The sequence below is a fragment of the Drancourtella sp. An12 genome (genome assembly GCF_002160935.1).
In the GTDB taxonomy this organism is placed as follows: Bacteria; Bacillota; Clostridia; order Lachnospirales; family Lachnospiraceae; genus Sellimonas; species Sellimonas catena.
Genome location: NZ_NFLO01000014.1, coordinates 1 through 55,987 on the forward strand (window position 1 = coordinate 1; position 55,987 = coordinate 55,987).

The following is a 55,987-nucleotide window of genomic DNA, read 5'->3' on the forward strand; positions in this document are numbered from 1 at the left end:
ACAAAATCACTTAAACTATGAAAGATGGCGAGCCGTGTACATCGAGAGGTGTAAGCACGGTTCTGGAGGGGGTTACGCCAAGACCACGGACGAAAGGAAGTATGGCGTGGCGTTTCCTACCTTATGAGCTTTACACCATCCAGCGGTATTTACAGTACCGGCTCCTGCAGGAGATGGGCCTGATCCATTTTGACGATTGGGCGAGTAGCTTCGGAGAGACGGTTACAGCTATCGAGTTATCGCCGGAGGGCACCGGCTACCGGGCAAAAACCCGGTTTGCCAAGTTTTATAACCTGCCGGAGCTGATGGCTGCCTTCAAGGAGGTTGCCGACATCCAGACGGCGGATATGCTGAAACTCCCCGTCCCCAAGGCAAACTTCCACACGGAAGTGATCCAGCCCTCGGAGCTTCAGAAAGAGATGATAAAGGGGCTGGCGGAACGGGCAGAGAAAATCCGTGCCGGCGGGGTTGACCCCCATGTGGACAATATGCTTCGCATTACGAACGACGGAAGAAAACTGGCTCTGGATATGCGGCTCATCAATCCCCTTGCCGCCGACGACCCCAATGGCAAGGTGGCTGTCTGCGCCCAGAATGTGTTCCGCATCTGGGAACAGACCAAAGAAAAACGCTCTGCCCAGCTTGTGTTCTGCGACCTGTCCACCCCTACCACCGACGGCTCGTTCAGTGTTTATGACGACCTAAAAAAGAAACTGATGGACGCCGGAATCCCGGAGGAGGAAATCACCTTTATCCACACGGCGGACAGCGAAGCCAAAAAGAAGGAGCTGTTTTCCAAAGTGCGCGCCGGGCAGGTGCGGGTGCTGCTGGGTTCCACAGCTAAGATGGGCGCAGGCACCAATGTGCAGGACCGCTTGATTGCCCTGCATGATTTAGACTGCCCCTGGCGGCCCTCTGATCTGCAGCAGCGGCTGGGGCGCATCGTCCGCCAGGGCAATGAAAATGAGGAGGTGGAAATCTATCGGTATGTAACGGAAGGCACCTTTGACGCTTACCTCTACCAGCTCGTGGAGAACAAGCAGAAGTTTATCGCCCAGATTATGACCAGCAAGGCCCCTGTCCGTGTGGCGGATGATGTGGATGAAACCGCCCTGAGCTATTCGGAGATCAAGGCGCTGGCCACCGGCAATCCGTTAATTATCGAGAAGTGCAACCTGGATATGGAGGTGGCGCGGCTGAATATGCTGAAAGCCAGCCACTTGAACCAAGTATATGCGCTGGAGGAGCTGGTGTACCGTAAGTACCCGGAGGAGATCACCCGGCTCACGGAACGGATCGCGGGCTATGGGCAGGATGTGGCGCTGGCGGCGGCCCACCCCAAGGCCCAGGAGGGCTTCTGCGGCATGGAGGTGGATGGCAAACACTATGCTGAAAAAGAGGACGCAGGCAAGGCTATCATTGACGTTTGCACCCGCATGACTGGTTCCGACGCTGTTCTTTTGGGGCAGTACCGGGGCTTTTCCATGGTGCTGGCCTATGATGGCAGGAGCAACGAGTATCGGATCACACTCAAAGGCACTCTTTCCCATACGGTGACGCTGGGCGCAGATGTGTTCGGCAATATCACCCGCCTGGACAACGCTCTGGAAAACCTTGCAGGCAGCCTGCAGGCCGAGCAGAACAGCCTGGAGGAAACCAAAGCCCAGCTTGAAAACGCACGCACCGAACTGGCTGCCCCATTTGCCCGCGAGGAGGAGCTGGCGGAGAAAGCAGCCCGTTTGAAAGAGCTGAATATTCTGCTCAACATGGATGAGAAGGACAAGACTCTGCTGGACGATACCCCGGATGAGGGCGAGGATGTGCCTGCCCGGAGGGTTGCGGAGCTGGCACGGTAAAGGAGGATACGATGACCAACGAAGAATTGAATACCAGGCTCTATGAAAAAATGTTCGCGGAACAGGAGCAGTTCCGGGATTGGCTGCTTTCCCAGCCGCCGGCTGAGATTCTGAACCACGCCTACGAGTACACGATGCGGGAGGACATTCTGATGTCGTTAGAGTACAACGATTTGGAGGACAGCCAGGCCAGGGCGCTGCTGAAATCCGGCAAGCCCCTGAAGCAGATTTTTGAGCGGTGGGAAGATAAAGAAACATCCCACATGGAAAATATTTGGGATACCGTCCAGGAACAGGCCAAGGCCGCCGAAGCCAAACAGAAAGCCAAAGCGCAGAAAGAAAGGTGATCGCACATTTGCCATTGCGCTGCGGGGCAAGTATAGTATAATAAAAATCGTGACAAGGGGTGATGATAGATGGACGATAGCTACTGCCTGCTCCCGGAGCGCATTTCCGAGCAGTTTTCTGAAATCGACAGCGACATTGTGATGGATTTGGCGGCTGCCAGCCCGGAATATACCGAGTTGAAGGCCCAGATGGAAGAACTGAAACGCCGAAATCCTGCGATTGGCGCTCTGCTGGAGGGCAAGGGAGAACTTTCCTTTACTGCGGAGGAGCATGAAGCCTTGAAGGAATTTATCCGGCTGTATATGCGTACCGATAATATGGAACGGGAACACATCTACTTTCGGGGCCATGCAGACGGGTTTGCCTATCTGAAGAAGATCGGCGCTTTCAAAACTGAATAGCTCTTTGGGCGGCATGGAGAAATCCATGCCGCTTTTACATACCCAAATTCATTCGCACTACCCAAAAAAGGTCTTGAACAAAATAAGTTTTTACGGATTAGGAGTAAAAACTATTGAAATTCTTGGAGTTTTTGGCTATGGCTTAAAACTGCCGCCCAAAACTGCACATTCCCCATTCATATCTGCACATAAATCGAAAAAGTATATGCAGAAAGAGCCGATTGGAGCAATCCGGTCGGCTTTTTCCATATCTGAAAAGAGTACAGCCCCCTTATCTGAAAAGAGTACAGCCCCCTTTACATAGCCAGCTACCCCACAAGGGGCGGCTAATCTACGGCTATGTGAAGGGGGCTGTATTTTTTATGCCTTTTTACGATTCAGAAGCCATCGAACGGGCAAGGCAGGTGGACCTGCTCACCTACCTGCAAACCTGCGAACCCCAGGAGTTGGTCCATGTGTCCGGTAACGTCTACTGCACCAAGACCCATGACAGCCTGCGGATTTCCAACGGCAAATGGTGCTGGTTTTCCCGCGGGATCGGCGGTTACAGCGCGCTGGACTATCTCATCAAGGTCAACGGCTATTCCTTTTTGGAGGCCATGGAAACCATCTCCGGCAGGGCGGCCATCCCGCCGCCTTCCTTTGTACCAGCGCCGAAAGAGGAAAAGCCCAAGCACCTGCTTCTGCCCCAGGCCGCCCCAGACAACCGGGCGATGATGGCCTATCTCAAGGGGCGGGGCATTGACCAGGAGATTTTGGACTACTGCGTCCAGACCGGGCGGATTTATGAGAGCCGGAACAAGGGCCACAGCAACGTGGTTTTCGTGGGATTTGATAAGGATGGCAAGGCGCGGTTCGGCTGCCTGCGGGGAATTAGTGAAGCTCGGTTCCACGGGGACTTAAGCGGCAGTGATAAGCACTTTTCCTTTGTCCTGCCCGCCTGCGTGGAAAATCCGGCAGTCCATCTGTGTGAGTGCGCCATTGATGTCATGTCCTATGCCACTCTCTGCAAGCTGGACGGGATCGACTGGCGGCGGCACAATCTGCTGTCCCTGGCTGGGGTGTACCAGCCAAAGAAAAAGATCGAGGAAAGCAAGCTGCCGGTGGCCCTCACCCGATTTTTGGAGGACCACCCCCATGTGAAAACCATCTATCTTCATCTGGACAACGACACCGCTGGCCGGCTGGCGGCCAAGGCAATCATGGCTGTCATGCCGGAGGGCTACCGGGTGGAGAACAAACCGCCGCCCCGTGGAAAGGATGTGAACGATTTTCTGTGCCACCGGCTGGGGATTCCCATTCGGGGCAGCCACGGCAAAGAGCCGGAGCGGTGAGTTGCCGGTTTTGCAGCTTCGACAGATTCTCCCTCTTGCAAATTGTTATCATATATGTTAACATTAAAGCAGCGAGGTGAGAGTATGGATGAACTGCGCAAACGGCAGAAAATCATATCCCAGCTTGTGGAGGCCCGTCTGGAACAGGGCATTTCCCAGGCAGAACTGGCAAGGCGGCTGGGAATCCAGCGTTCCGGCATTAACCGCCTGGAAAGTGGGACACAGAACCCCACGCTTGATATGATCTTAAAAATCGCTTCGGCGCTGGGAAAAGATGTTTCACTGGAACTGAACGACAAGGAGGAGCCTATGAGTAATGTTTACAGTCTCCGCATTTATGATACGGAGCTAATGCGCTTTTCCATGGAAAAGCAGGGCTTGTCCGGCCTTGTGGCTGAAATCTTATATACCAACGAGGAGCAGGCCCATTTGCTGCCTTTGGATATGGAGCGCACCGGCGAGGGCGTCATCCATTGGCTGGAGCGGCGGGTTATCCCCAAAAACCGCGCCTTTGTGGACGAGATTTTGAAAACCCTTGGCCTCAGCCATAACGACACCAAGGGAATCATCGACGTGTGCAAGGGGCTGTCGCTTAACGACAGCTATTGGGTGGTGCGGTCAGGATTTGAGGGGAAATTCTCCCAATACAATCTTTACGAAAACCGCTTTTCCGAGATACTGGCGCTGGTGGCCTATACCGGCGCAGGCGGGAGCAGGCAGGCGTTTACCACATCCCCGGAGCTGACCACAGGCGGTATGCTGCCCAAGGCGTGGCGATATGTGGAGCACGATGGGATAACTCTCTACAAGGGCGGCACGACCGGCGCGTCCAATGCGGGCAGGGAGCCGTACTGCGAGTATTATGCTTCGCAGATTGCGGAAACCATGCGTCTGAACGCCGTGCATTATGACCTGGAGAACTGGAAAGGCATTACCGCCTCTAAGTGCGCCCTGTTTACCAACATCGACACAGCCTATATCCCCATCGGGCGCATTGTCCGAACCGGGGGCATTGCCGCCTGCCTTGCCTACTACGACAAGCTGGGGCCGGAGTTTTCCGAGCAAATCCGCAGTATGCTGGTGTTTGACGCCCTGATCTACAATGAGGACCGCCACTTTGGAAACTTCGGCGTCCTGCGGGATAACCACAGCGGCGACATTATTGCGCCCGCCCCCATTTTTGACAACGGGCTGTCCCTGTTCTGCTATGCCGGCAAGGAAGATTATGCGAATCTGGACGAGTATGCAAAAACCCGTTCTAATCCCTACAACATCTCCTATGAGGAAGTGTGTGCGGAGGTCATGGGGCCAAAGCAGAAAGAGCAGCTCCGTCGCATGATCGGGTTCCGGTTTAAGCGCCATGAAAGCCTGGGCCTGCCGGAAGAACATTTGCAGGCCATTGAGAAGCATTTGGAAGGCCGGGTGCGTAAGCTGCTGGCAATCCCCACCCGTCATCTGAAACAGGAGAAGGCGCGGTAAAAACGAATATCTTTTTTGGAGAGCGTTCTGAAAATGGACGCTCTTTTTTGTTGCCCATTTTTAGAGAGGAGCGTGAGCGATGAACCATTATGATGTTACCATCCGGGAAACGCTGGAGGTGAAAATGAAGGTGGCGGCAAACAGCCGGGAGGAGGCCGAGCAGTTTGCCAGGGATCAATGGAAACGCGGCGAGGTCGTTCTGGACGCCAGCCATTTTACCGGCGTGGAGTTCCATGCCAAGCGGTATTCCCGTGACCGGGGCGAGCGATGAGTTCTTTTTTCGCCTGTCCCGGATTCCCCGCAGGGGAATGGAATGTAGTTGTACCAGCAAGCATCGCCTTTGTGATACCACAAAGGCCGCTTGTTAGGGGGAACGCCCCCTAATACCCCTTTTGAAAGGATGGAGGTTTTCATGGAAGGATTGTTTTTTGCCATTGGATTTCTGCTGGGCAGTGTGGCCGGCGTGCTGATTATGTGCCTGCTTCAAATCAACCGCATCGGCAAAAAGGAGGATTCAGAAGAATGAGAAAACGCAACGTACACGTCCAGTTCTGGCTGGACAAAAAAGAGGCGGAAGCCTTTAACAAGAAAGTAAAACGCAGCGGCCTTTCCCGCGAGGCGTACCTGCGCCATCTGGTGAACGGCCTGGTTCCCCAGGACGCGCCGCCGCCCGCCTACTACGACTTTATGCGGGAGCTTCACCGGATCGGCGGCAACCTCAACCAGATCGCCCAGAAAGCCCATGTGCTGGGCGTCATTGATGAGCGCCGCTACGATGAGGAAATGCGGAAGTTTGACCAGCTTGTCCGGGACATCACCAAAGCGGTGATCCTGCCCAAGCCAATGGAGTAACCATGGCCACTACGTCCGTCTGGCGGGTGAACGGCTGGCTGGGCAAGGTCCTCATCTATATCGAGAATCCAGACAAGACCGAAAATCCTGATTTCTTTGAAAAACAGGATATGGGTGGCAAGGAGGCTCAGGGCCTTGCGGATGTAATCGAGTATGCCGTTCAGCGGCACAAAACAAGCCAGTCGGTGGAAAGCGAAGGCGAAACGGTCCTGCGGCAGTTTGTTTCCGGGGTGAATTGCAGCCCCTCTACTGCCCGCGATGAGATGATAGCGGTAAAAAAGCGGTTTGGAAAGGAGGACGGGACTGTGGCCTACCACGGCTATCAGAGCTTTGCCTCCGGCGAGGTCACGCCGGAGCTGGCCCATGAGATCGGCCTTTCCCTGGCAAAAAAGCTGTGGGGTGAAAAATACCAGGTGCTGGTGGCTACCCATCTGGACAAGGAAAATCATTTGCACAACCATTTCGTTCTCAATACGGTTTCCTTCGTGGACGGCATCAAGTACCATCGTACCGAGCAGGATTATTTCGATATGCAGCGGGAATCCGACCGGCTGTGCCGGGAATATGGGCTGTCCGTCATTGAAAATCCCCAGCGGGGAAAATCCAAGCACTACGGGGAATGGCGGGCCGAGCAGGAAGGCCGCCCCACCTATCTCTCCCTCATCAAAGCCGATGTGGATACTGCCATCCGCCAGTCTATGACGGAACGGCAGTTTTTTTATCGCCTGCGGCAGATGGGCTATGACATCAAGGTGGGTAAGGACATTACGGTTCGTCCGCTGAATTATCCCCGTGGGCGCAAGCTCATGCGCAACTTTGGCGAGGACTACTCGATGGAGAACATCCGCAAGCGGATTTTAGCCCAGCGCCGCCCCCAGCGGGAACACAGGCCGGAGCCGTTTCGGTGCAGGCTCCACGGGGATTTGAAACAGGCTAAAAAGGTGACGGGGTTCCGCGCCCTCTACTTCCACTACTGCTATCTGCTGGGGGTATTCCCCCAAAAGCAGAACCGCCCGCCCAGGCGGGTGCCTCATGCACTGCGGGAGGATTTGATCCGGGCGCAGGAGCTTACCGATGAAGCCCGCCTTCTTTCACGCCACCGCATTGACACCATGGAGCAGCTCAATGCCTATCAATCCGATTTGAAATCTCGGCTTTTAAGCATAACGGAACAGCGGAAAAGCCTGTACCGGAAACTTCGCACCAAGGCCGTGGTGGCCGACCCTGCCCAGCAGGAGCACATCCGGGCTGAGATCTCCGAACTTTCTGCGCAGATCAAAGAGCTGCGCCGGGAGGTGAAGCTGTGCGAGGATATTGCCCTGCGCTCCATTTCCATCAAGGATAAGATACAGGCCGCCCGTGAGGAAGTCTCCGGCAAGGATGAGAAAGCCCGCCAGGAGCCGGAGCAGGGCCGGGCGGCTCCCCCAGGAAGGAGATGATTTTTGATGTATAACTCAGGCGACGCGGCGGAGCAAGTGGTACGGATGAGCCTGGAGGGCGCTGAATTTGCCCTCAAAATCACCGGTTCTGCTGCTAAAAATCTGGCCGCCGCCCTTTACACGGTTCTGAAAGACCAGAAAAAGACCAAGGGCAAAGCCCGCATTGAAGCCATGCTGCGGGAGAAGCGCCCCTTAAAGGTTTACACCATCAAGAAGGAGGATTGCCCGGAGTTTGCCAAGCAAGCCAAGGGGTACGGGATTCTTTATGCGCCTATCCCGGTGAAGAAAGGCGACGACACCATCGACATTCTGGTGTTCGAGGATGACGCTGCCAGAGCCAACCGGATCGTGGAGAAGTTCAAGCTCACCGTTGTGGATACGGCTTCGATCAAGGAGGATATTGAGAAATCCCGCGAACAGCGCGGCAGCGAACCCGCCGCGCCGGAGCAGGCCATGCCGGAAAAGAGTGTGGACGACCAGCTTTTGGATGAGCTGATGGAAAAGCCCACCCAGAAAGAAAAAGCCCAGCCGGAAAATCCGGCAGCGGAGAAGAACGCCCCTTTTGCCCCAGCGGCGGAAAAATCCCCTCCGTCCGAGCCTATCTCCGAGAGCAGCAGCAAGTCCGCAAGGGGTACTTCTGATGGAGCCGAGAAGCCTTCCGTCCGGCAGGAGCTGCGGGACATCCAGGCCCAGCGGAAGAAGGAGGCGGAGGCTGCCAGGGCCGAGGAGCCGGCTGCGCCCCAGAAGAAGGCGGCTCAGAAAACAACCCGGCACCAGCCGCCCAAACCCAAAAAGAAGCCCAAATCGAAAGAGAGGTAATCTGTGATGAATAATTTTGACGATCTGTTTGAACAGCAGCCCCAGGCGGAGGCCGCGTCGCAAAAGCAGGAAAGCCAGAAAGAGCGCCCCAAGCGCCAGTGGTGGCAGGTCCGGGAGGAAAAACAGCGAAAAGAAGCCTATGCCACCTTGGACCGGATTTTTGGAGAGTTCTCCGAGGGTACGGGCAGTATGGAGGCATATCTGGATGTGCAGAGCCGTTTTCCTTTCCACTCTGCTCGCAATGCGCTGCTGATTGGGGAACAATGCCCCGACGCGGTGCGTGTGGGCGGCTACAAGGAGTGGCATTCCCAAGGTGTTGAGATTCTGGAGGATGAGAAGCGTTTGCCCATCATCATTCTGGAGCCGGGAAAGGCATACCGGCGTGAGGATGGCAGTGTGGGCCAGAACTTTTACGCCAAGGAAGTCTATGATATTTCCCAGACTACGGCGCGGGATCAGGTTCAGCCCCAGGTGCGCTACGATGACCGCCTGCTCTTAAAGGGCCTGATCGCCAGTTCCCCGGTTCCCATCCGGGCCGTGGAGGAACTGCCACAGGGCCGTGGGGCCATGTTTTCCGCAGAGCAAAACGCCATTTTGGTGAAAAAGGGCATGGACGCGCCGGATATTTTCCGCTGTGTTTCGCTGGAGGTTGCCAACGTGCAGCTTGCCAAAAGCATGGACGGCTATTCCAGGGAAACGGACGGCTACAAAGCCTATGCGGTCAGCTATATGCTCTGCAAGCGGTATGGCGTGGACGCCAAAGAGTATGAGATTTCCAAGCTGGACGGCGTGTTTCAGGGGCAGGTTCCAAGGGAGGATATTCCTGCGGCCCTCACTGATATGCGGGATACGTTCAAATCCCTCAATGGCCGTATGGCCAGGGCCATGGGCCTCACCCGCGACAGCAAGCAGAAGGAACAGGAACGGTAAAGGAGGAGTAGACCCATGGAAAAACAGGAAAAAGTCGTTCTCACTCTGGACAGCTATGAACACGGCATTATGATCCGCGCCCTCAATGAACTGCGCAACGATATGCTGGAGGAACAGCGCGACCCCGGCCCGGTGGAGGACGTTCTGTTGAAAACCATTGACGCCCCATCCCAAAAAGACAGGAAAGCGAAGCGCCGGGATGAAGCCAGATAACAAGGCGGGCGGCCCCTGGCTCTATGCCCTGGGGCTGGTTCCGGTGATCTGGTTCGCCCTGCTGATTGCGCCTGCCATTTCCGGGGGGCTTTCGGAGATCGTAAACGCCCTGCCTGCGGCAATGAACCATCCATTCAAAATCGTGTGGTGCGAGGACAGTGTAAAAACTGTCCTCATTTTTATTGCCGCCTATGGGTTGGGCATTGGCATTTATCTCTCCTCTCGGCGCAATTACCGCAGGGGCGAAGAACACGGCTCCGCCAAATGGGGCGATCCGCGGGCCGTGAATAAGAAATACCGGGACAGGGACCTGTTCAAAAACCGCATTTTCACCCAGCACGTCCGTATGGGACTGGATGGCCGGAAACACCGCCGCAACCTCAACACCTTGGTGGTGGGAGGCAGCGGGGCGGGAAAAAGCCGCTTCTATGCCAAAGTGAACATCTGCCAATGCAATACGTCCTTCTTTATTCTGGACTGTAAGGGCGAGCTGCTTCGTGACTGCGGCGGCCTGCTGGAACGGATGGGCTATGAGATCAAGGTGGTGGACCTTCTGAACATGGAGAAAAGCCACTGCTACAATCCCTTTTCCTATCTGAAATCCGACAACGATGTGCAGAAGATGGTGACGAACCTGTTCAAAGCCACCACCCCGAAAGGGAGCCAGTCTAACGACCCCTTCTGGGATACGGCGGCCAGTATGCTCCTCATGGCTTTAGTGTTTTATCTGTGGTACGAAGCGCCGGAGGATGAGAAGAATTTCCCCATGGTCATGGAAATGCTCCGAGCCGGCGAGGTGCGGGAGGACGATGATTCTTACCAATCCCCTCTGGATGAGCTGTTTGACCGGCTGGAAATGCGTTCCCCCGACCATATCGCTGTGAAGTATTACAAGGATTACCGTTCCGGCTCGGCCAAAACGCTGAAATCCATTCAAATCACGTTGGCGTCCCGCCTGGAGAAATTCAATCTTTCCTCGGTGGCGTCCCTCACCGCCACGGATGAACTGGACCTTTCCAGCCTGGGCGAGAAAAAAGTGGCACTCTTTGCCCTCATCCCGGACAACGACGCCAGCTTCAATTTCTTGGTAAGTTTGCTGTATGCCAGCACTTTCCAGGAACTTTTTTATTCTGCCGACCGGGTACACGGCGGTAGCCTGCCCGTACCGGTGCATTTTCTCATGGATGAGTTCGCCAACGTGAGCTTGCCGGATGATTTCGACAAGCTGCTGGCCACCATGCGCTCCCGGAATATCAGCGTTTCCATCATCATCCAGAACATTGCCCAGCTCAAGGCGCTGTTTGAAAAGCAGTGGGAATCCATCATCGGCAACTGCGATGAATTTCTGTATCTGGGAGGCAACGAAACGTCCACCCACAAGCTGATCTCCGAGAACTACCTGGGGAAAAGCACCCTCTGGCTGGACACCTACGGCAAGAGCACCGGGCATTCCGGCAGCTATTCCACCAGCAACCAGATCACGGGCCGGGAGCTGATGACGCCCGATGAGGTCCGTATGCTGGACAACAACCTGGCTCTGCTTTTTATCCGTGGCGAAGCGCCGCTGATGGATGAAAAGTATGACCTCTTAAAGCACCCCAACATCAAGTACACCACCGATGGCGGCGCAGCGGCCTTCACCCATGGCGGCACCGAAAACGCTGTGGCGGATATGGTCATTGGCCGCCTCACCCCCGGCGACCTTGCCAATATCCAGGAGCCGGAAACCCTTTATGAACTTCTGTCCGATGAGGACATGGAGAATATCTTTCAATTTAAGGAGGACACCCAAAATGAAATTGATTAAGAAGGAAAACAAGAAGAAAGAAACCCGCAGCCTGCCCATGGGCAAAAAGAGCCGGAGCGCCTTTGCTGTTTATGCGGCCCTGGTGCTCATGCTGTGCTGCTGCACCACTACGGCCTTTGCTGCCAGCGACCCGTTGACTGTTATCAACAACCTCAGTGATTTCATCTTCGGCCTGATCCGCGCCGTGGGTATGATCCTGCTGGGCTTCGGCGTGGTACAGATCGGCTTGTCTCTCAAATCCCACGACCCCAGCCAGCGGGCTAACGGCTTTCTCACCTTGGCCGGCGGTGTTGTGATTACGTTTGCGAAGGAGATTTTGACCCTGATTACCGGCTGATTCTAATAACGGCAGTGTGGGGGCAGGCCCATGGCGGCCTGCCCCTTACCGTTGCCGGAAAGGAGGTTGTTGAATGTCCGATAACTGGGTTGTTCAAAATTTGCAAAATGCCCTCGACACCTGGAACAAGTACCTGTCCGAGATCTGGCAGCTCATCACCCAAAGCCCGGAACAGTTTAAGGGTGGCTCCATCTGGGGCGTCATTGTCAACATCCACGACGCGGTGCGGGCCATTGGCCTTGCGCTTTTGGTGCTGTTCTTTGTAGTGGGCGTCATGCGTACCTGCGGCAGCTTTGCCGAGGTAAAGAAACCGGAGCACGCCCTGAAGCTGTTTATCCGGTTCGCCATTGCCAAAGGTGTCGTGACCTATGGGCTGGAGCTGATGATGGCCCTCTTTAATATCGTCCAGGGCCTCATTTCAACAATAATGAACGCGGCGGGCTTTGGAACCGCGCAGCAGACGGTTCTCCCCCAGGAGATTGTCACGGCGGTGGAAAGCTGCGGCTTTTTCGAGAGTATCCCCCTCTGGGCGGTGACGCTCATTGGCGGGCTATTCATTACAGTCCTCAGCTTCATTATGATAATGACCGTTTACGGGCGGTTTTTTAAGCTCTATTTATATACGGCCATCGCGCCGGTGCCTCTCTCCACCTTCGCCGGGGAACCGACCCAAAACGTGGGCAAGAGTTTTATCAAGAGCTATGCCGCTGTCTGCCTGGAAGGTGCCATCATTGTGCTGGCCTGCATTATCTTTTCCCTGTTTGCGGCGTCCCCGCCAGCCATTGACCCCAATGCGGCGGCAGTCACGCAGGTGTGGAGCTATATCGGGGAGCTGGTCTTTAATATGCTCGTCCTCGTGGGCGCGGTGAAAATGGCTGACCGCGTGGTGCGCGAGATGATGGGCCTGTAAAAAAGGAGGAAAACAAATGCGTTATCAAACCTATGTGCTGCACTTGATTGATGGAACCGCCATCCCAATGGTGGAGGATTACGATCTGCCCGCTGAAAAGGGAATTGTGGGCCATTTCTCCAAAGCGGCTCCAGACGAGATTTTTACCGTGGGCGACCGGCTGCTGGGCTTTGCCTATATTCCCAAGAGCAGCATTGTTTACCTGGAAACCGGCGATGTGATTGTGAGGTGATATTTTGGAAGTCAAGATCAACCGGGAAATCCGCAACTACACCGAATCCATGTTTTTCGGTTTGAGTATGCGGCAGTTCATCTTTTCTGTCCTCGCCTGCGGCGTGGCCGTGGGCCTTTATTTTATCCTGCGCCCCTACTTTGGGGTGGAAACCCTGTCCTGGATGTGCATTTTGGGGGCAGCCCCCTTTGCCATGCTGGGGTTCATCACCTACCACGGCATGACGGCGGAACAATTCATCTGGGCGTGGCTGCGCTCGGAAATGCTGGAGCCGAAGGAGTTTAAGTTCGAGGACAGCAACTACTACTATGCGGCTCTGAAAGATACCATCGAGGAGCTGCAAACCGGGCGGCCCGGCAAGAAGCGCCGGAAGGAGCCGAAACACTTTAGCAAACGGAAGGAGGCCAAGCATGATTAAGACCATCAAAACCATGTCTAAGCAGGAAAAGGAGCGTTACACCGTCCCCCGGAAGGTGCAGGATGTGATCCCAGTCCGCCGTATCTGGCCGGATGGCATCTTCCTTGTGGGGAACAAGTTCTCCAAAACCTATAAATTCAGCGACATCAACTATCTGGTGGCCAGCCGGGAGGATAAGGAATCCATGTTTCTCACCTATTCGGAGCTGCTCAATTCCCTGGATTCCGGTGCGGTGACGAAAATCACCATCAATAACCGCCGTATGAACCAGGCCAGCTTTGAAACATCCATCCTCATGCCCATGCAGGGGGATTTCCGGGATGAGTACCGGGGGGAATATAACCAAATGCTGCTGGATAAAGCCACCGGAGCCAACGGCATTATGCAGGAAAAGTATATCACCATCTCCGTGGTGAAGAAGGATGTTGAGGAGGCCCGCGCCTATTTTTCTCGTGTGGGAGCCGACCTCATTTCCCACTTTGCGGCCCTTGGCTCCAAGTGCGTGGAGCTGGACGCCACCGAGCGCCTGCGTATCCTGCACGACTTCTACCGCCAGGGCGAGGAATCCGAATTTGTTTTCAATGTCCGCGAGATGATGAAGCGGGGCCACAGCTTCAAGGACTATATCTGCCCGGACGGAATCGAGAAAAACAGCGACTATCTGAAGCTGGGCGATAAATTTTGCCGGGTGCTGTTCCTCAAAGACTATGCCTCTTATATTAAGGATAACATGGTGACGGAGCTTACCGATTTCAACCGCAATCTGATGTTCTCCATCGACATTGTGCCGGTTCCCACGGATGAGGCTGTGCGGGAGGTGGAAAACCGCTTGCTGGGTGTGGAGACCAACATCACCAACTGGCAGCGCCGCCAGAACGCCAACAACAACTTCTCTGCCGTGGTGCCCTATGATATGGAATTGCAGCGCAAAGAGAGCAAGGAGTTTTTGGACGACCTCACCACCCGCGACCAGCGGATGATGTTCGCGGTGATGACCCTGGCCATCACCGCCGACACCAAAGAGCAGCTTGACAGCGACACCGAAGCGGTGCTCTCTGTGGCGCGAAAGCACATGTGCCAGCTTGCGGTGCTCAAGTTCCAGCAGCTTGATGGCCTGAACACCGCCCTGCCCATTGGGGTGCGGAAAATCAACGCCTTCCGTACCCTCACCACGGAATCCCTGGCCGTATTCATCCCCTTCAAGGTCCAGGAGATCCAGGATAAGGGCGGCATTTACTTTGGAGAGAACGCCATTTCCCACAATCTCATCATGTGCAACAAGGCGAACCTTTTGAACCAGTCGGCCTTCCTGCTGGGCGTGCCCGGCGCGGGCAAGTCCTTCAGTGCCAAGGAACTGATCGCGTTTCTTATGCTTCACCCGGATTATGCCAATGACGACATCCTGATTTGCGATCCAGAGGGAGAATTTGGCGCACTCGTCAAAGCCCTGGGCCGAGAGAAAGCGACGGTGGCCCATCTGGTGGCAGGCGGCAAGGACCGCCTCAACGCCATGTATATGGTGGAGGGCTACGGTGAGCAAAACCCCATCGTGGAAAAGAGCCAGTTTGTCATGTCCCTCATTGAGCAGATCGACAAGCGCGGCGTGGGGCCGCAGCATAAATCCATCATCGACCGCTGCACCGCCCTGGTGTACCCGGAGGCGGAGAATGCCGGGAGGGTGGCTACCCTCTGCGACCTGCGCCAAAAACTGCTGGAGCAGCCGGAGGATAAGGCCAAGGAGATCGCCCTTTCCCTGGAGCTGTACACCACCGGCTCCCTGGACATCTTTGGCCGGGAAAGCACGGTGGATTTGAACAAGCCCTATGTGGTGTTCGACATCCACGGCCTGGGCGAGCAGCTAAAGCCTGCCGGTTCCCTGGTCATCACCGATACGATCCTGAACCGCGTCACCCTCAACTGGAAACGGGGCAAGCGCACCCATGTGTTCATCGACGAGTTCCATGTGATGTTTGAAAATGAGCAAAGCGGCATTTTCTTTAATTCCGCATGGAGGCAATTCAGAAAGCGCGGCGCTTATCCGACGGCAATCACGCAGAACGTGGAGTACCTTTTGGATTCCGTCCAGGCCAGCACCATGCTCTCCAACTCGGAGTTCATCGTCATGCTGAACCAGGCGGCGTCCGACCGGGCAAAGCTGGCGAAGCTCCTCAATATCTCCAACGAGCAGATGAGCTATGTCACCAATGCGGACGCAGGCTGCGGCCTCATCCGGTATGGCAGCGCTCTGGTGCCGTTCATCAACCGGTTCCCCCGTGACACCAAGCTCTATGCCCTGATGACCACCAAGCCCGGTGAAGGCGTATTCGGCGGCGAGGAGGTGCCGGCATGAGCAATCTTCGCTTTGCGTCCCCGGAACACCGGGATTTCTTTTTGGATATGATGAGCGAGGCGCGGCGGAACGACTGTTACCACCGGGCCTTTTTCTATGTGATGGGGATTGCCCCGGAAACGCGGGCAAACATCCGCCAGATGTTTGACTTCAAGCAGGACTGTATCGAGCCGGATGGTATGCACGGCGGCTGGCAGACCAGCGGCACCGTCCGGGTGTGCCGCCTTGCTTTTAATCTCTGGAACGGCTATACCGACCCGGAGCACAGCAACGCCTATTCCCCGGAGGATTTGTTCTGCTGCGAGTTCGCCCCCTACTTTATGGAAGGCGTGAAAATCCGTTACCCGGAATACTGCCGGGAGCTGCCCCCTGTAAGAAAGCAGGCGGAACCGGCGCGATGATAATTTTGAGAATGGAGGAATGAACCATGGCTGAACCGGCTCTTGCGCTGCGGGACCATCCGCAGATCATAGACCTGATTTCCGTTCTGGAACAGAGCGGGCTTCAAAAACAAAAGGAAGAAGTACAGGCCCTGGTGGGCTATATCGACGGCATGGAAGAAAAGCTGTCACAGATGATGGACGAAATGAAGGAAATGCGCATGGAGGTGGGCAAGCTCCACGACAAAGGAATCCGCGCCCGGTGCTCCCAGCTTGTGGACACTGTGGAGGGTAAAGTCCGCCAGACCAAAGTAATGGTTTCCACGGCAAAAGAAAACCTCATTTCATCTGCAAAGCAGATGGTGCAGACTTTCCGGGAGAAAGGGCGCTCCGCCCTGTGCCATGCGGCCCAGGCCCTGCGTATCCCCTCGGTTCTTTCCCGGATGGGAGGGGGCTTTGCCCATGCGGAAAAAAGCATGGGGCAGCTTGCCGTGAGGCTGGACGCTATGCGGGAGGAACTGCACCAGGCGGGCAGCCACATCAAAAACGCCGGGCTTGCCCTTGCGGGAAAGGAACCCCAGGAAAGCAAGGAATTATCTGCGGATAAGGGTGTGCTTGCCAAGCTGCGGAGCTTTGTGCTGTACTGTGGCAAGGCATTTTCTGAGATGGATCGTGACACGGCGCTCACGGTGGAGCGAATCAATGGAGGGCGTTCATCAGTGAAAACTGAGCTGCAGGGGCTGAAATCGGCCCAGGCCGGGCAGCGCCGCCAAGCGGCCAGTAAAGAACAGGCACGATAAGTACAGGAGGGTGAAAATATGAGTGACAAAGTTAAAAACAGACTACTGATCGCGGGGGCGGCCCTTTGTGCCGCCCTTTTCCTTTTCTCCGGGGCTATGCTCTGCCGGGAATACTTGGATCAGAAGCAAAGCGCCGAAGCCTTTGACGAGGTGGCCGGGCTGGTCAAAGAAGATGTGGAGCTGCCCACGCTGGAGCTGGCCGATGACCCGGCCCAGGAGCCAGAAGAACTCACGGCCTTTGAGAAATATGCGGATGTGTACGCCCAGAACAGCGACCTGGTGGGCTGGATTTCCATTCCCGGCACCCGGATTGATTACCCCGTCATGCAGACCAAGGATAACCCCAATTTCTATCTGAAGCACGCCTTTGATAAGTCGTACAGCAGCTATGGGGTGCCTTATATGCAGGAAAACTGCGACATCGGCATTTCCGACAATCTGGTGCTGTACGGCCATCACATGAACAACGGCAGTATGTTCTCCGATCTGTGCAAGTATGAAAGTGAGGATTTCTACCAGGAGCACAAGACCATCCGCTTTGATACCCTGGACAGCTTTGGCGACTATGAGGTGATCGCCGCCTTTAAGACGGTGGCCTATTCGGAGGAAGGGTTCAAGTATTACCACTTCGTCCGGGCCGAGCAGGAAGAAGATTTTGACGAGTTTATTGCCAAGTGCAAGGAACTGGCGCTCTATGATACGGGCGTGACTGCGGAATATGGCGACCAGCTCATCACTCTTTCCACCTGCGAGTATTCCCGGACCAACGGGCGGATGGTGGTTGTGGCCAAGCTGCTGGAGGAATAAGGGCGGCCCCGCCCAGGGAAGGAGGTGAAGCCCATGGGCAAGGGCATTAAAACAAGAGTGGCCGAAAAAGGCATTAAAGCCATTGACAAAGCGGCGGTTGCCTCGGAACGGATGAAAGAGGCATATATCCGCACCAAGGATAAAGCCGAGCATGGGATGTATGCCGAGGAAGGTTCTCCTGGTGAGTATGCGTCCGACCGCTTTTCCGCTGGGGTGGATAATGTCACCCATGAAGCGGTCCACCAGTTTGATAAACAGGGCCGCAAGGGGGTTCAAACGACCAAGGAGAACATCTCCAAGGTCAAGGAGAAAATCCAGAAGCGGAAAGCCGCAGCCGAACAGCCGAAAAAACAAGCGGAGAAACAGGCGGCCCGGCAGGCTGGGCAGCCTACCACACGCTGGAGCGGGCGTCAGGCGGCGGATACGGTTTCCGAGCCGGCCAAGGCGGTCCGTCAGGAGCGCAGGGCCATCAAGACCCTGGACCGCGGCAAGAAAGGCATTAAGACAGTGGACAGGAGCCGCAAAACCATCAAGCAGGCTTCTTCCACAGCCAAGGGGACGATAAAAACCACCAGCAAATCTATCAAAACGGCGGAAAAGACTGCCAAGGCCAGTATCAAGACCAGCCAGCAGGCGGCCAAAGCTGTCCAGAGGACTGCCCAGGCCACGGCGCGGGCTGCCAGGGCTGCGGCCCATGCCGCCCGTGTAGCGGCCCGGACTGCGGTGGTTGCGGCAAAGGCGGCAGTTAAGGCTACGGTTGCGGCGGTGAAAGCCATTATTGCCGCGACCAAGGCGCTGATCGCGGCAATCGCCGCTGGCGGTTGGATTGCTGTGCTGGTGATTATTGTGATCTGCCTCATCGGTATGATTATCGGCTCCTGTTTTGGGATTTTCTTTTCCGGCGAGGATTCGGGCACCGGGCAGACCATGCAGACTGCCGTGCAGGAGATCAATACGGATTACCAGGAGAACCTGGACGAAATCAAAGCGTCCCACAGCCATGATGTGTTGGAGATGTCCGGCTCCCGTGCTGTGTGGAAAGAGGTTCTGGCGGTTTACGCTGTCAAAACCACCACCGACCCGGACAATGCCCAGGAAGTAGCCACCATGGACGATGAGAAGCTGGAGCTTTTGAAGGACATCTTCTGGCAGATGAATGAGATTTCGTCCAGCACGTCCACCCAGACGGAAACGGTGATTGAAACATCCGATGATGGTAACGGAAATATCGTGGAAACGGAAGTAACCGTCACTCGCACCTATCTGTATATCACCGTCAGCCATAAGACTGCCGAGGAAATGGCCGACCAGTTCGGCTTTAACGAGGACCAGCGGGAACAGATGGCGGAGCTGCTGGCCGACGAGAACAATTCCCTGTGGTCCCAGGTGCTCTACGGCATTACCGGAGGGGATGGCGAGATCGTCACGGTGGCGCTCTCCCAGGTGGGAAACATCGGCGGCGAACCGTACTGGAGCTGGTATGGCTTTGGCAGCCGTGTGGAATGGTGCGCCTGCTTTGTGAGCTGGTGCGCCAATGAGTGCGGTTATATTGAAGCCGGCGTGATCCCGAAATTTGCAGCCTGCGCGTCCCAGGGCGTTCCCTGGTTCCAATCGCATGGGTTGTGGCAGGACAACAGCTATGAGCCGCGCCCCGGCGACATCATCTTTTTTGACTGGGATGATGGAGGCCAAGACGGGCAATCCGACCATGTAGGTATTGTGGAGAAAGTCGAGAATGGACGTGTCTACACAGTAGAAGGCAACTCCGGCGATTCTGTGCGCCAGAACAGCTACCCCATTGGCTACTATGAGATTTACGGGTACGGCACTCCGGCCTATTAACTCCCTCAAAAAAAGGAAAACCCAGCCGAATTCTGGCTGGGTACATAACTTTGTATGGCCGTATGCGGCAACGCTACCTGAAGGAACACCGGTCCAGCCTTTACAGCAGCTTGATTTTGAGCGAAAAGCTGTACCCGCACCTGTTGGAGATTGACCGGGCGGCGCGGGAGCGCATGGACGCCATGCTGCCCCGCATGATGGAAGCGGCGGGCGTCACCGAGGAACTGAAAGCCCGTGACCCCATGCGCTGGGTGGGGCTGATGAACACGCTGAAAGCGCAGGCGGAGGAAGTTATACAATCCGAGTTGATATTTCAATAATAGGGTGAGCGCCAGAGAACAATCCCTGGCGCTCATTTTACTTTCGCTGTGCTGTTTTTCTGTACTCTAACGGCAACAATCCAGTGCTTTTGCGAAACAGTTCCGCAAACCTGCTTGAAGTGGAATATCCTACGGTCTGAGCGACTTGTCCCACCGTCAGCTCTGTATATGCCAGCAGATACTCTGCCTGGCTCATTCGCCGTTGCTGAATGTACTCGGTGATCGTGCAATCGTAGTATTTCTTGAAACAGGTTTTCAGCTTTGTTGTTCCCATGCAAGCGATTTGCGTCAATCGGTCCAGTGGAATATCAGAAGCATAATGATCGCTCAAATAAGAGGCAACCGTCTGAACACTCGCTATATCTTGTTGCGAGAGTTTGTGGGCCGTTTTTTCAGGATGTTTCTTTTGGTATTCAACGACCATTGAAACGGCTTCTGCTACTTTGCCTTCATAAAAAAGTTTTGCGGCAATCCCTTCCCCGCGATAGGCTTTGATTTCTGTGAGCAACCGCGACATTTCTGGAAAATCAGAAGTCTGGTCGATTTTCCGAAAAGCGTCAACCGGATTGATTTGCGCCTCCGGGTACAGCTTCTTCAGGTAATCTTCATAATACGCCGGTGCAATCTCAATCCCAATCGAACGGATCGGAATATTCTTGTGGATCAATGCTTTATAGGGTGTGTAGCCTCCAATAAAGGTTTTGATACAACCAGCAGATAATCTGCGGTATGGAGATAGTTCTTCACCGGAAATCGAGTCATAGCGTGTAATGCTCAAACATTCCGGCAAAGAAAATTCCAGCATGAAATCCTCATGGAATGAAAAGTTGTGTATCTTAATGTCATAAAGGTCTTTCTGTCCATAAGTCCAGTAAGTGCCTTCTCCAACTTCGGGAGAAAGTTTCCAGCATATCCCCAAATCACCATACTGCTGATTGTCTGGATCGCGGATAAAACCATGACCAGTCAGCAGAGGTGTGTAAAATTTGTCGATAATTTCGGACATGAAAATAGCCCGCCTCCTTTTTGCAACGATTGGACGAACTTTTGAAAGGAACGGACGAACATCGCCGGAACCTATTGCATGTTGTTCGATACAAGCGTACTGTATTAGATAGCGGTTAGCAACATCTAACCCAAGGATAACACAAACCCTTTGTCGAGTCAAGACAACGAAAGGTAGGAGGAAGAAAATGAGTAATCAAGCAAATTCTTTGAACAAAGGTCTTACCGTGAAAGACCTGGTAACAACAGGCATTTTTACTGCATTGGTTTTTGTTTTTGTACTGGTCGGCGGTATCTTTTTTGCCCCCAACCCGGTGCTTACATTCTTTATGCCGGCCGGGAGCGGTCTGCTTGCGGGGCCGGTTTTTCTGCTGATGATCGCAAAGGTTCAAAAGAGGTGGAGCCTTTCCATTATGGGCGTTGTCATTTGTATCATCTGGTTCGTTACGGGTATGCACTGGGCCTTTGCGCTGGGCTATCTGATTATGGCGGTGGTCGCCGATTTTGTTGCCGGTGCAGGACAGTATAAGAGCAAGAAGCTCAACAGCCTTGCATATATCCTGTTCTCCCTGGGCGGCACTGGGTCGTATATCGTTTTCTTTGCTGACCCCAATGGATGGGCGCAGACCATGCTGGGTAACGGAACCGAACAAAGCTACATTGACACCATGCAGGCAACCGCCAACACAGGCATCCTGATTGCCATGTTTGCAGCCGCTATCATTACATCGGCAATCAGTGCCTTTGTAGGCTGCAAAATGCTGAAAAAGCAGTTTGAAAAGGCGGGTATCACGGCATGAGCGGTGAGCGCCAGAAGAAAGGGCTTTGGCTTGACCCACGGGCCAAGCTCTTTCTTATCCTGATCTGTGTTTTAGCGTCCATGTTCGCCCCTTCTCTCGCATACCAGTTTGCGCTTGTTGTGCTGATTGCAATATTGGGAACATTCTTCGGAAAATGGAAATATGTCATCAAGGCAGTGTGCTTCTATGCTGTCATCTGCGTTCTGACGGTCTGGATCATGGCTGAAATGACAGGAACGCTGCGGACTATGTTCATCGCCTTTTTAGGTCTGTTTCATAAAGTCTATGCCTGTGGGATGTTGGCCGGAATTGTACTGTCAACAACAAAGGTGAATGAGTTTCTGTCCGCGATGAACCGTGTCCATGCGCCGAAGAAATTAGTGATCCCGTTGGCGGTCATGCTGCGCTATATTCCGACCATCCAGGAGGATTGGCGATATATCAAGGACGCTATGCGGATGAGAGATGTTTCCCCTTCTTTGGGGGGGTTTCTGTCCCATCCGGGAATGACGGTAGAGTGTATCTATGTGCCGTTGATGATGACGGCCTCGAAAGCGGCAGATGAACTTTCCATCGCTTCTGTTACCCGCGGAATAGAAAATCCTAATCCACGCACCTGCCTTGTTCAGATAAAGTGCGGAATTGCTGATTGGATGATTATGGCGGTTGCCGTTGCTTTTCTGATTTTTGAATTGTGTGTGCGGGGAGGTGTCATCGGTTGATTGAGCTTGAAAATGTATCCTTTTCTTATGATGGGCAGGAGCATGATGGCCTGCATGACATCAATCTGAAAATTTTAGATGGAGAATGTGTCCTGTTCTGTGGGCGCAGCGGGTGTGGCAAAACAACGATTACACGCCTGGTCAATGGATTGATCCCGCAGTTTTATCAGGGGGAACTTCATGGCCGTGTGCTGGTAGATGGTCAGGAGATCAGTAATCTTCCCATGTACCAAATTGCCGCAAAGGTTGGTTCGGTTTTTCAAAATCCACGGACACAATTTTTCAATGTGGACACCGACAGCGAGATCGCCTTCGGTATTGAGAATGAGGCACGCCCTCCCCAGGAATTGGCCGAGAGGGTAGAACAGACAACAGAGGATCTGCATATCCAGAAGCTGCGGAGCAGGAACATTTTTGAATTGTCCGGCGGTGAAAAGCAGAAAATCGCTTTTGCTTCTGTCTACGCTATGAACCCGAAAATTTATCTGCTGGACGAGCCATCTTCTAACCTGGACATGACTTCCATTCAGGAATTAAAGGAACACCTGCGGCTGATAAAAAGCCAGGGCAAAACGATTTTAATTGCGGAACACCGGCTGTACTACCTGATGGAACTTGCAGACCGCATTGTTTATCTTGAAAAAGGGCAAATCAGAAAAATTTATACGCCGGAGGAATTTCGCAAGCTGCCAGAAGCCGAGCGTGAACACATGGGGCTGCGGGCGGTAGATTTGACAGAGGTACTTCCTCCACAGAAGTGCCTGCCTGTTTCAGCACCCATACTTGAACTTCAAGATGTAACACTCCGCTACAAAAAGAGGACGATTTTACATCATATCGCCCTCTCCGCCGCGAAGGGAGAAGTTATCGGCGTGGTTGGTCATAACGGAGCAGGCAAAACGACCTTTTCCCGCGCCTTGTGCGGGCTGCATAAGGATTGCGATGGACAATTCCTGTGGGATGGCAGGCCGATGGACCGAAAGGCAAGGCTGACGAAGTCTTACATGGTCATGCAGGATGTGAACTACGAATTGTTTGCTGACAGTGTTGAGGCAGAATGCTCCTTTGGTATTCGCAATCCCGATCAGAAATTAGTGACGGAAACATTGGAGGAATTGGGGCTTGCCGCTTACCGGGAACGACACCCGAACACCCTGTCAGGCGGTCAAAAACAGCGGGTGGCTGTGGCGGTCAGTATGATCTGCGGAAAAAATCTTCTGGTATTTGATGAACCGACCAGCGGCCTGGATTTTGACAGTATGGCACAGGTGGCAGGGCTGATCCGGCGATTGTCTGATATGGGAAAGGTTATTTTCATCGTTACCCATGATTTTGAGTTTGTCTGCCGAACCTGCTCCCGCGTTCTGCATTTTGACGAGGGCGAAATGCCCGATGATGTACCTGTTGTGATGGATGCCCTCCCGAAATTGAGAGAGCTGTTCTCTGTTTCAGATGGAAAGGAGAGGTGATCTATGAAACAGAAAAAAGAAAACAGAGTAGCTTTGCTGCTCCACTGGGCCGGTGAGCAAAAAATCTGGCTGTTCCTGGCGATTTTTCTATCGGCGGTCAGCGGCCTTTGCATTATCGTCCCTTACATTGGGATTTACCGGCTCATGGACGCCACCTTCAATCATACCTGCACACAGGAATTGGTTGTGCAGACCGTGGCAATGATTGCGGCGGCGGTAACTTTGCGGTTTGCCCTGTTTGGCTGTTCCGGCGTAGCAGCCCACAAAGGGGCCTACGGCGCTCTTTTCAAAGTGCGCTGCATGGTTGCAGAACACATGGCCAGAGCGCCTTTGGGGGCCTTGAATGAACGGCGCACCGGGGATATAAAAACGGTTCTGAATGAAGATATTGAAAAGCTGGAGCTGTTTCTGGCCCATAACCTTCCTGACCTTGTGTGCTATCTGGTGGGGCCGGTAGTCATCTTTATTTATCTGATGACCGTCAATATTCCTCTGGCATTGATTTCCCTGGTTCCGCTGATCCTTGCTGTTGTTGTAATGGGGATGATGTTCCGCAATACGGATGACCTGATGGAACGGGCCAATCGCTCCATTACCACACTGAACTCGGTTATGATTGAGTACATCAGCGGTATGAAATTGATTAAAGCCTATAACATGGGGAGCAAATCGTTTCAAAAGTTTTCAGACGCTATCCAGGAAGAAAACGCCATGTGGAATGAAACTTCCCGGCGCATGGGGCCACCTTATGCGGCCTTTGTTGTTATCATCGAGTGTGGGATGTTGTTGATGGTTCCAGTCGGCGGAATGTTTTTCCTGAAAGGCTCGCTGGCGGCCAGCACATTTTTGCTGTTCGTCTATGTGGGTTCCATGTATCTGACGGAAATCCGACCCCTGCAGGAACTGGGAACTAATTTTGCCAATGTGCTGAACGCTGTTACTAAGACCAAAGAAATCCTGGATATTCCGATTTATGAGGGTGGAACAGACTTCCCTAAAAATCACGATATTGAGCTTCGGAATGTTCGTTTTTCCTATGATGGCAAGACCGATGTACTGCAAGGCGTCAATCTTAAAATTAAAGATGGTGAACGCATGGCCCTTGTGGGACAGTCTGGTGCCGGTAAAAGTACCGTGATTGAGCTGATCTCCAGGTTCTATGATGTACAGGAGGGCGAAGTGCTGATTGGCGGGAAAAATGTAAAGGAACTCAATTATGATACTATCCTAAAAAATGTCGCTATTGTGTTTCAAAAGACCTTCCTGACCCGTGACAGCGTTTTAGAAAATATCCGCATGGGCAGTAACGCCACTCTGGAAGAAGTGCGGGCCGCCGCAAAAGAGGCGCAGATTGATGATTTCATCATGTCTTTGCCGGATGGATATGACACGAAGGTGGGCAGCTTCGGCTCTCGCTTCTCCGGCGGTGAAAAACAGCGGATTGCTATTGCCCGCGCTATCCTGAAGAACGCCCCCATTTTGATTTTAGACGAGGCCACAAGCGCCTCTGACCCGGAAAATCAGATGGAGATTGACAAAGCCATTCAAAATCTCTGCAAGGGAAAGACCGTCATTGTGGTAGCCCATCGTTTGAGCGCGTTGAAGATGTGCGAGCGTGTAGCAGTGGTTGAAAATCACACAATTACCTGTGTCGGAACCCATGAGGAAGTCCGAAAGAACAATGCTTACTATCGGAAGGCGTGGGAGGACTACGAAACAGCCCGGAATATTACTTATCAGTTGGAGGGAGGCGAGCAGCATGAGTGAGCATGATGTATTGAAAAAGAACCGTAATTTTTATATTGGCGTTGGCGGGACTGTTCTGGAAGGGCTTCTCTCCGGCAGCTTATTCATGCTTCTTTACTCTGTCATGCAATTTCTGTGGTCAGGGCAGTTTGACATGAACCGGGCATTGATATTGACTGGCGTAATTGCGGTCATTTTCCTGCTTCGTATTCTGATTTACAGCTATGGTTATACCAAAGCGCAGATTGGCGGCGCAGAGGTCAGCAAAAACATCAGGCTTTTTATGGGCGACCATTTGAAGCGTATCCCGCTATCCCGGTTTACCCAGGGACAGACCGGCGATTATATCAATACCATCACAAGCGATGTAAACAACTATGAAAAAATCCTGACCCATAAGATCGGTGATCTGGCAAAGAGTTTTGCACTTTCGCTCATGCTGATTATTTTTGTGATGACCATTTATGTGCCTGCCGGAATTATCCTGCTGATTGCCGACCTGCTTTTGATCCCTGGACTGTGGCTTTCCTTCCGTATGGTTCGGAAGTATGGTAAAGAAAAGAATGATATTTGTGCGGAGAATGTCAGCAGCATTGTGGAGTATGTGTCTGGTATTCAAACTTTCCGGGCCTATGGCGTAGGTGGTTTGAAGAATAAAACCGTTATCAACGCCATGCGGGAGTTCTGCCGGATCAGCTTTGTGTATGAAGCGAAAGTCCTTCCTATCGGCGCTGGATTTGGCATTTTAAGCTGGCTGTCCTGCCCGCTTGTTATCTGGACAGCTTATGCGCCCTGGGCTGCCGGAACACTGGATACAGTATCTTATCTTCTGATCTGTATGCTGCCTTTGTTCTGTGCAAAGCTGGCAAACTCTATTTTTGTAGACCTGACAAGTTATAAGAACCTGATGATTTCCAAAAACAAAATCCTGGGTGTGATGAACGAACCAGAGGAAACTGGCAGTATGGAGCCGCTTCAAACGGCCACCCATGAAATCACCTTCGACAGTGTGGACTTCTCGTATGTACCCGGAGAGCCGGTGCTGAAACACGCCACCTTTACGGTGCCAGACCAGAAGCTCACTGCCATTGTAGGGGACTCCGGTTCCGGCAAATCCACCATTCTGAACCTGATTGCAAAATACTACGAGGCGAATGGAGGAACCATTTCAATCGGCGGCAAACCGATTAACCATGTGGCCGCAGAGCGTGTACTGGAACAAATCTCTATGGTAGACCAGGATGTATTTCTCTTTGACGATACCATCCGGGACAACATCCGGCACGCCCGCCCCAATGCCACGGACGAGGAAATCGAGGCTGCTTGCCGGGAGGCTAATTGTGACGGCTTCATCCGCAAGATGGAAAAGGGATATGATACGCCGACCGGCGAAAACGGAAACCTTCTCTCCGGCGGTGAGCGTCAGCGAATTTCCATCGCCCGCGCTATCCTGAAAAACAGCCCGATCCTGCTTTTGGATGAAGCAACAGCGTCCCTTGACATCGAGAACGAGCTGGCAGTAAAGCAGGCCATTGCCAATCTGCTGAAAGAGAAAAAGACTGTGGTAATGATTGCTCATACCCTTTCCATCGTCAAAAATGCAGATCAAATCCTTGTGGTATCTGACGGAAAGATTGCTGAAGCCGGTACTCACGATGAATTGCTGGCTAAAGGCGGAAAGTATGCGGCTATGTGGAACGCCGAACAGAAAATTTCTGCCTGATTGGAGGTAACAATGAAACTTCATGCGTCCGGGGAGGACTACCTGGAAACCATCCTTGTTCTCCAAAAGAAACTCGGTATGGTACGCTCCGTAGATGTGGCCCGGCACATGGAGGTGTCAAAGCCCAGCGTGTGCCATGCAGTGGCTACTTTGCGGGACGGCGGCTTTCTTACAATGGATGAAGATCACTTTCTCCATCTGACCGATGTGGGCCGCGAGGTTGCCGAAAAAATCTACGAGCGCCATTGCTTTTTTACCGAGCAGCTTATCGCCGCAGGCGTTGACCCCAGGACTGCGGAGGCCGATGCCTGCCGGATTGAACACATCATCAGCGATGAGAGCTTTTCACGGCTGAAAGAGGCAGCCGCACAAGAGCAAGAATAAACCGAATAAGCCAAGCTATCCTGCCCCGCCAGACGGGGAAAGAAAAAAACCGTTGCAGGGCAGGTAGCTTCGTGCGCCCATAATGGATTTTCAGGGTACTGCGGCGGTTTTGAGTACATCAAGGCCGCCGTTCCTTATGCCCTCGACAAAGGAGTGACGCCTATACGCTGATACGAACACGACGGCTTTAGGAGGGAGCCGCCGTGAAACAAAGAGCGTTTCGACATAATGCGACAGGACGCAGGCTATCAAAAAAGTCGCTTGCTGTTCATCGTGGCTTTACGCCCTTCACACTGAACCATCACGCCATGATTTACACGAACTAAAAAGAAACGCACTTGCTGTTGGGTCTGTTGTCCCATTCTGCAGGTGCGTTTTTCTATATAGAGGAACCCCATCATTCCCACGTTGTAGGGGACCGCCGGCCAGTCTGAATTTCTCGCAATTCAGACTGATCGGAGGTAAAACAGCGTGGACGCTGATAAAAAAAGAATATGGATTCGCGGCCAATATGTCGAGGTCACGGATGAAGTGTACCGGGCCTATATGCAGGGCGACCGGAAAATGCGCTATTTTGAGAACGATTTGAAAACCGAGCGGTTCGTTCTCGGAAAGGAGGGCCAGGTGGTGCAGATCATCCCCAGCCGCGAAGATTCTTTGGACCGGCTGGTGGATGAAAATGCCCGGCAATTCTCCGATGAGCAGGAAAGTGTGGAGAGCGTGGTGCTTCACAAGCTGGAAGTGGACAGGCTACATACCGCGCTTTCCTTGCTGACTCCAGAGGAACGTGCGCTGATCCAGGCGCTGTTCTTTGAGGAAAAGACAGAACGGCAATATGCAGACGAACTTGGCGTGTACCGCAATGCTGTTCACGTTCGGAAAATGAAGGTCCTCAAAAAGTTGAAGCTCTTATTGGAGAGTTAAATCTAATGCCCCTCACCTGGATATTGTTGGGTGAGGGGCATTTTTGACTTTCTCAAATAGAAACAGCCTGCCATACAATCTCGTGCTATGAGGATATACAAAATTCAAATTCGCACACTTGTTCTGGCACTGTAGTTCAGGTATAATATGAACAAAGGTATTTTTCAAAAAATCACCCTTCTCCACCTAAACTCCACCTTTGTATGTTACACTACCTTTGGAGGTGCAAGCAATGTCAAAAATGATTTTGATTATAGAGGATGAAGAATCCATTCAGAACATTATCAAGGCGTTCCTGGAGGACGCCGGCTACACGGTGGTTCTGGCTGCTGATGGCATGGAAGGAATCGAACAGTTCCGGGAGAACAAGCCCGACCTGGTGCTTCTGGACTTAATGCTCCCGAAAATTGACGGATTTGCCGTGTGTGAGATTCTGCGGAAAGAGAGCCACGTTCCCATTATCATGCTCACCGCATTGGACGATGACGACAGCCAGATGAAGGGCTTTGACGCTCTGGCAGACGATTATATCACCAAGCCCTTTTCCATGCCGGTTGTGATGAAGCACATCGAAGCGGTGCTGCGCCGGGCTGAACAGGGCGGCGCTGCGCCCAATACCGTGATCCGTTATAAGGAAATTACAGTGGATACGGACAGCCTTACCGTCCTTGTGGGAACAGAAAGCGTTTCCCTGACCACCAGGGAATTTGAGATTTTGAAGCTCCTTCTGGAGAATCAGGGCCGGGTGGTGTCCAGAGAAAGACTGCTGGATACGGTTTGGGGCTACGACTATATTGGCGACGAAAAAATCGTCAACACCCACATCAAGAACATCCGCAAGAAGCTGGGTGTGGACTACATCGAAACCATGAGAGGGGCGGGATATAAAATTGAGAAGGAAGATTAGTCAAAGCATTCAGGCCAAAACCTTCCTCAGTATGCTGGCGCTGCTGGTGGTCTGCTGTATCCTCATTTACGGCATGGTAATGATCTTTCTGCCGAGAAATTACCATACGGAGCTGGAAGGCCAGGTCACTTCCGATTTTTATGACTTGATGGCGGTCTTGGAGCAGAACGGCTGGGAGGCCAGCTCGGACAGCCTGATGGAATTTTCCATGAGGAACAACGCTTCGGTGAAAGTCAACGATAATTATGGGAACAACCTGTTCTCCGTGAATTTTGCCGACATGGAGAACATGGACACTTCTGCTCCCTCTATGAGCTGTTCCGCAACATTCCAGCAAGGTGGGCAGACCTACCATGTATTTGCCAATGCCGCCCTGGTCGCAGTGGCGCAGTCCTATGACATCCTGCTGAAGCTCATCCCCTTGATCGCCGTTGTGATTCTGCTGATCTCCGTCATGGGGGCGGTGGTTTGTTCCCGGTACTATTCCAAGCCGCTGGTTAGTATCAGCAACGTGGCGAAGCGAATGACCACCCTGGACATGACCTGGAAGTGTGAAGTCAACCGGCAAGACGAGATCGGTGTGCTGGCCGCCAGCCTGAATGAAATGGCCCAGCGTTTGAGCGATACGATGGACAGCTTGAAGGCGGCAAACTGGCAGTTGAAGAAAGATATTGAGCGGGAGCGCGAGCAGGAAAAGCAGCGGGTGGAATTTTTCACCGCTGTCTCCCATGAGCTGAAAACCCCCATTGCCATCATCAAGGGGCAACTGGAAGGCATGATCTATCAGGTAGGCGAATACAAAGACCGGGATACTTACCTGCGCCGGTGTATGAAAACCACCAATGACATGGAGACGCTGGTCAAGGAGATTTTGTCGGCGGCCCGGATGGGCGGCAGCGACTTCCACCTGGAGCGCACCGACCTGGACATCAGCCAAATGCTGCGAAAGGTCTGCCAGCAGTTCCGTGGCCGGATGGAGGACAAGGAGATGGAACTGCGCATGGACATCCAGCCGGCCTTCCACTATGCGGGTGATGGGCGGCTCATGGAGAAGGTGTTCACCAACGTGGTTGGAAACGCCGTAGCCTATTCTCCTGTGGGAGCCACTGTTACGGTGTCATTGCAGAACGGTATTTTCTTTGTGGAGAACTCCGGCATTCACATTGCCGAGGAAGATTTGAAGCAGATCTTCACGCCATTCTACCGGGTGGACAAGTCAAGAAACCGGAACAGCGGCGGCAGCGGCCTTGGGCTGTATATCACCAAGACCATCTTGGATCACCATGGGATCCCGTACAGCATGGTGAATACGGAGGATGGAGTGCGGCTTACGGCTATCTTCCCGAAGGCAGCAATGTAGGAGCAGTCCTCTGTTTGTGCGCTATCTGGCGGCAGGGAAATCTTAGCCTCAGACTGTTCGAAAAACAGCATTGGTTTGGTATTAACATATTTGATATAGAGCGAGAAATTTTATAGCCTGCTCTTAGAGATTTTAGACCTCTCTGGTAGAATTGGGAGCTTTAATTTGGTATAATCCAAGAGACAAATTGGGACTTATAAGGAAAGGATAATATGAAAGGGTTTGAGCGAAAAAATCAATTATTTTCCCTTTGCGGATTGAATTGTGGGTTATGCCCCATGTTTTTGGGAAAGCATTGTGGCGGTTGCGGGAACGGTAATCAATCGTGCGGAATTGCTAAGTGTAGCCTTGAACATGGTAAGATTGAATACTGCTACGAATGTGAAAGTTATCCATGTGAAAAATATCGGTATATTGATAAATATGATTCTTTTATAACTCATAAACGCCAGAAAGCAGACTTGAAACTGATACAGGACATTGGTGTTGAGCGGTATAATTTTCAACAACGAGAAAAAATGCAGATTCTTTCTTGTTTACTTGCTAACTATAATGACGGTCGTAGGAAGAATTTCTTCTGTGTAGCAGTCAATTTGTTAGAGCTATCAGAATTACAAGAAGCTATGAAACAAATACAACATAATGATGAATTGTCTGTTTTGTCCGTCAAAGAACAATGTTCATATATAGTTGATATACTTCAAAAAATTGCTGATAGAAGAAATATAGAGTTAAAACTTGTTAAAAAGTAGTTTGTGAATCCTAAGTTATCGGGATAGATAATCGAATAAATTTATTCTATACAACCGAGAGGTTTTCCCTGTGAAAGCCCCTCGGCTTTTTTGCGCCCTGTCCCCAACTCCATCAAAACTACTCCTCAACTCCACCTCAACTCCACCTTCGTAGTGTACCATAAGGGTGTTCCCGGCAGACGGGACACCCACCGGAGCGGGAAACAGCTCCGGCGAAAAACTACGTTAGGAGGTACACAAGTGAACCCACTGGTTTTACAAAAAGGAAATGAGGTGGCCGTGAGATGAACCTGTGCAAACGGGCCTGCCTGTATTCCATCCGAAAAAAGGGCAAGACCCTCACACTGCTGGCGTTTCTGCTGGTCATGGCCACGCTGATGCTGACCTGCCTTTCCATTCAATCGGCCACGGAAACAGCCAACGCCAATATCAAAAAAGCCCTGCTGGGCTATTTCACCATCAATGCCAAGACGCTGGAGAACGGTATCCCGGAGGATACGGTGAGCCAGATACTTGATGTGGATGGCTTGAGCGGCAGGTACACCCTGCGCTCCTACACCTACGCTACTTATTTTGACGCAGACGGGAACCTTCTGGAAATCAACACCGAGGGCGCTGCCCAGGTGCCGGAGGGCTACGAGAACGCCGGACGGGTGGTGGCCAACTCCAATTCCCAGGAGGACAGCTATTTCACCGATGGCGGCTTTGAGATGGTGGAGGGAAACTCCATCACCACCGAAACGGTTAGCCAGGTGCTGATCCATGAGAAATTCGCCCAGCGCAACGGCCTGTCTGTGGGCGACACCATGCTGCTGGGGAATGTGGAAAACAAAGATAAGACCATCCCCGTGACGGTGGCCGGAATATTCACAAATACCGAGGAACAGGATTCCATCGGCATGGCCCCGTCCTATGACCTTTACGACAATATCGTTTTCACCGACCTCTCCACCGCCTCTTTCCTGCTCTACGGCACGGAGGGAACCACCAATGTCCAGTACGGGGATTTCTATGTGAACGACCCGGACGAGTTGGAGCGCATTATGACCGATGTGCAGGAATTGGATGGCGTGGATTGGGATAGCTGCACCCTGACCCGCTACGACAACGACTATCAGAACGCCAAGGAATCCTTGGAGGGCTTGCAGAACATCGTCTTTATCGCCATTGCGGTGGTATCGGTGATCTGTTTCCTGGTGCTGGCCCTGTTCCTGACGCTGCGGCTCCGTGGACGAATCCATGAAACCGGCGTTTATCTGGCAATGGGCATTTCCAAAGGCTCGGTGCTGCTGCAATACCTGCTGGAAGTGATCCTTGTGGCGGCCATCGCCCTGGTGATCTCCTTTGGAACCAGCACAGCCATTTCCCATCAGATCGGGAGCAGCCTGCTCTCCCAGGTGACCAGCGAAACCTATGAAACGGTGGACTTGACCGGGGAAAGCGAAGCCACGGAAGAAGAACCCACCGAGGATTTGGGCCTTGCCGAGATCGAGGTGGCTGTTTCCGCCGAGGATTACGCACTGGTGTGGGCTTTTGGTATGGTGCTGTGTGTGGCCTCTACCGCACTGGCCGGATATCCGGTCATGAAGATGAAGCCCAAGAGTATTTTGTCGCAGATGAGTTAAGGAGGTGCAGTCGATATGAATTTAGGAATACGAGCAATTTTATATAGCGCACGGAAGTGGAAAAAGACCGTATTGGTGTTCTTCCTACTTCTGACTATTACTACTTTGGTTTTATCCGGGCTGGCGATTGCCGATGCCCAGGAGGAACAGGCTGAGGAACTGCGTGGAACTACCGGGGCCAGCTTTACGGTGGAGAGAAATTTATCCACTGGTGGTTGGACAAGTGGCGCTCATGGTTCTTACAGTACGCAGGAATTTGTATCTGAGGAAATGCTTCAGGAAATTGCGTCAGTAGACGGGATTGCCGGATATGATGCTTCGATTGTTTCTATGCCGACTTTATATAGTAATGGTAAAACACTTGTCACAGATACTCCTGCCCTCATTTTTTATGTTTTTGGCTCTATGAATACAGAGTATAACGATTTGTTTGTATCCGGGCGTTTTGAATTGGTGGAAGGTTCACATATCACAGATGATATGCCAAATGGTATCATCCTCAACAAAGAACGTGCTGAACTAAATGGGGTAAAGATCGGCGATAAGGTTTCCGGTATTATTGATTCTTATTCGGACGACCCGGAAATTGAGATGGAAGTAGTTGGGCTTTTCGACATTGTGGTGGATAAGAACGATGAAGCCACTATGTATGACGATTCCACAATGTGGGATTATACCGACTATGCCTTTTGTAGTATTGACGCTATGAAGGCAATGGCTGTGAATTATGAAGATGGCAATAAAACACGCGAAGCGGATTTCTATGTTTCGGACGCCGCTGAGCTGAACAGTATCATAGAAGAAGTGAAAAATATTTCTTCAATTAACTGGGACAACTTTATTATCACAGCCAACGATGAAGTATATCAGAATATTTCCTCTGCTTTATCGGATACCAACACTTTAATTACTACAATGATTGTCATAATTACCGCTGTGAGCATGGTTCTGATTATCCTCATCCTCTCCATGTCCATCCGCAGCCGGAAACGGGAAACCGGCATTTTGCTGGCGGTGGGTATCGCCAAGCCTGCGGTGATTCTCCAGTATGTGCTGGAAACCCTGCTGATTGCGGTGGTGGCCTTTCCGCTGGCCTACCTCTCCAGTAAACAGGTTGCCGGCGCCCTGGGAACGCTGTTTGGCAAGGCGGCGGAGAATGTCATCGTCACGCCGGAGCACTTCCTACTGGTGGCTATCGTGGGCGGTATCCTGCTGGTGGTGGCAGTGCTGGTGTCCAGTATCTCGACCATGCGGCTAAAGCCCAAACAAATCTTAGCGCAGATGGAGTAAAGGAGGACGCAATATGAATTTAGGAATACGAGCGTTTTTATATAGCGCACGGAAGTGGAAAAAGACCTTGTTGGTGTTCTGCCTGCTCCTGGCCATTACCACTTTGGTGCTTTCCGGGCTGGCGATTGCCGACGCCCAAGAGGAGCAATCGGAGGAACTGCGGGGCGTGACAGGAGCCAGCTTCACAGTGACCGCCAATAATGGCTATACTCTGCAGCCTGTCACAGACGAAATGATTGAGGAAATCGCCGCGATTGACGGTGTAGAATCCTATAACACATCTCAATATACGATTGCAAATCTCTATCATCAAGATACTTTGATGAAAGGGACGGATGAACGGGAAGGTGTGTCAGACCTTTTTTATGCAACAGGTTGTTTTGATTCGGAGTATTCTCCGATGTTTCTCACGGGGGCGTTGCGTCTGACGGAAGGGCGTCATGTAACGGAAGGCGATGGCGGAATCATCTTGTACGAAGGTCTTGCCGATAAATATGGGTTGTCCCTTGGCGATACGCTCGAAATTAAAAACGGGAATCCAGACGATCCGTTGGTTGAGTGCGAGATTGCCGGTCTGTTTGAGGTTATTGCAGATGGTGACGACGAACAGGCAACTATGGCAAAGCCTTCAACCTTATTCGATTACAAGGACTATGTCTTTGTGGATATGGATACCATGTCTGCTGTCTCCGCGCCCTATACGGTCAGTGAGGGAAATGGAATTGATTCCGTTGACTTCTTCGTTTCGGACGCCGCCAAGCTGGAAAGCATTGTCCAGGAAGTGCAGAACAGCACCTCTATCGACTGGAACTCCTATTACATCACCGTGAACAATGAAGTGTACGAGCGCATTTCCAGCTCTATTGCGGATACGACTACTTTGGTTACGACGCTGATCGTGGTGATTACTGTGGTGAGCATGGTGCTGATTGTTCTTATTCTCTCCATGTCCATCCGCAGCCGGAAACGGGAGACCGGAATCTTGCTGGCAGTGGGTATCGCCAAGCCTGCGGTCATTCTCCAATATGTGCTGGAAACCCTGCTGATTGCGGTGGTGGCCTTCCCGCTGGCGTATCTGTCCAGCAAGCAGGTTGCCGGCGCCCTGGGGACACTGTTCGGAAAAGCGGCTGAGAATGTCATCGTCACACCGGAGCACTTTATGCTGGTGGCCATCGTGGGCGGCGTCCTGCTGGTTGCGGCGGTGCTGGTGTCCAGTATCTCGACCATGCGGTTGAAGCCCAAGCAGATTTTGTCTCAGATGGAATAAGACCATCCACCCCCTAAAATAACGAAATGAGGTAATCACTATGAGTATCATGGAAATCAAGCAAGTGGGATATTCCTACGACAATAAAAAGAAAGTCTTAAAAGGCGTCAACGCCGAAATGGAGCAGGGCAAGCTCTACGCCATCCTGGGGCCTTCCGGCTGCGGCAAGACCACCCTGCTCTCCCTGATCGGCGGGCTGGACAGCCCCGGCAGCGGCCAGATCTATTTTGACGGGCAGGATATTGCCAAGACGGGCCTTTCCGACCATCGGAAAAATCATGTGTCCTTTATCTTCCAGGCATACAACTTAATCGACTACCTGACCCCCGCAGAGAATGTGTCGCTGACTTCCAAACTGCCGCCGCTGCCCATTTTGGAGCGCTTGGGGTTGACGAAAGAGGAATCGAAGCGCAATGTGCTGAAACTCTCCGGCGGCCAGCAGCAGCGGGTGGCCATCGCCCGTGCCCTGGCAAGCGAGGCCCCGGTGATCCTGGCTGACGAGCCTACCGGCAATCTTGACGAGGACACCGCCCAGGACATTACCGAGATCCTCAAAGAGAGCGCCCACAAGATGAACAAGTGTGTGGTAGTCGTCACCCACTCCAATGAGCTGGCGAAGCAGGCCGATGTAGTGTTCCGGCTGAAAAAGGGTGAGCTGCAGGTGCTGGAGCGCGTTCAAGATGGAGCCGCCCAGCCCCAATCCCGCAGAAACAACGCTCCCCGCAGTGAAAGGAGGGCGCATTGATGGAGATGGACAGCAATCCAATCACAAAGCCCTCGAAAAAAGGAGCTATCCTTTCCGCAGTTTTTTATGCTCTTGCGGTGGTGCTGCTGATTACAGCTTTTGTCTCCTTGGCAGCCTGCCATCAAAATATCACCCGGCAGCTTGAGCAGGGTGTCCCTGTGCAGGGAAATGAACTGGCCATTGTGAATCTCTATCTTACAAGCTGTGTGCAGTATTTCGCCTTTGCCGCCGCCATGGTGTTTTGCGGCAAGGCTGCCCGCAGGGTGCTGGCGCTCAAGAACGAAGCGCCGGTACGGGTCACTCCCTATATGCTCAATCCCCCGGCAGAGGCCACCGGTTCCGATTATACCGATGAGGTGGAGCCGGAGGATGACGATACGGATTTTGAGGCTTGGGGATTCCGGGAAAAGGAAGAATAAATAAAAAAGACACGCCGGCGGGCTTGCAGAGCAGCAAGCCCTCGGCCATGTCTTGAAAACAGGAGAATGGAGGTGATTCCCATGCAGCAAACAGAGTGGGTTTATTGTCCCGTCTGCGGGAATAAAACCCGTGATCGAATCAGGGAGGATACGGTTTTAATCAATTATCCTCTCTACTGCCCAAAGTGCAAACGAGAGAGCTTGATTCAGGCGAAACAACTACATATCGTTGTCATCAAAGAGCCAGACGCATAGACGCAGAGCCGATGAACCTGTGAGAATTTTCCACGGACATCGGCTCTTTTTTACTCTTTGGGCTGGCTGTCCAAGGCTGCCCTAACTGTCGCCTTGATGATCTGCATAGAACGCTCGTCGCAGTTATACAGCATACGGACCAGGCTTTCCATTTCAGAATCCTCAATCTGCTTTTCTGGGAAGAAAATCTGATCGGGTAAAATGGACAGCTCCCGAATCAGCTTGTAGAGGATGTCATAGCTGGGCTTTTTGCCTTCGTTCTCAATACGATATATAAATCTTTCGCCTACTCCGACTTTGGCGGCCAGATCTTCGACCGTAATATCTGCTTTTATGCGGGCATTCTTGATGATCTCACCAAGCGTTTCATGTTTACTCTGCACCTACAGTTCACCTCTCTTTCTATTTTACAGATTTATGCCAGATTTATAATGGCATAGCAGTTCAAATTTTAGAGAACTGACAGTGCAGAGAAAAGTGAACTGATCCGAATTGCATAGATGGCCCTGCCAATAAAAAAACGAGGTTTTGGCAGGGTGGTTTGTCATGCCCATCCCTCCAGACCACGTTTTGGCCTGGAGGGATATTTCATGCGTTGGTCATCCTGCGCACCGCTGCTCATTAGAAGCAGCGAGTATGATTCTATGTCGTAGGCCGCCTGCTTGACGGTGTACGGTCAAAAAAACTTCCCGTTTTTCAACGGGATATTATGCCCTTCATACTGAACCATCATGCCATGATTTACACGAACTAAAAAGTAGCGCACTTGCTGTTGGGGCTGTTGTCCCATTCTGCAGGTGCGTTTTTCTATATAGAGGAACCCCATCATTTCCACGTTGTAGGGGGCCGCCGACCAGTCTGAATTTCTCGCAATTCAGACTGATCGGAGGTAAAACAGCGTGGACGCTGATAAAAAAAGAATATGGATTCGCGGCCAATTTGTCGAGGTCACGGATGAAGTGTATCGGGCCTATATGCAGGGCGACCGGAAAATGCGCTATTTTGAGAACGATTTGAAAACTGAGCGGTTCGTTCTCGGAAAGGAGGGCCAAGTGGTGCAGATCATCCCCAGCCGCGAAGATTCTTTGGACCGGCTGGAAGATGAAAATGCCCAGCAATTCTCCGATGAGCAGGAAAGCGTGGAGAGCGTGGTGCTTCACAAGATGGAAGTGGACAGGTTACATACCGCGCTTTCCCTGCTGGCCCCAGAGGAACGTGCGCTGATTCAGGCACTGTTCTTTGAGGAAAAGACGGAACGGCAATACGCAGACGAGCTTGGCGTATACCGCAATGCTGTTCATGTTCGGAAAATGAAGGTCCTTAAAAAGTTGAAACTCTTATTGGAGGACTAAATTAAACCAAATAAGGAACCTCTTGCTTTGATAATGCGGGAGGTTCCTTTTATATCGTTTATACTTATTTTTCATATTCTTATTTAGGCGTTCATGTTTCTTGACTTGTATTCTTCGAATGAGCGAAGTATAATGAGTACTGGAGGTATGTGCAATGGATTATATGACTTTAAGAGAGGCCGGCGAGAAATGGGGAATTTCTCCACGGCAGATCAATTATTATTGCTCCGAGGGACGCATTCCGGGAGCTGAAAAAATGGGAACGGTTTGGCTAATACCCAAAGATGCCAAAAAGCCGGTGGACGGCAGGACAAAACAAGGGAGGGCTTTGAAACATGAATAGTGTTTTGATTATAGACGATGACAAGGAACTTTGTACCTTGATGAAGAAATGCGTGGAACAGGAAAACTTATCCGCGGTGGTGGCGTATGGCGGGTTAGAGGGCCTACGGCTGCTGGAAGAAAACAAAGATATTTGTTCCCTGATTATTCTGGATGTGATGATGCCGGATATGGACGGCTTTCAGGTTTTGCAGAAAATCCGGGAGAAATATAATGTGCCAGTGCTGATGCTAACCGCCAAATGCGATGAGGAAGATAAGGTTTCCGGCCTGCGGCTGGGGGCAGACGATTACCTGACAAAGCCTTTCAGCATTAACGAGCTGATGGCTCGTGTCAATTCCCTGATCCGGCGCTATACCACCTTAAATCCTGTGATTGGGAACGAGGCCGCCACAATGTTGCTGAAAGATATGGTAATTGATAAAGTCAATCGGACGGTGACTGTCCAAAATCTCTCGGTAGAGCTGACCGGCAAGGAATTTGACCTGCTTCTGTTTCTGGCGTCCAATAAAGGCCGGGTATTTACCAAGAAGCAGATTTACACGCAGGTATGGGCAGAGGAATATGCCTTTGACGACAGCAACATCATGTCCTTTATCAGCAAACTACGGAAGAAAATCGAGCCAAATCCAGAACAGCCGTTTTATATCCAGACTGTCCGGGGTGTGGGGTATCGGTTCAATAAGGAGGCATGAGCATGGAGATGAACCTTTATCTGCTTCTGGCCTTATTGGTTGCCCTGCTGGTGATCGGCTACCTTTTGGCAAAACTTCACCGCGTCCGGGGCCAGCTTTCCCTTATCAAAGATGCCCTGACGGATATAAAGAACGGGAACCTGAACCGCCGTGTGCTGGCGCGGGAAAGCGACCTGACGAAGCAGATCTGTTATGACATCAACGAGATTGCCATGAGCAGCCAATCCCGGCTTATCCAGCAGAAGCAATCCGAGCAGGCTTATAAGCGGCTCATGACAAGTCTTTCCCATGATGTAAAAACCCCTCTTGCCTCTCTGGTAGGCTATTTAGAGGCCGTGGAAAGTAAGATGGTGACGGGAGCCGAGCAGGAAGAATATATTCGGGTGGCAACGGAGAAAGCCTACCATCTGAAAGATTTTGTAACAGCCCTATTTGAATGGGTGAAACTGGATGCCGGGGAACAGATTTTTCATTTTGAGCTTTGCGACTTAAACGAGCTTTCCCGCGACATTATGGCCGATTGGGTGCCGATGCTGGAAAGCCATAATCTTTCCTATGAAATTGAGATACCTGAAACAGAATACATGACAAGGCTTGACCCCACCGCTTATACCCGTATTCTCAATAACCTGCTGCAAAATATCCTGACGCACAGCAACGCAAGGCAAGTGTCCCTGACATTGACCGAAACAGAGCAACAGGCCAAAATCATGGTGGCCGATAACGGGAAAGGGATTTCCGCCGCTGATCTCCCCCATATCTTTGAACGGATGTATCAATGCGACCACTCCCGATCTGCCAAAGGGAACGGGCTGGGCCTCTCCATTGCTAAGGAACTGGTAAGCGTCCATAAAGGAACCATTACAGCAGCCAGTGTCCCAGGAGACGGCACAACCTTTACCATCATACTTCCGAAAGCCCTGTGACCGCGCAGGGCTTTCTTGCGTTCAAAGCAAGGTTAAAACAAGATTTCGGCAAGGTTACGGCAAGGTTCGTGCTTTATACTGGTCTTGTGGTTGGAGATGCCGGTATTGCAATCACGGCATTACCACACGGAAAGCGAGGAAATAAGTATGAGCGATTATTTGATCGAAACAAGACAACTGACAAAAACTTATGGAGATCAGACTGTCGTAAAAAATGTTGATCTTCATGTGAAAAGAGGGCGTATCTACGGCTTGCTGGGCCGCAATGGAGCCGGAAAAACCACCATTATGAAAATGATTTTGGGCCTTACGCCAATCACTTCCGGCGAAGTGGATGTGTTTGGCCAGAACATCAAGGGCCATGAGAAACGCATTTATCCCCGAATTGGGGCCATCATTGAAACACCGGGGTTTTACCCTAATCTGACCGGCACTGAAAATCTTGAAATTTTCGCAAAGCTACGCGGGACGCCCAGCCCCAATGCCGTCAAGAACGCACTGGAAGTTGTGGGGCTTCCTTACCGAGACAAAAAGCTGTTCAGCAAGTATTCTCTTGGCATGAAGCAGCGACTCGGCATTGCCAATGCCATCTTGCATGACCCGGAGCTTTTGATCCTCGACGAGCCGACCAATGGGCTTGACCCTATCGGCATTGCGGAGATGCGTGACTTTATCAAACATCTAAGTGTGGAACGCGGAAAGACCATTTTAATTTCCAGCCATATCCTTTCCGAAATCGCGCTTCTGGCGGACGATATTGGCATTATTGACCACGGAGCGTTGTTAGTGGAAAATACCATGAAAGCCTTGGAAAAGATAAATCGGAAGTATATTCTGCTCCGTGTGAGTGATATGCCCAAAGCCATGCTGATTTTGGAACAAGAATTTCGCGTGACGGATTTTGATATGTACGATGGGCACACATTATGTATCTATGACACTTCTCTGGATATGGGAGCAGTCAACAAAGCTCTTGTTATGCACGATGTGTCCGTTATCAGTTCCCAGCTCTGTAATGATACTTTGGAGGACTATTTCAAAAGAATTACAGGGGGTGAGGGAATTGCTTAATTTGGTTCAGACAGAATTTTTGAAACTGCGGCGCAAGAAAATGGTTTGGTTTATGCTGCTGGCTGCGTTTATCATGCCGTTTTTCTCTTTTGTCTATTACAACTATTTTGAGGCGAGCGGTATTGACCCGGTAGCGTTTTACAAGCTGGCCGCCTTTGGATATACCCCCTTTATCATCCTTCCCTTTGTGCTGGGCGTATTTTGTGTTGTGCTGATGCACGATGAAAACCGCTATGATATGCTCAAACAGCTTTGGATTGTCCCTGTCAGTAAAATGGGATATTTTTTCAGCAAGTTTATTGTTGTGTTGATCTATTCCATTGTTTTCATGCTGATTTCGGCGGTGGCTACGGTTCTATTCAGTGTTTTGCCCGGATTTGTCGCTTTTGAGTGGCAGAGTGTTGGATTTTTGGCAGAAAGGTGTTTGGAGATTGGCGTATTGACCGCTTTTGCTGTTATGCCGATTTTAGCCCTTGCCGCTTCAAAAAAGGGCTATATTTTTCCCGTTTGCATGACGCTGCTTTATGTATTTCTCGGCTTTTTTATCACGTCAATCAGTATGTACCTGCATCCTGTGTCCAGCATTTCCGTTATCATTGCAAGAAGCGGAAATATTCAGGGACTTGCTTTCGCACAGAATATCAATGTCCCGCTGGCGTTGTTCTGTATCTTTATTTGGGATGCGCTGTCTGTGCTATTTGCTGCTTTTTCGCTTCGCAAGAGAAAGTGAGGTGATTTGATGCGAAAAATGCTTTGGGCGGAATGGAGAAAACTTCGCCGTTCCAGTATCATCTTGCTTACTGTCTTTGCAACTGTATTGATTGCGGTCATTGTGCTGGTAGCGGGACGGGAAACAACCGTTGATGGGTTTTATTTGAGTGATGCAGGCTGGTACATGACAATGGTGCAACCGTGGGCTACCATGTTTGTTCTGCCTGCCATCGTTGCAATGCTCGGAAGTTATATGATTTGCCGGGAGGAACAAGACGACACCTTGAAATCATTGTTGCTGATCCCCGTGAATGAAACTACATTGACCGCAGCAAAAATGATTGTGACCTTTGTAATTAGCATTTTGATTTATTTATTGCTTTTTGCAATTACCTTTTCCGTAGAATTGGTTTTGCATCATACCGATCTATCTGTGGGAATGGTACTATCCTTTTTTAAGAGTTATCTGTTAGAGGGCATTGGTGTCTTTTTAGCGGTATCTCCAATTATTGCGTTAGTGTCCTATACCAAAAAGAGCTATTGGCTGGCTTTGCTGCTGGCAGAAATTTATTCTTTCGCTGGGCTGTTTATGAGTATGTCCAGCCTGACGAAAACATTTTATCCCATTACTGCCTTGCTGGGGGTAGCGGGGTATTATGAGACGACAACCACCAATCTGTTTGAAAGCCTATTTGTGTTGCTATTATGCGGCTGTTTGGCTGCGCTCATATTGGTATGTCATCAACGCAGCGGAAAGGAGAAAAAATATCATGGCAAATAAACTTCGTAGATCAAGAGATAATCGGTGGATTGCCGGTGTCTGTGGGGGTATTGCTGAATATTTCGGCCTTTCTCCGAAGATTGTGCGTATTATCTGCGCCCTATTGATTATGGTGTATGGAAGCGGGCTGATGCTTTACATTATACTGGCAATCTTTATACCAAAAGAGGCGGCGCGTTAAGTGAAATTTGGCGGCCTAACATGAGAGGTATTGAATGAAAAAACGCATAGTCATTGTACTTTTAGTTGTTGCTTTACTGGCTGTTTCAATGCAGCATTACAGAGAAAACCATCCACGTTCTGATGATTCAAAAGGTATGGTGGAGCGACTGACAGAATGGGCCGATAAACTCGGCTTGTACTAAAAATAGGTTTATAACTTCAACCTGCCGGACGACGGCAAAAGAAAAAAGCCGTCGTACAGCAGCTCTTTTGACACGCCCATACAATCAGCGGCGGCTTTGACAAAATCAAGGCCGCCGTTCTCTTTGCCCTCATACTGACGACGCCCTGACGCTGGCGGGATCGGCGGCCCACGGAGGGAGCCGCCATGAAGCAAAAAGCGTTTCGACATAATGCGACAGAGCGCAGGCTGTCAAAAAAGTCGCTTGCTGTTCACCGTGGCTTTACGCCTTTCATACTGAACCGTCATGCCATGATTTATACGAACTAAAAAGAAACGCACTTGCTGTTGGGGCTGTTGTCCCATTCTGCAGGTGCGTTTTTCTATATAGAGGAACCCCATCATTCCCACGTTGTAGGGGGCCGCCCGACCAGTCTGAATTTCTCGCAATTCAGACTGATCGGAGGTAAAACAGCGTGGACGCTGATAAAAAGAGAATATGGATTCGCGGCCAATTTGTCGAGGTCACGGATGAAGTGTACCGGGCCTATATGCAGGGCGACCGGAAAATGCGCTATTTTGAGAACGATTTGAAAACCGAGCGGTTCGTTCTCGGAAAGGAGGGCCAAGTGGTGCAGATCATCCCCAGCCGCGAAGATTCTTTGGACCGGCTGGTGGATGAAAATGCCCAGCAATTCTCCGATGAGCAGGAAAGCGTGGAGAGCGTGGTGCTTCACAAGCTGGAAGTGGACAGGCTACATACCGCGCTTTCCCTGCTTACCCCAGAAGAACGTGCGCTGATCCAGGCGCTGTTCTTTGAGGAAAAGACAGAACGGCAATATGCAGACGAGCTTGGCGTGTACCGCAATGCTGTTCATGTTCGGAAAATCAAGGTCCTCAAAAAGCTCAAGTCTTTGTTGGAAGGCTCCATAGAGAAACCCTGATTATCCCAAAGAGCCTATAAATACGGGAAAATCCCTGACCCGGATACCCCTGCCGGGCCGGGGATTTTGCTTGTTGGGGCATATCCCAGAACTCCTGTTCTCGTCCGACAAATTTACAATTCATCTATTCCTAAAAGTGGCCCGTCATAGTATAATGAAGTCGGCAACACTATTTGTTTTGAAAACGAGAAAAATCCACTGATTTCTGTGGTTGCAACCGCCCGTTGCGGAAAAGAAACCGCAATTTGGTGGTGTGCTATCGGTAAAAATCGTATACTGGTAGCGAAAGGAGGACACCGATATGACCTTCGGGGAAAAAATACAAAAGCTGAGGAAAGAGGCTGGACTATCACAGGAGGACCTATCCTACCAGTTGGGCGTATCCAGACAGGCTATCAGCAAATGGGAGCGTGACAACGGCTACCCGGAAACAGAAAAGATTGTTCGCATGAGTAAAATTTTTAATGTGACACTTGACTATTTATTGAATGATGAGGGTACACAGACACCAGAACCTGCTGCGGAACAAGGAATATATGTAAGCCGGGAAATGGCAGATGGTTTCCTTTTGTATCAAAAACGGAAATATCTTAAAATTGCGATTGCCATAGGTGTCATGGTTGGAAGTCTTGCACTCTCGTTTATGCTTTCGGATATTTCCATGCTTCTGTTTATGCTGATATTGATTGCGGGGATTGTTCTCCTATTATCTGTCAAATTAACAGATAATCCATATAGAAAACTCTGGAAGGAGCCACTACTATTTGACAAGACCGTAAAGGCGGAATTAAATACAGTATACGCAGAGAAAAAGAAATTCCTTCAACTATTTAACTTAATCGGAATTGCCTTAATTGCATTGGGCTTTCTGTTTTTTCCCTTAATTGTTCCGGCAGAATTACTCTTTGCAGATACGATTGCTTTAGCTGCGGGAATGATTGCTGCAGGAATTGGAACATTTTTATGTATTTATATGTCTGGCCTTGTTCGTGCCTATCGGCTATTGATTATGAATGAAGCCTATCAGCAGAAAAGAAAGTGAGGATATTATGAAAAAAATATTGGTTACATTAGTGGCAATACTGGCACTCCTTTGTGGCTGTCAAGCCAACGAAAATACAAATGCTTCCGATTATGGAGATGATATTTCAAAGGCGCAGGAAATAGCTGTTATCTCTCCTGATACAGCGGAAGTTATTGATACGATTACTGATACAGAGGAAATAGAAGATTTTGTTTCGGCGCTGGATTTAGACCAATGGGAATTAAAAACGCTGCCAGATGAAGCGTCTGAAATTGGTTCTTTTGGATTAGCACAAGAGGAAACAATCAAACTGGGGCAGACGGACACCGATGGAACGCTATATGATATTGCTACCATCACCCTATACAATGGAGCTTATATCAGTTTTGAAATTGGCGGGTTCGATATGACTTTTGAAGTGAGTGAGGACACGGCTGATTATTTGAATGGATATTTTGAATAACATTGGTTGGAATGGCAGTAGGTACTACGATGAATTCCGTTAGTTAGAGAAGGAGGATTCGTGGGGGCCATCATCTGGCCACCTTAATTTGTACTTTCAAAACTGAATACCAGTCGCCCACCGGCGGCACCACCGAGCAGGAAATCTTGAAACAGGTTCCCTGCTTTTCTTATGCCGTTTTCAAGAAAGAGGACTGCTGATGGTATCAGAATACGTAACCGTCAAACCTCCGGGCGTATAAAAAAGGCCGCCACCTCAGCGGCCAGGCATTGAGATGGCGGTCAGGGATTCCATTAGATTTTAGCTTCTGCATTCCTTCGGTGCATTCACAGGGAGGAAAAATTCCGGCCAATCCTCATCCTTTTGGCTCTGTTCAGGTGCATTGTGGAGAAGCCAAACCAGATAGCGGTAAGGATCCAGGTCGTTCTCCTTTGCGGTCTCAATCAGACTGTAAATCACAGCGCTGGACTGGGCCCCGGCCGGGGTATTGGAGAATAGCCAATTCTTCCTGCCCATCACAAAGGGCTTTATGCTGCGCTCTGCGCGGTTGTTGGACAGCTCCAGCCTCCCGTCCTCCAGATAGCGCACCAGATAAGGCCACTGTTCTCGCAGATAGTGCAACGCCTTGCCCAGGGCAGACTTGGGCGCCGTCTTGGCACTGGCATCCTCAGCCCACGCCAACAGAGCGTCCAGAATTGGTTTTTCCAGTTCCAAACGCTTGTTGTATCGTTCTTCTGCTGTCAACTCAGAAAGGGTTTCCTCCAGCTGAAACAGCTTGGTACAATAGCACTCGCCAACTGCCGCCGGAGAACCCTGCCGTTTTTCCTTGGGCAGTGTCTGCAGTGCCTCGTCAAATTTTCTCCTGGCGTGGGCCCAGCAGCCCACCACCCGGATCTTCTCCGGCAGTTTGTGGTAGCCCTGGTAGCCGTCCGCGTGGAGCCATCCGGAGAAGTCCTTGAGAAAAGCTTGGGCATGCTCCGCCTTCCGGCTGGGCTGGTACTCATACAGCACAATGGGCTGTTTGGCACAGCCGCTGGTCCGGTAGAGCCACATATAGGACTTGCTTGTAGAAGTCCTGCCCGGTTCCTTCAGCACCTGCAGTGTGGTTTCGTCCCCGTGCAGTACGCTTTCTTGGCACAGCTTCCGGTGCAGTGCGTCATACACAGGCCGCAGCCAGGTGTCTGAGGCCTGCAGGATCCAGTTGGCCATGGTCTGCCGGGACAGCTTCAGCCCCTGCCTCTGAAACTCCTGCTCCAGACGGTACAGCGGCGAGTACATGACAAATTTCTGGGTCATAATGTGGGCCGCTGCTTCCGGAGAGGCAAAACTGCCAGGGCAGAATGTGGGCTTTTTGGGTGTCTTTCGGAGATTTCCTTCCCCCGTTTCCGCCTCGCACTGCTTGCAGGCGTAGGTGTAGTACACATCTTCCTGAATCCAGAACCGGGCCGGTTCCATCTTCAGGCTCCGGCGGACTTCTTTCCCGATCTCCTCCATCACCGAGCCGCAGGTATCGCAGATGCGTTCCTCTTCGGAAAGCCGGTGCTCCACCACTTCCGTGGGGGTTCCTTCCGGCACAATGTCCAGCACATTGCCGCTCTGCCGTTTCCGGGCGTGGGCTTTCACCTTCACCTGCTCCGCTGTGGCATTCTTGGTCCCATAGGCATAGGCTTCCGCCTCATTGGCCATGAGAGACAGCTGGTCCATAAGGCCCTCTTGGAGCCGCTCGGAGGACGCGCCAAACTGACGCTTCTTGGCAAGTCCAAGCTGCTCCAGAAGCCATTGGTTCTGGAGCTTTAACTCAGTCAATTGTGCCTGCTGAGATTCATATTCCTCCCGTGAGAGGGTCACTATTTCCGGGTTGTTTGTGGCTGTGTTCTTCTTGTTTTCCATGGGAAAATCATACCACAAAACAGTCTAAAAAGCCAGTGTTTTCGCCACGTTTCGGCTTTAGAGAATGCTCAAACCGGACACCGCCTTGTTTGCCTTTGGCTGCTCGGTCTTCAGTCCTTCCATCAGCCAGCGGTACTGCTGCGGCGTCAGCTGCCGCACCTCGTCTTTGTTTCGCGGCCACTGGAACGCTCCGTTCTCCAGCCGTTTATACAGCAAGAGAAATCCGTCTCCCTCCCAGTACAATCCCTTGATGCGGTCTTGTCTTCTGCCGCAGAACAGGAACAACTTTCTCTGAAAGGGGTCCAGTTGAAACTGAGACTGTACGATACTGGCCAGTCCGTCAATTCCCCGCCGCAGATCCGTGTATCCGCATGCAATGTAAATGGGGCAGCTGCAGTTGAAATCGTTCAGCATGACTTCGCCGCCTGGAGTAGTGCTTGCAGCGTATTCTTATCCGCTCCCTCGTAGACCTGGATCTGCACACCACTGATTTCCAGAGATGCTACCACGTGCCCGGGGAATGGAGAAGCCTCCATGACCGGCACTTCTGCGAAGGTTACCTCCTGGACTTCCTTCAAGGCCTGGAACACCTTCCTCTGCCAGGAAAAATAGGTGGATACTGCGATCCCATTTTCCTGGCACCACTGCACTACTGTCAGCCCGCTGTTCCGGCAGGCCTCCACCCGCCGGCCCCATTCTGCCAGCCGCTGCTGCCGGTTGACTCTCTGCAAACTCTCCAGTTGCTCCATGCCGTTACCTCACTATCTCAAAGTCTTGAATACTATCTGATACTACTGTGTACTTCCTTAGACTCTTATAGTGTGGCAGAGTTTTTCTCTTCTGGCAAGGCGCCCGTTTATTTTACGCTTACCAGAATACCAAGACCAACTTGCGAAATGGCAATATATAGCTGGCTCTCTGGCGTGTACCGCAATGCTGTTCATGCTCGGAAAATGAAGGTCCTTAAAAAGCTCAGAGCTTTGTTGGAAGGCTCCATAGAGCAATCCTGATTATCCCAAAGAGCCTATAAATACGGGCAAATCCCTGACCCGGCTGCCCCTGCCGGGCCGGGGATTTTGCTTGTTGGGGCATATCCCCAACCCCTGTTTCTGTCTGGTAAGTTTACAATTCATCCATTCCCAAAGGTGATCTGCCACAGCATAATGAATATAAAGAAGCACTGATTTCTGCGGTTGCAACCGTATTTTGGTGGTATGCTATCGGCAAAAATCGTATGCTGATAGCGAAAGGCGGACACGGATATGACCTTTGGGGAAAATACAAAAGCTACGGAAAGAAGCCGGGCTGTCACAGGAGGAACTATCCTATCCGTTAGGCGTATGTGTCAACAAATAACTACATTTATGTCTTGAAAGGTTTACCTATACTTTCAAAACGCTTAAATTTCAAGATGTTACAGCGAATTGACAAATTGCCAACACTTCTTGCTTGCCAGTAAAACCCGAAAACTATATACTTGATACAACAAACGCAAGGAGGATTTTGCAAGTGAAGTTTAATGAGAAACTTATGTCCATTAGAAAAACGAAAGGCTTATCGCAAGAGGAATTGGGAATGGAACTTCAGGTTTCGAGGCAAACCATTTCTAAATGGGAATCTGGACAATCTTACCCGGATTTTCAAAGATTAGTTATGTTGAGTGACTACTTTGATATGACTTTGGATGAGTTGGTGAAAGATATTGATGTTCAAGATATACGCGATAAAAATTTAACTGATGAGAAAGTGGCGTCTATTTATTTAGATGTTGAAAATGTAAAAAACAAGTCCAGAAAATTAGTAAAAATCTTTTGTTATGTTGGTGTCATATTGCTGGGAATAGTTATTTTATCATTTATTCTGCATTTGTTTTTTCCCGACATAGAATGGTTTTGGGGAAGTACTTAATAACTAATCATTTAGCAAAGCCATCCGAGCCATACAAAATTAAATATCCAGCCGCCACCGAGCAGGAAATTAAAAGGTTTCCTGCTTTTCTTATGCCGTTTTTCAGAAGGAGGACTGCTGATGGTATCAGAATACCAAGATAACTTGTGAAATGGAAATATATGGCTGGTGTTCTGGCGTGTACTGCAATGCTGTTCATGTTCGGAAAATGATGGCCCTCAAAAAAATTTTGGAATAATCGTTGTGCAACCTCTCACCCTCAACGGCAAATAGGGTGAGAGGTTCTTTTTATGGCCTCACAGCACCTTGAAAACTGCATACCCATTCATCAAGCACATTCCCGCTGCTTTGGCGAAAGCCAAAGCCCAGGTAGCGGCTGCGCGGCGATCTGTCGGGAGAAAACAACGAGACACCACCGAAAAAAGAAATTGTAGGTCTTTGGTTTGTTCTTCCTGGCAAGGAGCGAGAAACAGCAGGCTGCCAGTACCGGGCGGCTCCCGGTACGGCCATGACCAGCAGCGGAGCGATACTCCCGTCCAGCCTAACGTCCGAGCGTTGAAGCGGTTTGCGGCCGTGATCCGTCGCAGGCAATGGGGGCGGTTGCGTGAGAACCACGCGAGGGGTGAGATTCCCCGTGGAGCTGGTGAGCTGCCAGCCGTTTGATGACTTCCCACCACGGTGCTTCGGGGTGTCGAGGACAAATAGGAGCACCTTTGAAATACGGGCCGTACAGCAGGACGGGCCAATGAAAACAAGAGGATTGTTTTATCACTCCCCGGCCTTCATTCTGTTCTGCTGTTCGGCTCTACATAGGCGGCACCTGCCGCCTGCATTTCAAAGGGAGGTCATAAAGCATGAACAGAACATATCATCGCGGCGATATGTACTATGCCGATTTGGGCCGGGGAATCGGTTCCGAGCAGGAAGGTTATCGCCCTGTCCTGATTATTCAGAACGATACTGGAAACAAGTACAGCCCCACGGTCATTGTGGCGGCCATATCCAGCAAAGTGGACGCCAAGGCCAAGCTGCCCACCCATTACCTTCTCAAAGCAGAGAACGGCCTGGAGCTGCCTTCTCTGGTGCTGATGGAACAGCTCCGCACCATTGATAAAAGGCGGCTGGAAACGTACATCGGACATCTGGAGGAACAGCATATCCGCCGGCTCAACCGCGCTCTGGCTGTCAGCGTGGGATTGATCGAAGAAACACCGAAAAACTTAATCATGTGCCTTTGTCCGGCCTGTGCCAATAACTTCTACGGCACAGGCTCTTATTATTTGCGCAGGGTTCACCCTGGCCGGGTGGAAAAGGACATCTGCACCTACTGTGGCCAGCGGCCTGGTTTTGATTATGAAGTAGTTAAAAAGAAGGAAAGGAAGTGAAGATTGGATATGGAAAAGCTGATTACTCGTAAGGAGGCGGCAAAATTGTTGGGAATCAGCCTTGCCACCTTGGATGAAGCCAGAAACAGCGGTTTGATTTCCTATATTCAATATGTACCGAATGGGTGCGTATATTTCACTTCTGCCTACCTTCAGGAATATGTTGCTAAATGCACCTATCGGGCAAAACCTGTGGAAAAGAAAGCAACCTACCGAAATGTGCGAGGAAACAAATCGCACCTTTGAGCAAATCGTGCGGTTTTGGTAAAACAAAGATACAACACTGATTGCATTTGGAGGTAGAAAAATGGCAGCAAAAAGAAAACGAATTCCCAGGTACAGCAAAGTCCAGATAAATGGGCATGAGTATTACAAAACAGATATTGAGGACGCAGATGGCAAACGGGTGATTCTTTACGGAAAAACCCGCGAGGAAGTTTACGACAAGGAAATGGCGGCTCTTGAGCAAATCGACAACGCCACATTCCGGCGTAAATCCCCCACGGTTGCCGAGTATTGTGAAAAGTGGCTTCTGATGCAGTCTGTCCATGTCCGTGCCACCACATTAATTGATTATACATCCAAGGTGCGGCGGCATATTATCAAGGAGCTGGGTGAGAAACGAATGGCCGATGTAACCCTGGATGACATCCAGGTTGCCCTTGTGCCAGTCTCTAAAAAGTCTGCTTCAGTCTATAAGTCCGTGGTAATCCTCTACAAGTCTATTTTCCGGGCGGCCAAGGAAAGCCATGTGATTGATACAAACCCGACGATATACCTTGAAGCAAAAGGTGGAGGCGTTCCGCAGGAGGAGCGGCAGGCTTTGACGGATGAACAGGTAGAACGGCTTTTGGACGCCATTCGCGGGTTGCCGCCCTATGTATTTGTGATGATTGGCCTGTATGCTGGGCTGCGGCGGGAAGAAATCCTTGCGCTGCAATGGGATTCGGTATATCTGGATACAGATGCGCCGTATTTGACGGTCCGGCGGGCGTGGCACACGGAACATAACAGGCCGGTCATTCTCACAGAGTTAAAAACGAAGGCTGCGGAGCGGAATATCCCTCTCCCGGATCGTTTGGCAGAGTGCTTGAAAGAGGCAAAGAAAAAATCGACATCAGACTATGTAATTGCCAACCAGGATGGAGAGCCGTTGTCTTATACGCAGTTTAAGCGTCTTTGGCAGTATATTGTGACACGGACAGCAAAACCGAGGATAGCCCGCAAACTTGTGGATGGGAAATATGTGAAGTATATGCTTTACCCGAAGCTGGGAGAGAAAGCCCGGAACAATGGGCATGTGGTATATAGCTTGGATTTTGAGGTTACGCCACACATGCTTCGTCATACCTACATCACAAATTTGATTCATGCTTCGGTAGACCCGAAAACAGTTCAATACTTGGCTGGCCATGAGAGCAGTAAGATCACGATGGACATTTATGCGAAGGTAAAGTACAACAAGCCGGAGCAACTGGCAGGAGTTTTAAGCGGAGCCTTTGCAGAATGGGATGGCGGTGAATACGAAGCGGCACAATAACCAGACAGAAAACGCATAAAGGGCGGGGAGTGTTCCCCGCCCTTTGCGTTTTACAGAATCGCACCTTTGATTGAGCCATGGTTTTTCAGTATAAAGAAGGTATCGGCGCTGAAATACATATTAAATAGAAAGGAACTGAAATCATGGCGAAAAAGCAAGAAAATGTTCCCCGGTATGGCACTACCATGCGGAGAGGGATTCAATATTACAGGACTCGGATCACCGATGCCGATGGAAAGAGGGTAGATTTGTATGCTGAAACCTGCGAGGAACTCCAGTTAAAGGAGATGGAGGCCCGACGTCAGGTAGAGGAGGCGGTTTTTCGCAGAAAACATCCAACGGTGGCAGAGTATTGCGAGAAGTGGCTGCTTATGCAGTCGGCAAAGGTATCTTCCGGCACGTTGAGAGGATATACCCAGACCATGAACAACTATATTGTCAAGCCTTTAGGCGATATGTATCTTGAGGATGTGACTGCAGACGATATTCGGCTTGCGATGATTCCATTGGCTTCAAAATCTGCTGGATTGTATAGTAAGGTAAATATGCTCCTGAAATGTGTCTTTTATTCGGCAGAGCGAAGCCAGTTACTTGAATATAATCCCTGTGAGGGACTCTCGGCCAAAGGGGGAAAACCGGGGAAAAAGATAAATGCCTTGACGGATGAGCAAGTGAAGCTGCTTTTAGATACTGTCCGAGGACTTCCACCCTATACCTTTATAATGATCGCTTTATATTCCGGTCTGCGGCGCGAAGAAATTCTGGGACTGCAATGGGACTGCGTATTTCTGGATGTTCCTACGCCGTACATCTCTGTACGGAGAGCATGGCGCTCAGAAAATAACAGGCCGGTGATTTCCACAACGCTGAAAACGAAGGCGGCTCGGAGAGATATTCCGATCCCAAAGTGTTTGACAGACTGCCTGCGGGAAGTGAAAGAGAAAACCGAATCGGAATATGTGGTTGCTGACAGAAATGGAAATCCTCTTTCATCTTCGCAGTTTCAGCGGGTATGGAAATATGTAACCGTTCGCTCTACGAAACCCCATAACTATTATAAGTATGTAAATGGCCAGTGCGTGAAGTGTACGGTAACGCCCACCCCTGGCAGTCATCAGAAAAATAACCCGAAGTTGGTGTATGCCATTGACTTTGATGTGACCCCACATCAACTTCGTCACACCTATATTACTAACCTGCTGTACGCAGGCGTTGATCCGAAAACTGTCCAATATCTTGCTGGGCATGAAAACAGCAAGACAACGATGGACATCTACGCTCAAGTAAAATACAACAAGCCAGAACAGCTTTTAAGTGTTGTGAACGCTGCATTTGCCCCATCTGCTGGCGCTTAAGGTATACGGATTTTTGTATGAAAGTAGTCCATCCCAATTCATAATGCATAAAAATCAGGGTGCTGGAGCATACAATCCCTCCGGCACCCTGATTGGGGTTAATTTTCTGATACAGCTTTTTGTACGGTCACATACTTCTGGTTACGGCTCCGTGGCTTATCTGGAATCGTCATTTGAAGTTGTCCGCTTTCCATCAAAGGACGAAGGTGGATTTGTGTAAAATTCTTTGTGTTTTTATATCCGCAATGTTCCATGATTTCCGCCTTGGATCGCGGCTCTTTGCAAAATGCCAAAATGGCAACTTGGGTGGTAACTTGGGTGGCGACTTGGGTCCTCACTTGGGTCCTCACTTGGGTCTCCACTTGGGTCACATCCTGCGGCCCGACCTTTTCCACGGCAATCGGTGCCAGCGGAACCACGGTACGGAACACATCGCCCTCGATAAATTCCGGGGTTCCGCCGGAGTAGAGCTTTTTGTATTTATATCATCAAAAAGTGGGGCATCCTGCCCTGTTACCAGGGCGTGACAGAGCAGGAGGCGTCCCCCAAAAATCTTTGTAAACTTTTTGCCTTGCCCCTATATTTTTGCACATAATTATGTTATAATAATATGCAAAGGAAAGGAGGTGGCGATATGCCGCAGATCAGACCGATTACAGACCTTCGCAACACCAACGAGATTTCGGATCTCTGCCATGCCCGCCGGGAGCCGGTATTCATCACGAAGAACGGGTATGGCGATCTGGTGGTGATGAGTATCGAAACCTACGAGGCAATGGTGGAAAATGCAGAGATGGACACTGCGATTTCAGAAGCAGAGGCTGAGTTTGAGCGGGACGGGCAGCTCCATGACGCAAGGGAGGCGCTGGCTTCTTTAAGGAGGAAGCATTTTGGATAAATACAGCGTCAAACTGATGAGCCGGGCGCTGCGGGATTTGGACGGCATCTACGATTACATCGCCCACACACTGCTGGAGCCGGGGACGGCTCTTAAACTGGTGGGCAGAATCGAGGACGCCATCCTGTCTTTGGAAACGATGCCCTACCGCTGCCCGGAACGGAGACGAGGGGCTTACGCCAACCGAGGATACCGACAGCTTTTTGTGGAGAATTACACCGCCGTTTTTCGGATTGATGAAGCAAAGAAAACCGTGATCGTGGTGACGGTTCGCTATTCCCCAAGTGAATTTTGAATTGAATAATGGATTACGCAAAACGCATTTTATGCCGGTATACAACGACTCGGAAGCAGCCTCCAAGCTACGAACAGTTGAGCGTCACAGATGAGAATAAACGCAGATTCCGGCCCCCCATTTTTATGATTAAATACTGGGGCAACATTTGAGGGCAGGGCCCAAAAAGCCCGTAATATCAAGGAAAACCGGCGCTAAACTGTACGCCAGTACGGTCTCAAGGCAGCTCGTCGCGCGCCTCAGTTCAGCAAGAGATAATCTGCTGTTCAAACCGTATCAAAATGGTTCAAAAACCCCGGAAAATCAAGGTTTTCCGGGGTTTTACTGTATCTAAACGGGCTGATATGGTTTGACCAAATTTGGCAAATCGAGAGCCGCTTTCACCCAATTTTTAGTGGTTAAATATAGGACAACCGGCAAAAATGGGGGTAAAAAAAGGGGTTAGTGGTTAAATTATAGGACAACCAAGAGCCGATTTTTGGGGTGTTTTTGGAGGTGCTTTTCAGCCTGCCTTCCCCTCGTTTTGGGCTGTGGCAGTTTGGCATAGTTTGACCTAATTTGAATAATTGAATATGAATTTGATACAGCACTCAGTATAAAATGACTGGGTGCTTTTTTCATTTCAGGAACTCGTATTCCGGCGATAGAAAGAGCCGTCACTTCACTTTTTATTTTGGAGTGGCGGCTTTTTCTATTTCCAGAAGCAACAGCAACAATTAGAAATGAGGTGAAGTCAATGAACACGCAAATCATTGCCATTGCCAACCAGAAGGGCGGCGTTGGCAAAACCACCACCT

The 55,987-nt window shown here is 51.1% G+C and carries 64 protein-coding genes and 2 pseudogenes (1 of these 66 cut by a window edge); 60 read left to right on the plus strand and 6 right to left on the minus strand.

What is annotated here, in order from left to right:
* Positions 1 to 125: 125 nt before the first annotated feature.
* The 24 genes and pseudogenes from B5E64_RS11915 to B5E64_RS12030 form a co-directional block, all read left to right on the plus strand.
* Positions 126 to 1,856 (plus strand): annotated as a pseudogene (locus tag B5E64_RS11915) (helicase-related protein); the annotation flags it as partial.
* Between the two features lie 11 nt (positions 1,857 to 1,867).
* Complete coding sequence (locus B5E64_RS11920) at positions 1,868 to 2,203, plus strand: DUF3848 domain-containing protein (protein ID WP_087168726.1); 336 nt, start codon at positions 1,868 to 1,870, stop codon at positions 2,201 to 2,203.
* 69 nt (positions 2,204 to 2,272) lie between these two features.
* Positions 2,273 to 2,605 (plus strand): DUF6664 family protein, encoded by a 333-nt coding sequence (locus B5E64_RS11925; RefSeq protein ID WP_087168727.1) that lies wholly within the window; start codon positions 2,273 to 2,275, stop codon positions 2,603 to 2,605.
* A gap of 4 nt (positions 2,606 to 2,609) precedes the next feature.
* The gene (locus tag B5E64_RS18055) at positions 2,610 to 2,909 is read left to right on the plus strand and encodes a hypothetical protein (RefSeq protein WP_162610184.1); all 300 of its coding nucleotides are present in this window, start codon (positions 2,610 to 2,612) and stop codon (positions 2,907 to 2,909) included.
* A gap of 58 nt (positions 2,910 to 2,967) precedes the next feature.
* Complete coding sequence (locus tag B5E64_RS11935) at positions 2,968 to 3,939, plus strand: DUF3991 and TOPRIM domain-containing protein (protein WP_087168729.1); 972 nt, start codon at positions 2,968 to 2,970, stop codon at positions 3,937 to 3,939.
* 84 nt (positions 3,940 to 4,023) lie between these two features.
* Positions 4,024 to 5,418 carry a helix-turn-helix domain-containing protein gene (locus B5E64_RS11940; RefSeq protein WP_087168730.1) on the plus strand — a complete coding sequence of 465 codons (1,395 nt, stop codon included), beginning with the start codon at positions 4,024 to 4,026 and terminating at the stop codon, positions 5,416 to 5,418.
* A gap of 79 nt (positions 5,419 to 5,497) precedes the next feature.
* Positions 5,498 to 5,689, plus strand: coding sequence for a DpnD/PcfM family protein (locus B5E64_RS11945; protein ID WP_058967065.1), 192 nt, complete (start codon positions 5,498 to 5,500; stop codon positions 5,687 to 5,689).
* A gap of 141 nt (positions 5,690 to 5,830) precedes the next feature.
* Positions 5,831 to 5,944 (plus strand): DUF3789 domain-containing protein, encoded by a 114-nt coding sequence (locus B5E64_RS11950; RefSeq protein ID WP_087168731.1) that lies wholly within the window; start codon positions 5,831 to 5,833, stop codon positions 5,942 to 5,944.
* On the plus strand, positions 5,941 to 6,270 hold the full coding sequence (gene mobC, locus B5E64_RS11955; protein WP_087168732.1) for a plasmid mobilization relaxosome protein MobC: 330 nt from the start codon (positions 5,941 to 5,943) through the stop codon (positions 6,268 to 6,270). Before B5E64_RS11950 ends, mobC begins: the two co-directional genes overlap by 4 nt.
* Before the next feature lie 26 nt (positions 6,271 to 6,296).
* Positions 6,297 to 7,709, plus strand: a complete 1,413-nt coding sequence (locus B5E64_RS11960; RefSeq protein WP_242960177.1) for a relaxase/mobilization nuclease domain-containing protein — start codon at positions 6,297 to 6,299, stop codon at positions 7,707 to 7,709.
* Between the two features lie 6 nt (positions 7,710 to 7,715).
* Complete coding sequence (locus B5E64_RS11965; protein ID WP_015535518.1) at positions 7,716 to 8,528, plus strand: PcfB family protein; 813 nt, start codon at positions 7,716 to 7,718, stop codon at positions 8,526 to 8,528.
* 6 nt (positions 8,529 to 8,534) lie between these two features.
* Positions 8,535 to 9,458 (plus strand): hypothetical protein, encoded by a 924-nt coding sequence (locus B5E64_RS11970; RefSeq protein WP_087168734.1) that lies wholly within the window; start codon positions 8,535 to 8,537, stop codon positions 9,456 to 9,458.
* Between the two features lie 15 nt (positions 9,459 to 9,473).
* Positions 9,474 to 9,671, plus strand: coding sequence for a hypothetical protein (locus B5E64_RS11975; protein ID WP_087168735.1), 198 nt, complete (start codon positions 9,474 to 9,476; stop codon positions 9,669 to 9,671).
* Complete coding sequence (locus tag B5E64_RS11980) at positions 9,658 to 11,478, plus strand: type IV secretory system conjugative DNA transfer family protein (protein WP_087168736.1); 1,821 nt, start codon at positions 9,658 to 9,660, stop codon at positions 11,476 to 11,478. The genes B5E64_RS11975 and B5E64_RS11980 overlap by 14 nt, the downstream gene beginning before the upstream one ends.
* Positions 11,465 to 11,815, plus strand: a complete 351-nt coding sequence (locus B5E64_RS11985) for a glutamyl-tRNA amidotransferase (protein ID WP_087168737.1) — start codon at positions 11,465 to 11,467, stop codon at positions 11,813 to 11,815. The genes B5E64_RS11980 and B5E64_RS11985 overlap by 14 nt, the downstream gene beginning before the upstream one ends.
* 73 nt (positions 11,816 to 11,888) lie before the next feature.
* A complete protein-coding gene (locus B5E64_RS11990; protein ID WP_087168738.1) occupies positions 11,889 to 12,725 on the plus strand; it encodes a hypothetical protein in 837 nt (278 codons plus the stop codon).
* Positions 12,726 to 12,741: 16 nt separating this feature from the next.
* Positions 12,742 to 12,957: a hypothetical protein gene (locus B5E64_RS11995; protein ID WP_087168739.1), complete on the plus strand. Its 216-nt coding sequence runs from the start codon at positions 12,742 to 12,744 to the stop codon at positions 12,955 to 12,957.
* 4 nt (positions 12,958 to 12,961) lie between these two features.
* Positions 12,962 to 13,375 carry a PrgI family protein gene (locus B5E64_RS12000; RefSeq protein ID WP_087168740.1) on the plus strand — a complete coding sequence of 138 codons (414 nt, stop codon included), beginning with the start codon at positions 12,962 to 12,964 and terminating at the stop codon, positions 13,373 to 13,375.
* Positions 13,368 to 15,725 carry a TraE family protein gene (locus tag B5E64_RS12005; RefSeq protein ID WP_087168741.1) on the plus strand — a complete coding sequence of 786 codons (2,358 nt, stop codon included), beginning with the start codon at positions 13,368 to 13,370 and terminating at the stop codon, positions 15,723 to 15,725. The genes B5E64_RS12000 and B5E64_RS12005 overlap by 8 nt, the downstream gene beginning before the upstream one ends.
* On the plus strand, positions 15,722 to 16,126 hold the full coding sequence (locus tag B5E64_RS12010) for a DUF6075 family protein (protein WP_087168742.1): 405 nt from the start codon (positions 15,722 to 15,724) through the stop codon (positions 16,124 to 16,126). The genes B5E64_RS12005 and B5E64_RS12010 overlap by 4 nt, the downstream gene beginning before the upstream one ends.
* Positions 16,127 to 16,152: 26 nt before the next feature.
* Positions 16,153 to 16,905, plus strand: coding sequence for a DUF6674 family protein (locus B5E64_RS12015; RefSeq protein WP_087168743.1), 753 nt, complete (start codon positions 16,153 to 16,155; stop codon positions 16,903 to 16,905).
* 18 nt (positions 16,906 to 16,923) lie between these two features.
* Positions 16,924 to 17,712: a class B sortase gene (srtB, locus tag B5E64_RS12020; protein WP_087168744.1), complete on the plus strand. Its 789-nt coding sequence runs from the start codon at positions 16,924 to 16,926 to the stop codon at positions 17,710 to 17,712.
* 33 nt (positions 17,713 to 17,745) lie between these two features.
* Positions 17,746 to 19,554 (plus strand): CHAP domain-containing protein, encoded by a 1,809-nt coding sequence (locus B5E64_RS12025; protein ID WP_204247067.1) that lies wholly within the window; start codon positions 17,746 to 17,748, stop codon positions 19,552 to 19,554.
* Positions 19,555 to 19,607: 53 nt separating this feature from the next.
* Positions 19,608 to 19,874: pseudogene (locus tag B5E64_RS12030) on the plus strand (TnpV protein); the annotation flags it as partial.
* A gap of 37 nt (positions 19,875 to 19,911) precedes the next feature.
* Here B5E64_RS12030 and B5E64_RS12035 read toward each other — a convergent pair.
* Positions 19,912 to 20,880, minus strand: a complete 969-nt coding sequence (locus B5E64_RS12035) for an AraC family transcriptional regulator (RefSeq protein ID WP_087168745.1) — start codon at positions 20,878 to 20,880, stop codon at positions 19,912 to 19,914.
* Positions 20,881 to 21,067: 187 nt separating this feature from the next.
* Between B5E64_RS12035 and B5E64_RS12040 the strand changes: the two genes are divergently transcribed.
* From B5E64_RS12040 to B5E64_RS12115, 16 genes are all read left to right on the plus strand, one after another.
* The gene (locus tag B5E64_RS12040; RefSeq protein WP_087168746.1) at positions 21,068 to 21,679 is read left to right on the plus strand and encodes an MptD family putative ECF transporter S component; all 612 of its coding nucleotides are present in this window, start codon (positions 21,068 to 21,070) and stop codon (positions 21,677 to 21,679) included.
* Positions 21,676 to 22,401 carry an energy-coupling factor transporter transmembrane component T gene (locus B5E64_RS12045; protein WP_087168747.1) on the plus strand — a complete coding sequence of 242 codons (726 nt, stop codon included), beginning with the start codon at positions 21,676 to 21,678 and terminating at the stop codon, positions 22,399 to 22,401. Before B5E64_RS12040 ends, B5E64_RS12045 begins: the two co-directional genes overlap by 4 nt.
* On the plus strand, positions 22,398 to 23,870 hold the full coding sequence (locus B5E64_RS12050; protein ID WP_087168748.1) for an energy-coupling factor ABC transporter ATP-binding protein: 1,473 nt from the start codon (positions 22,398 to 22,400) through the stop codon (positions 23,868 to 23,870). The genes B5E64_RS12045 and B5E64_RS12050 overlap by 4 nt, the downstream gene beginning before the upstream one ends.
* A 3-nt stretch (positions 23,871 to 23,873) precedes the next feature.
* A complete protein-coding gene (locus B5E64_RS12055) occupies positions 23,874 to 25,637 on the plus strand; it encodes an ABC transporter ATP-binding protein (protein ID WP_087168749.1) in 1,764 nt (587 codons plus the stop codon).
* Positions 25,630 to 27,339 carry an ABC transporter ATP-binding protein gene (locus B5E64_RS12060; protein ID WP_087168750.1) on the plus strand — a complete coding sequence of 570 codons (1,710 nt, stop codon included), beginning with the start codon at positions 25,630 to 25,632 and terminating at the stop codon, positions 27,337 to 27,339. The genes B5E64_RS12055 and B5E64_RS12060 overlap by 8 nt, the downstream gene beginning before the upstream one ends.
* A 12-nt stretch (positions 27,340 to 27,351) precedes the next feature.
* A complete protein-coding gene (locus B5E64_RS12065) occupies positions 27,352 to 27,723 on the plus strand; it encodes a metal-dependent transcriptional regulator (RefSeq protein ID WP_087168751.1) in 372 nt (123 codons plus the stop codon).
* 471 nt (positions 27,724 to 28,194) lie between these two features.
* Entirely contained in the window at positions 28,195 to 28,647 is a 453-nt protein-coding gene (locus B5E64_RS12070; RefSeq protein WP_087168752.1) for a sigma factor-like helix-turn-helix DNA-binding protein, read from the plus strand.
* A gap of 232 nt (positions 28,648 to 28,879) precedes the next feature.
* Entirely contained in the window at positions 28,880 to 29,554 is a 675-nt protein-coding gene (locus tag B5E64_RS12075; protein WP_087168753.1) for a response regulator transcription factor, read from the plus strand.
* The gene (locus B5E64_RS12080) at positions 29,538 to 30,914 is read left to right on the plus strand and encodes a HAMP domain-containing sensor histidine kinase (RefSeq protein WP_204247068.1); all 1,377 of its coding nucleotides are present in this window, start codon (positions 29,538 to 29,540) and stop codon (positions 30,912 to 30,914) included. Before B5E64_RS12075 ends, B5E64_RS12080 begins: the two co-directional genes overlap by 17 nt.
* Positions 30,915 to 31,126: 212 nt before the next feature.
* Positions 31,127 to 31,666: a DUF3795 domain-containing protein gene (locus B5E64_RS12085; RefSeq protein ID WP_087168754.1), complete on the plus strand. Its 540-nt coding sequence runs from the start codon at positions 31,127 to 31,129 to the stop codon at positions 31,664 to 31,666.
* A gap of 284 nt (positions 31,667 to 31,950) precedes the next feature.
* Positions 31,951 to 33,291 (plus strand): FtsX-like permease family protein, encoded by a 1,341-nt coding sequence (locus tag B5E64_RS12090; RefSeq protein WP_087168755.1) that lies wholly within the window; start codon positions 31,951 to 31,953, stop codon positions 33,289 to 33,291.
* 15 nt (positions 33,292 to 33,306) lie between these two features.
* Positions 33,307 to 34,581 carry an FtsX-like permease family protein gene (locus B5E64_RS12095; RefSeq protein WP_087168756.1) on the plus strand — a complete coding sequence of 425 codons (1,275 nt, stop codon included), beginning with the start codon at positions 33,307 to 33,309 and terminating at the stop codon, positions 34,579 to 34,581.
* Positions 34,582 to 34,594: 13 nt separating this feature from the next.
* Positions 34,595 to 35,848, plus strand: a complete 1,254-nt coding sequence (locus B5E64_RS12100) for an ABC transporter permease (RefSeq protein ID WP_087168757.1) — start codon at positions 34,595 to 34,597, stop codon at positions 35,846 to 35,848.
* A 40-nt stretch (positions 35,849 to 35,888) separates the two neighbouring features.
* Positions 35,889 to 36,593: an ABC transporter ATP-binding protein gene (locus tag B5E64_RS12105; protein ID WP_087168758.1), complete on the plus strand. Its 705-nt coding sequence runs from the start codon at positions 35,889 to 35,891 to the stop codon at positions 36,591 to 36,593.
* Entirely contained in the window at positions 36,593 to 37,012 is a 420-nt protein-coding gene (locus B5E64_RS12110; RefSeq protein WP_242960179.1) for a hypothetical protein, read from the plus strand. Before B5E64_RS12105 ends, B5E64_RS12110 begins: the two co-directional genes overlap by 1 nt.
* Before the next feature lie 81 nt (positions 37,013 to 37,093).
* On the plus strand, positions 37,094 to 37,267 hold the full coding sequence (locus B5E64_RS12115) for a cysteine-rich KTR domain-containing protein (RefSeq protein WP_058966900.1): 174 nt from the start codon (positions 37,094 to 37,096) through the stop codon (positions 37,265 to 37,267).
* Positions 37,268 to 37,317: 50 nt separating this feature from the next.
* Here B5E64_RS12115 and B5E64_RS12120 read toward each other — a convergent pair whose 3' ends face one another.
* On the minus strand, positions 37,318 to 37,650 hold the full coding sequence (locus tag B5E64_RS12120; protein ID WP_087168760.1) for a helix-turn-helix transcriptional regulator: 333 nt from the start codon (positions 37,648 to 37,650) through the stop codon (positions 37,318 to 37,320).
* A gap of 516 nt (positions 37,651 to 38,166) precedes the next feature.
* On the opposite strand from B5E64_RS12120, the gene B5E64_RS12125 reads away from it, so the two are divergent.
* From B5E64_RS12125 to B5E64_RS12175, 12 genes are all read left to right on the plus strand, one after another.
* A complete protein-coding gene (locus tag B5E64_RS12125; RefSeq protein ID WP_087168761.1) occupies positions 38,167 to 38,619 on the plus strand; it encodes a sigma-70 family RNA polymerase sigma factor in 453 nt (150 codons plus the stop codon).
* Between the two features lie 154 nt (positions 38,620 to 38,773).
* Positions 38,774 to 38,962, plus strand: coding sequence for a helix-turn-helix domain-containing protein (locus B5E64_RS12130; RefSeq protein WP_075877473.1), 189 nt, complete (start codon positions 38,774 to 38,776; stop codon positions 38,960 to 38,962).
* Positions 38,955 to 39,656: a response regulator transcription factor gene (locus B5E64_RS12135; RefSeq protein ID WP_087168762.1), complete on the plus strand. Its 702-nt coding sequence runs from the start codon at positions 38,955 to 38,957 to the stop codon at positions 39,654 to 39,656. The genes B5E64_RS12130 and B5E64_RS12135 overlap by 8 nt, the downstream gene beginning before the upstream one ends.
* A gap of 2 nt (positions 39,657 to 39,658) precedes the next feature.
* Positions 39,659 to 40,582, plus strand: coding sequence for a HAMP domain-containing sensor histidine kinase (locus tag B5E64_RS12140; RefSeq protein WP_087168763.1), 924 nt, complete (start codon positions 39,659 to 39,661; stop codon positions 40,580 to 40,582).
* Between the two features lie 147 nt (positions 40,583 to 40,729).
* Positions 40,730 to 41,653, plus strand: a complete 924-nt coding sequence (locus tag B5E64_RS12145; protein WP_087168764.1) for an ABC transporter ATP-binding protein — start codon at positions 40,730 to 40,732, stop codon at positions 41,651 to 41,653.
* Entirely contained in the window at positions 41,598 to 42,383 is a 786-nt protein-coding gene (locus tag B5E64_RS12150; RefSeq protein WP_343284065.1) for an ABC transporter permease, read from the plus strand. Before B5E64_RS12145 ends, B5E64_RS12150 begins: the two co-directional genes overlap by 56 nt.
* 9 nt (positions 42,384 to 42,392) lie before the next feature.
* Positions 42,393 to 43,145 carry an ABC transporter permease gene (locus tag B5E64_RS12155; protein WP_087168766.1) on the plus strand — a complete coding sequence of 251 codons (753 nt, stop codon included), beginning with the start codon at positions 42,393 to 42,395 and terminating at the stop codon, positions 43,143 to 43,145.
* Positions 43,135 to 43,326: a PspC domain-containing protein gene (locus B5E64_RS12160; RefSeq protein ID WP_087168767.1), complete on the plus strand. Its 192-nt coding sequence runs from the start codon at positions 43,135 to 43,137 to the stop codon at positions 43,324 to 43,326. The genes B5E64_RS12155 and B5E64_RS12160 overlap by 11 nt, the downstream gene beginning before the upstream one ends.
* Before the next feature lie 34 nt (positions 43,327 to 43,360).
* Positions 43,361 to 43,510 (plus strand): hypothetical protein, encoded by a 150-nt coding sequence (locus B5E64_RS18060; protein WP_162610185.1) that lies wholly within the window; start codon positions 43,361 to 43,363, stop codon positions 43,508 to 43,510.
* A 454-nt stretch (positions 43,511 to 43,964) separates the two neighbouring features.
* A complete protein-coding gene (locus B5E64_RS12165; RefSeq protein WP_087168768.1) occupies positions 43,965 to 44,432 on the plus strand; it encodes a sigma factor-like helix-turn-helix DNA-binding protein in 468 nt (155 codons plus the stop codon).
* 301 nt (positions 44,433 to 44,733) lie between these two features.
* The gene (locus B5E64_RS12170) at positions 44,734 to 45,474 is read left to right on the plus strand and encodes a helix-turn-helix transcriptional regulator (protein ID WP_087168769.1); all 741 of its coding nucleotides are present in this window, start codon (positions 44,734 to 44,736) and stop codon (positions 45,472 to 45,474) included.
* Between the two features lie 7 nt (positions 45,475 to 45,481).
* Positions 45,482 to 45,919, plus strand: coding sequence for a hypothetical protein (locus B5E64_RS12175; protein ID WP_087168770.1), 438 nt, complete (start codon positions 45,482 to 45,484; stop codon positions 45,917 to 45,919).
* Positions 45,920 to 46,219: 300 nt separating this feature from the next.
* Here B5E64_RS12175 and B5E64_RS12180 read toward each other — a convergent pair whose 3' ends face one another.
* From B5E64_RS12180 to B5E64_RS12190, 3 genes are all read right to left on the minus strand, one after another.
* Entirely contained in the window at positions 46,220 to 47,725 is a 1,506-nt protein-coding gene (locus tag B5E64_RS12180) for an IS66 family transposase (protein WP_162610186.1), read from the minus strand.
* Between the two features lie 141 nt (positions 47,726 to 47,866).
* A complete protein-coding gene (gene tnpB, locus B5E64_RS12185) occupies positions 47,867 to 48,223 on the minus strand; it encodes an IS66 family insertion sequence element accessory protein TnpB (RefSeq protein WP_087168772.1) in 357 nt (118 codons plus the stop codon).
* Positions 48,217 to 48,558, minus strand: coding sequence for a hypothetical protein (locus B5E64_RS12190; protein ID WP_087168773.1), 342 nt, complete (start codon positions 48,556 to 48,558; stop codon positions 48,217 to 48,219). The genes tnpB and B5E64_RS12190 overlap by 7 nt, the downstream gene beginning before the upstream one ends.
* A 760-nt stretch (positions 48,559 to 49,318) precedes the next feature.
* Between B5E64_RS12190 and B5E64_RS12195 the strand changes: the two genes are divergently transcribed.
* The 5 genes from B5E64_RS12195 to B5E64_RS12215 all read left to right on the plus strand — a co-directional run bounded on the left by B5E64_RS12195 (position 49,319) and on the right by B5E64_RS12215 (position 53,997).
* Positions 49,319 to 49,717, plus strand: coding sequence for a helix-turn-helix transcriptional regulator (locus tag B5E64_RS12195; protein WP_087168774.1), 399 nt, complete (start codon positions 49,319 to 49,321; stop codon positions 49,715 to 49,717).
* 854 nt (positions 49,718 to 50,571) lie between these two features.
* Positions 50,572 to 51,102 (plus strand): type II toxin-antitoxin system PemK/MazF family toxin, encoded by a 531-nt coding sequence (locus B5E64_RS12200; RefSeq protein WP_087168775.1) that lies wholly within the window; start codon positions 50,572 to 50,574, stop codon positions 51,100 to 51,102.
* 9 nt (positions 51,103 to 51,111) lie between these two features.
* Positions 51,112 to 51,348 carry a helix-turn-helix domain-containing protein gene (locus B5E64_RS12205; RefSeq protein WP_044933357.1) on the plus strand — a complete coding sequence of 79 codons (237 nt, stop codon included), beginning with the start codon at positions 51,112 to 51,114 and terminating at the stop codon, positions 51,346 to 51,348.
* 61 nt (positions 51,349 to 51,409) lie between these two features.
* The gene (locus tag B5E64_RS12210; protein ID WP_087168776.1) at positions 51,410 to 52,642 is read left to right on the plus strand and encodes a site-specific integrase; all 1,233 of its coding nucleotides are present in this window, start codon (positions 51,410 to 51,412) and stop codon (positions 52,640 to 52,642) included.
* A 143-nt stretch (positions 52,643 to 52,785) separates the two neighbouring features.
* Positions 52,786 to 53,997: a site-specific integrase gene (locus tag B5E64_RS12215; RefSeq protein WP_087168777.1), complete on the plus strand. Its 1,212-nt coding sequence runs from the start codon at positions 52,786 to 52,788 to the stop codon at positions 53,995 to 53,997.
* A gap of 98 nt (positions 53,998 to 54,095) precedes the next feature.
* Here the strand turns inward: B5E64_RS12215 and B5E64_RS18780 are convergent, their stop codons facing one another.
* Complete coding sequence (locus B5E64_RS18780; protein ID WP_306751084.1) at positions 54,096 to 54,428, minus strand: Fic family protein; 333 nt, start codon at positions 54,426 to 54,428, stop codon at positions 54,096 to 54,098.
* A gap of 203 nt (positions 54,429 to 54,631) precedes the next feature.
* On the opposite strand from B5E64_RS18780, the gene B5E64_RS12225 reads away from it, so the two are divergent.
* The 3 genes from B5E64_RS12225 to B5E64_RS12240 form a co-directional block, all read left to right on the plus strand.
* The gene (locus tag B5E64_RS12225) at positions 54,632 to 54,895 is read left to right on the plus strand and encodes a type II toxin-antitoxin system prevent-host-death family antitoxin (RefSeq protein ID WP_087168778.1); all 264 of its coding nucleotides are present in this window, start codon (positions 54,632 to 54,634) and stop codon (positions 54,893 to 54,895) included.
* Positions 54,888 to 55,190, plus strand: coding sequence for a type II toxin-antitoxin system RelE/ParE family toxin (locus tag B5E64_RS12230; RefSeq protein WP_087168779.1), 303 nt, complete (start codon positions 54,888 to 54,890; stop codon positions 55,188 to 55,190). Before B5E64_RS12225 ends, B5E64_RS12230 begins: the two co-directional genes overlap by 8 nt.
* 736 nt (positions 55,191 to 55,926) lie before the next feature.
* Positions 55,927 to 55,987: the 5' end (the start) of a ParA family protein gene (locus B5E64_RS12240; RefSeq protein ID WP_087168780.1), read on the plus strand. The gene runs 761 nt beyond the window's last position; the window shows 61 of its 822 coding nt (coding positions 1-61); its start codon is at positions 55,927 to 55,929; its stop codon lies off the right edge, out of view.

Coding starts and splice junctions, on each gene's coding strand:
- B5E64_RS11985 (WP_087168737.1), top strand. CDS start 11,465: ATGAAATTGATTAAGAAGGAAAACAAGAAGAAAGAAACCCGCAGCCTG.
- B5E64_RS12025 (WP_204247067.1), top strand. CDS start 17,746: ATGGGCAAGGGCATTAAAACAAGAGTGGCCGAAAAAGGCATTAAAGCC.
- B5E64_RS12175 (WP_087168770.1), top strand. CDS start 45,482: ATGAAAAAAATATTGGTTACATTAGTGGCAATACTGGCACTCCTTTGT.
- B5E64_RS12090 (WP_087168755.1), top strand. CDS start 31,951: ATGAACCTGTGCAAACGGGCCTGCCTGTATTCCATCCGAAAAAAGGGC.
- B5E64_RS11980 (WP_087168736.1), top strand. CDS start 9,658: ATGAAGCCAGATAACAAGGCGGGCGGCCCCTGGCTCTATGCCCTGGGG.
- B5E64_RS11925 (WP_087168727.1), top strand. CDS start 2,273: ATGGACGATAGCTACTGCCTGCTCCCGGAGCGCATTTCCGAGCAGTTT.
- mobC (WP_087168732.1), top strand. CDS start 5,941: ATGAGAAAACGCAACGTACACGTCCAGTTCTGGCTGGACAAAAAAGAG.
- B5E64_RS12205 (WP_044933357.1), top strand. CDS start 51,112: ATGGAAAAGCTGATTACTCGTAAGGAGGCGGCAAAATTGTTGGGAATC.
- B5E64_RS12150 (WP_343284065.1), top strand. CDS start 41,598: ATGATACTTTGGAGGACTATTTCAAAAGAATTACAGGGGGTGAGGGAA.
- B5E64_RS11995 (WP_087168739.1), top strand. CDS start 12,742: ATGCGTTATCAAACCTATGTGCTGCACTTGATTGATGGAACCGCCATC.
- B5E64_RS12060 (WP_087168750.1), top strand. CDS start 25,630: ATGAGTGAGCATGATGTATTGAAAAAGAACCGTAATTTTTATATTGGC.
- B5E64_RS12100 (WP_087168757.1), top strand. CDS start 34,595: ATGAATTTAGGAATACGAGCGTTTTTATATAGCGCACGGAAGTGGAAA.
- B5E64_RS12190 (WP_087168773.1), bottom strand. CDS start 48,558: ATGGAGCAACTGGAGAGTTTGCAGAGAGTCAACCGGCAGCAGCGGCTG.
- B5E64_RS12115 (WP_058966900.1), top strand. CDS start 37,094: ATGCAGCAAACAGAGTGGGTTTATTGTCCCGTCTGCGGGAATAAAACC.
- B5E64_RS12105 (WP_087168758.1), top strand. CDS start 35,889: ATGAGTATCATGGAAATCAAGCAAGTGGGATATTCCTACGACAATAAA.
- B5E64_RS12095 (WP_087168756.1), top strand. CDS start 33,307: ATGAATTTAGGAATACGAGCAATTTTATATAGCGCACGGAAGTGGAAA.
- B5E64_RS12130 (WP_075877473.1), top strand. CDS start 38,774: ATGGATTATATGACTTTAAGAGAGGCCGGCGAGAAATGGGGAATTTCT.
- B5E64_RS12135 (WP_087168762.1), top strand. CDS start 38,955: ATGAATAGTGTTTTGATTATAGACGATGACAAGGAACTTTGTACCTTG.
- B5E64_RS12145 (WP_087168764.1), top strand. CDS start 40,730: ATGAGCGATTATTTGATCGAAACAAGACAACTGACAAAAACTTATGGA.
- B5E64_RS11990 (WP_087168738.1), top strand. CDS start 11,889: ATGTCCGATAACTGGGTTGTTCAAAATTTGCAAAATGCCCTCGACACC.
- B5E64_RS18060 (WP_162610185.1), top strand. CDS start 43,361: ATGAAAAAACGCATAGTCATTGTACTTTTAGTTGTTGCTTTACTGGCT.
- B5E64_RS12215 (WP_087168777.1), top strand. CDS start 52,786: ATGGCGAAAAAGCAAGAAAATGTTCCCCGGTATGGCACTACCATGCGG.
- tnpB (WP_087168772.1), bottom strand. CDS start 48,223: ATGCTGAACGATTTCAACTGCAGCTGCCCCATTTACATTGCATGCGGA.
- B5E64_RS11975 (WP_087168735.1), top strand. CDS start 9,474: ATGGAAAAACAGGAAAAAGTCGTTCTCACTCTGGACAGCTATGAACAC.
- B5E64_RS12085 (WP_087168754.1), top strand. CDS start 31,127: ATGAAAGGGTTTGAGCGAAAAAATCAATTATTTTCCCTTTGCGGATTG.
- B5E64_RS11935 (WP_087168729.1), top strand. CDS start 2,968: ATGCCTTTTTACGATTCAGAAGCCATCGAACGGGCAAGGCAGGTGGAC.
- B5E64_RS12155 (WP_087168766.1), top strand. CDS start 42,393: ATGCGAAAAATGCTTTGGGCGGAATGGAGAAAACTTCGCCGTTCCAGT.
- B5E64_RS12225 (WP_087168778.1), top strand. CDS start 54,632: ATGCCGCAGATCAGACCGATTACAGACCTTCGCAACACCAACGAGATT.
- B5E64_RS12075 (WP_087168753.1), top strand. CDS start 28,880: ATGTCAAAAATGATTTTGATTATAGAGGATGAAGAATCCATTCAGAAC.
- B5E64_RS12200 (WP_087168775.1), top strand. CDS start 50,572: ATGAACAGAACATATCATCGCGGCGATATGTACTATGCCGATTTGGGC.
- B5E64_RS12210 (WP_087168776.1), top strand. CDS start 51,410: ATGGCAGCAAAAAGAAAACGAATTCCCAGGTACAGCAAAGTCCAGATA.
- B5E64_RS11945 (WP_058967065.1), top strand. CDS start 5,498: ATGAACCATTATGATGTTACCATCCGGGAAACGCTGGAGGTGAAAATG.
- B5E64_RS11920 (WP_087168726.1), top strand. CDS start 1,868: ATGACCAACGAAGAATTGAATACCAGGCTCTATGAAAAAATGTTCGCG.
- B5E64_RS12170 (WP_087168769.1), top strand. CDS start 44,734: ATGACCTTCGGGGAAAAAATACAAAAGCTGAGGAAAGAGGCTGGACTA.
- B5E64_RS12035 (WP_087168745.1), bottom strand. CDS start 20,880: ATGTCCGAAATTATCGACAAATTTTACACACCTCTGCTGACTGGTCAT.
- B5E64_RS11970 (WP_087168734.1), top strand. CDS start 8,535: ATGAATAATTTTGACGATCTGTTTGAACAGCAGCCCCAGGCGGAGGCC.
- B5E64_RS12015 (WP_087168743.1), top strand. CDS start 16,153: ATGGCTGAACCGGCTCTTGCGCTGCGGGACCATCCGCAGATCATAGAC.
- B5E64_RS11965 (WP_015535518.1), top strand. CDS start 7,716: ATGTATAACTCAGGCGACGCGGCGGAGCAAGTGGTACGGATGAGCCTG.
- srtB (WP_087168744.1), top strand. CDS start 16,924: ATGAGTGACAAAGTTAAAAACAGACTACTGATCGCGGGGGCGGCCCTT.
- B5E64_RS11950 (WP_087168731.1), top strand. CDS start 5,831: ATGGAAGGATTGTTTTTTGCCATTGGATTTCTGCTGGGCAGTGTGGCC.
- B5E64_RS12005 (WP_087168741.1), top strand. CDS start 13,368: ATGATTAAGACCATCAAAACCATGTCTAAGCAGGAAAAGGAGCGTTAC.
- B5E64_RS12040 (WP_087168746.1), top strand. CDS start 21,068: ATGAGTAATCAAGCAAATTCTTTGAACAAAGGTCTTACCGTGAAAGAC.
- B5E64_RS12055 (WP_087168749.1), top strand. CDS start 23,874: ATGAAACAGAAAAAAGAAAACAGAGTAGCTTTGCTGCTCCACTGGGCC.
- B5E64_RS12110 (WP_242960179.1), top strand. CDS start 36,593: ATGGAGATGGACAGCAATCCAATCACAAAGCCCTCGAAAAAAGGAGCT.
- B5E64_RS12160 (WP_087168767.1), top strand. CDS start 43,135: ATGGCAAATAAACTTCGTAGATCAAGAGATAATCGGTGGATTGCCGGT.
- B5E64_RS12065 (WP_087168751.1), top strand. CDS start 27,352: ATGAAACTTCATGCGTCCGGGGAGGACTACCTGGAAACCATCCTTGTT.
- B5E64_RS12045 (WP_087168747.1), top strand. CDS start 21,676: ATGAGCGGTGAGCGCCAGAAGAAAGGGCTTTGGCTTGACCCACGGGCC.
- B5E64_RS11940 (WP_087168730.1), top strand. CDS start 4,024: ATGGATGAACTGCGCAAACGGCAGAAAATCATATCCCAGCTTGTGGAG.
- B5E64_RS12010 (WP_087168742.1), top strand. CDS start 15,722: ATGAGCAATCTTCGCTTTGCGTCCCCGGAACACCGGGATTTCTTTTTG.
- B5E64_RS12140 (WP_087168763.1), top strand. CDS start 39,659: ATGGAGATGAACCTTTATCTGCTTCTGGCCTTATTGGTTGCCCTGCTG.